Here is a 55,819-nt window from a genome sequence, read left to right as displayed (position 1 = left end):
AAGGTCATGGGGTCGTAGCCGTAGGTCGTCACCCCGTTGGCCGGCTCGCCCAGGACGATGGGATCGGTGCCCGGCGGGTAATTCTCCCGCAGGCTGTTGCCCTGCCAGTAGCCGGAGAAGTGGAAGGGCATGAAGACCGTGCCGGCGCCGATGCGTTCGGTCACCAGGGCGCGCATCCGCGCCTTGGAGCTGTCCTCCGGCCCGTAGACCCAGACCATGCCGCCGTCGCGGATGCCCAGGCGCTCGGCGTCCTTGGGGTTGATCTCGACGAACATCGACTGCTGCAACTCGGCCAGCCAGGGGTTGGAGCGGGTCTCCTCGCCGCCGCCCTCATACTCGACCAGCCGTCCGGAGGTCAGGATGAAGGGGAAGCGCTGGCGGATGTCGCTGTCCGCCACCTTGAACTGGAGCGAGCGGGCGAGCTGCGGCAGGCGGTAGTCGCGCCGGTCCTCGATCGCCGGATACTCCTTCACCAGCTCCGGCCGCGGCGAATAGATCGGCTCGCGGTGCAGCGGCACCGGGTCCGGCAGGTTCCAGGCGACGGCGCGGGCCTTGCCGTTGCCGTGCGGCGAACAGCCGTGCTTCAGCGCGACGCGGATGATGCCCATGGACAGGTCGGTCTGCCAGCTCACCTCGTCCACCTTGTCGCCGCCGATGGCCTGGATGACGCGCATCTCCTCCGCCGTCAGGTCCTTGTCCCAGCCCAGCTTGCGCAGCATCGCCATGGTGAATTCGGGATAGCCGTCCTCGATCTCCGACCCCTTGGAGTAGGAGCCGTCGGCGAGCAGGCTGACGCCGTTGCGCTCCACCCCGAAGCGGGCGCGGAAGACGCCGCCGCCCTCCATCACATGCTTGGAGGTGTCGTAGAGGACGGCGCAGCCGGGATGGCGAAGCTCCGGATGGCCCCAGCAGGGCCAGGGCAGGCCGTAATACTCGCCCTTCAGCGGTCCGTCGTTGGCCTGCATGGTGATCTTGTCGAAATCGGCCTGATGCTTCATGTGCATCTTCAGCCGCTCCGGCGACTGGCCGGTGTAGCCGGTGGACAGGCAGCCGCGGTTGATCTCGCGCAGGATGTCCTCCGGCACCGGGCGGGTCTCCTCCACCGTGATGTGCTTGAACATCGCGTCGGCGAAGCCGAACTTGCGGGCCAGCAGATACATGATGGTGTAGTCGTCCTTGGACTCGAAGATCGGCTCCACGACCTTCTCGCCCCACTGCACCGACCGGTTGGAGCAGGTGCGCGAGCCGTCCGTCTCGAACTGGGTGCAGGCGGGCAGGATGTAGGTGCCGTTCTTGCGCTCCTTGAAGGCGGCGAAGGTGGTCGGGTGCGGGTCGGCGATGACGAGCAGGGACAGTCGCTCCAGCCCCTTCAGCATCTCCGGCATGCGGGTGACGGTGTTGCCGCCGTGGCCGAAGACGACCATCGCCTTCAGCGGCGACGGCTGCTCGATCTCCTCCGGCTTGTAGGTGACGCCGTCGAACCAGCGGGTGGTCGGGATGCCCTTGGCCTCCATCAGCTCCTTGGAGGAGAAGCGGGCCTTCATCCAGTCGTAATCGACGTCCCAGACGCGGCAGAAATGCTTCCACGCCCCCTCGGCCAGCCCGTAGTAGGAGGGCAGGGTGGAGACGTCGAGCCCGAAGTCGGTGGCGCCCTGCACGTTGCAGTGGCCGCGGTAGATGTTGGCCCCGCCGCCGGCCGTGCCGATGTTGCCCAGCGCCAGCTGCAGGATCGACAGGGCGCGGACGTTGGCGGTGCCGGTGGTCTTCTGGGTGATGCCCATGCACCAGATGACGGTGGACGGCCGGTTCTTCGCCAGCGCCTCCGCGACGCGGTAGAGCTGCTCGCCGGGAACGCCGCTGACCCGTTCCACCGTCGCGGGGTCCCACTTCTTCACCTCGGCGCGGATCTCGTCCATGCCGTAGACGCGCCGGCGGATGTAGTCCTTGTCCTCCCAGCCGTTCTCGAAGATGTGCCAGAGGATGCCCCAGGTGACCGGGATGTCGGTGCCGGGGCGGATGCGCACATAGTCGGTGGCGTGGGCGGCGGTGCGGGTGAAGCGCGGGTCGATGACGATGAAGGGGGCGCGGTTGTGCTCCTTCCCACGCAGCATGTGCGGCAGCGAGACGGGGTGGGCCTCCGCCGGGTTGCCGCCGATGATCAGCAGCGCCTTGGCGTTCTGGATGTCGTTGTAGCTGTTGGTCATGGCGCCGTAGCCCCAGGTGTTCGCCACCCCGGCGACCGTGGTGCTGTGGCAGATGCGCGCCTGATGATCGACGTTGTTGGTTCCCCAGAAGGCCGCCAGCTTGCGGAAGAGATAGGCGCCCTCGTTGGAGAATTTGGCCGAGCCCAGCCAGAAGGTGGCGTCCGGCCCGGACTGCTGGCGGATCTCCAGCAGCTTGTTGCCGATCTCCTCGATGGCCTGGTCCCAGGAGATGCGCTGCCACTGGCCGTCCACCAGCTTCATCGGGTACTTCACCCGCCGCTCGCCCTTGGTCAGCTCGCGCACCGAGGCGCCCTTGGCGCAGTGCGCGCCCTGGCTGATCGGGCTTTCCCAGCCCGGCTCCTGCCCGGTCCAGACGCCGTTCTGCACCTCCGCGATCACCGTGCAGCCGACGGAGCAGTGGGTGCAGACGTTCTTGCGGGTGACGACCTCGACGTTGGGCAGGGTCGGCCCGGCCTCGGCCTTCCGGATCATCGCGGCGGGCAGCGCGCCCAGCGCCGCCATGCCCCCGGCGGCGAGGCCGGAGGTTTTCAGGAAGCCGCGGCGGTCGACGGTTTCCCCCAGCCCGGCGGTGCCCGCCGACAATCCGTTCAGGCGGCGGGCGAGGGGGGCGCGGGTGGCGGCGGTTCCGGCGTTGCGCTTGACGAGCATGGGGCGGCCCTCTGGATCAAAGTCGCGGTCAGAGTCGGTTCAGCGCGTAGAAACGCTTCACATGGTCGGTTTCGCGGTAGCGGGACTTCACCTGCTCCTGCCGCGATTCCTCCGCTTCCGCCGGGGCGGCGCGCAGGGTGGCGGCCGCGGCGGCGGCCCCCGCCGCCCCCAGCCCGAGGCCCTTCAGCAGGCTGCGGCGTTCCAGTCCGGTCTTGCCGGCTTTCGGGTTGTCGTCACGGTGCATGGATCGTGCCCTCCCGCTGGTCGGCCCCGCGCGCCGCAGCCGGTGGGGCGTGCGCGATCATCGCGAAGGCGTTGGTCTCGATGTCCAGGAACAGCCGCCCGAAGGTGCCCAGGGGCCGGTAGAGATGCGCCGCCGACGCCTCCTCCAGGTCCTGGAAGAAGCGGCCTGCCCAGGAGGCGAGGTGGCGCTCGAAGAAGCGCTTCTGGCGCGGCAGGTCCGGCTCGCCGTCCGCCGTGCCGACGGTCCCGGCGGCCAGCGCGCCCATGATCTCGGCGATGGCGGCGATGTGGTCCTCCGGCTCGCTGACGCCGGGGGCGCGCTCGATGCCCAGCGCCTGCATGTCCTCGCGCAGGAGCGCCAGCGGCCGGTCGATCAGGAAGCCGGTGCGGTAGTAGGAGGCGAAGGGAACCAGCTCGCCCCGCGTCACGCCGATGAACAGCTCATGATACTCGCGCTCGGCCCGGTGTTCGCCGTCCGGATCGTCGGCGAGCGAACGGGCGCGTGCGGCGAGATCGCTGATGGCCCGGCCCAGCGGCGAGCCGTCCCCGGCCAGCGCCCCGATGGTGCCCAGCAAGTCGCGCGACGGCGGACGCGCCAACAGATGGGCCAGCAGGCCATACGCCTGCGCCCGCAGCCGGTCCGCGTCGTCGATGATGGCCGTTTCCGCCATGCCCTTGCCCCGCTTCGCCTTTTCCGTGGCCGGTTAAGGTCCGGCTCATCAGGCACAACAGCGGGAATGCACAAAGGTTGCGCAGTCTGGGACAGGCGATAGTCTTGCCTCCCTGCCTCCGTGCTGCCCCCACCCTAACCCTCCCCCGCTTTCGCAGGGGAGGGAACTGCCGCCGCACCGCGATCATCTCCCTCCCCCGCCCAGCGGGGGAGGGTTGGGGTGGGGGCAAGACTGTCGGTGGGGGCAAGACCCTCACTTTCCTCAGACTTAGTCGTGTCAGCGACCACCACCTCCTCCGGCTTCTCCTCCTCCGGCGGCTTCTCGTCGGTGGCGATGCGGTCCAACAGGTCGGCGATGCGGTCGGTGGCGAGCAGCTTGCCGTAGCCAGGGGCGTTGCAGTCCCAGTCATACTCGGCGAAGCCGCGGAAGCCTGCGATCACCGGGTCGCTGGTCCAGGCCTTGCGCAGGGCCAGCCGTTTCAGCTCCTGCGGGACGTTGCTGGCGAGGAAGCCGGTGTAGTCGCTGTCCGCACCCAGGCTCTCCACCGGCGGCAGGCTCTCCGGATCGAAGGGTTCCGGCAGCGGAGCGGCAACGGCCTGCCGCTCCTCCATCGCCATGTCCCGCTCCTCCTGTGGCTCGGGTGTCTCGACGGGCGCCGTGCGCGCCTCCTGCTTGCGGCGGGACCAGCGGGACAGGAAGCCTTCGGACCCGTCATCCAGGGCACGGTCATCCATGGCGGTGGTCCTTTCCGGGTTGGGACACCGGGGCGCGGCGGGCCAGCGCCTCCGGGTCGGCGCGGTCGCGCTGGCGCTTGTAGAAGGGACGCTCGGTGTGGTGGCGGGCCACGAAATCGCGCATCCATCCGGCCAGATCGGGCGGCAGGGGGATCGCCTCGATCAGGTCGTCGCCCGCGTCGGAATGGGCGTCGACCTCGCCGGGATCGACGGTGACGGCGAGCAGCCGCAGCCCCGGCTCCTCCGCGCAGCGGCGCAGGATGACGTAGAGCATCGGGCGGCCGCCCTTCAGATTCTCGACGTAATTCTCCGTCTCGCCGGGATGGAGCACGATCTCGGTGGCGCCCGCGTAATAGCCGGTGCGCTCCCCGTCCCGCGCCAGCACGGTCCAGGGCGCGCGGTCGGGCAGGGCCGGCAGGGCGCCGGTCACCCGCCAGCGCGCGTCCACCCACGGGTTGTCGATGCGCTGGCGCTCCACCGTGATGCCGACGCCGCGCCGCTCGGCCGCTCCGGTCATGGCCGTGTCTCCTCTGCCGTGGGAATCAGCCGCTGTTCCCAGACCCGCCGCACCGGCTCGAAGCCGGCGTCCATCCACCGGTCGATCCAGGTCAGGAAATGCCGTGTGAAGCTCTCCAGCACCGCCACGGCGTCGGTGTCGCCGAAGCCCTCCTCGCGCAGCGCCGTGCGGTCGGGGCGCCGTCCGGGGTCGGGATCGTCGGGATCGCCCAGGACCTCCAGCTCCGCGCCGACCACGGCCCAGGCGGGAAGCCCGTCCTCGGCGCCGGGACCGAGGGCGACGGTCACCCCGCCGGCCACCGCGCCGTTCAGCAGCAGGCGGCCCGCGCCGTCGAAGCGGATGCTCTGGTTCGGCGGCCCCAGCGCCTCCAGCGCGTCGGCCAGCGCGACCAGGGTCACGGCGGCGAGGCCGTCGCCCGCGTCCGGACGGTCGGGGACCAGCACCACCGCCACGTCCAGCCGGTCGCGCCGGCCGCTGTGGACGAGCGTGCCGGGCGCCGCCTCCTCCGCGGCGAAGCGGCAGGCGGTGGCGAAGGGGCCGTCCGCCTCGGCGGGCCAGGGGCGGAAGATGGGCGGCAGGGTCGGGGCGTCGGTCGGGTCCATGCCCCTGTTAACGCGCGAACGGGAGGGTTGGTGCCCACGCCTGTTGGTGGGGGGACGGCCTTGTCGCCCATTCATCCAAAAAGGAGTCCGCCGCCTTGCTCGCCGCTCTCATGTCCACCGGCCTCATTTCCTCCGGTCTGGTCGCCGGGCTGCTGATGACCGGCAACGTCATCGCCCAGGAAGCCACCAAGGAGTCGCTGTCCAACGACATCAAGGTGCAGCAAAGCCAGGAGCCGCCCCCCAACCAGCAGGGGGTCCAGGCGCCCAAGCCGTCGACCAGCGGCGAAACCCAGGGGGCTCAGTTGCAGCAGGCCCTGGCCGACGTTCGCCGGGCGCCGCCCGACCTGCAGGGCAACCCGGTGCCGCGCCCCAACCAGTGGGCCAGCGAACCCGACACGGGGCACGAGCCGACCCGCTCCGAAAACCCGTCCGACCTGAGCAGCCAGGAAGCCAAGTAAGGGGAACGACCGGGCGCCGGACCGACGATCGGCAGCACGCATTCTTTTCCGCTTGATATGCTCCAATCGAGTATTTATGGTTTTGCTCACCGCGAGCATTAAAGGAATGCGCCATGCGCGATACCACCGGCCTTGCCTACACGCCCGACATCGCCGCGGCGACGCAGCCGATCTACGAGCGCGTGAAGCGCGTGATCCCCGCCGTCGAATGGCCGTTCCACGCCCCGCTGGTCCACGAGATCAACCGCCTGAAGCGGGAGCGCAACGCGGTGATCCTCGCCCACAACTACCAGACGCCGGAGATCTTCCACGGCGTGGCCGACATCGTCGGCGACAGCCTCGCCCTCGCCGCCCGGGCGACCGAGACCGACGCCGACGTCATCGTGCTGGCCGGCGTGCATTTCATGGCGGAGACGGCGAAGCTGCTGAACCCGGCCAAGACGGTGCTGATCCCCGACACCGGGGCGGGCTGCTCGCTGGCCGAATCGATCACCGCCGCCGACGTGCGGCTGCTGCGCGAGCGCTATCCGGGCGTGCCGGTGGTCGCCTACGTCAACACCTCGGCCGACGTGAAGGCGGAGGTGGACATCTGCTGCACCTCCGGCAACGCGGTGGAGGTGGTGGAGTCGCTGGGCGCGCCGCGCGTCATCATGCTGCCCGACGAGTATCTGGCGAAATACGTCGCCACCCAGACGAGCGTCGAGATCATCGCCTGGAAGGGCCATTGCGAGGTGCACGAGCGCTTCACCGGCGACGAGATCCGCGAGTTCCGCAACCGCTTCGACGAGCTGATCGTCATCGCCCATCCGGAATGCCCGCCCGACGTTCTGGAGGCCGCCGATTTCGTGGGCTCCACCGCGCGCATGGTCGATTTCGTGGCGGACCGCCGCCCGCCGCGGGTGCTGATGGTCACCGAGTGCTCGATGAGCGACAACGTGGCCGCGGCCTCGCCGGAGACGGAGTTCGTGCGGCCCTGCAACCTGTGCCCGCACATGAAGAAGATCACGCTGGCGAACATCCTGGACAGCCTGCGCACGCTGGAACCGCGGGTGACCATCGCGCCGGAGGTGGCCGACCGCGCCCGCCGTTCGGTGGAGCGGATGCTGGCCGTCAAGCCCCGCTGAGTGTGTCCCCTCTCCCCTCTGCTCACGCGCAAACGAAATTTGCGCTGACGCGACAGGCGGACCTTTGGTCCGCCGAAAGCGGGGAGAGGGTTGGGGTGAGGGGGTTGCGCTTGTGCCGCCCCCTCCGCCACGCGCACCCCCCTCACCGGCCCTTTGGGCCACCCTCTCCCCAGGGGGAGAGGGTTGGAACGATCCTCTCTCCGGGAGGCCTCTCATGCCCACCCCCTACACGGTCCGCGATTCGGAGGTGGTCGTCATCGGCTCCGGCATGGCCGGGCTGACCGCCGCCCTGCATCTGGCGCCCCGCGCCGTCACGCTGCTGACCAAGACGCCGGATCTGCCGGGCGGCTCCAGCAACCACGCCCAGGGCGGAATCGCCGCCGCCATCGGCCCCGGCGACGGGCCGGAGGCGCACGCCGCCGACACGGTGGCCGCCGGCGCCGGCTTCGTGGACGCCGACCGCGCCCTGCTGCTGACCCGCGAGGGGGCGGAGCGGGTGCGGGCGCTGCTCCTCGCCGGGTTGCCCTTCGACCGCGATGCCGACGGCGCCCCCCTGCTGGGGCGGGAGGCGGCGCACGGGGCGGCGCGCATCGTCCATGCCGGCGGCGACGCCACCGGGGCGACCCTGGTCGCCGCGCTGGCGGAACGGGTGCGCGCCACCCCGTCGATCCGCGTGGAGAGCGACGCCTTCGCCGTCGATCTGGCGGTGCGCAACGGGCGGGTCTGCGGCGTGCTGGCCTGCCATCCTGACGGCTGGGTGTTCCACCGCGCGCCGCGCGTGGTGCTGGCGACCGGCGGGGTCGGCGGGGCCTACGCCCGCACCACCAACCCGCCGGAGGCGACCGGCGACGGGCTGGCGCTGGCCGCGCGGGCCGGGGCGCTGCTCGCCGACGTCGAGTTCGTGCAGTTCCACCCCACGGCGCTCGCCGTGGACGCCGACCCCGCCCCCCTGCTGACCGAGGCGCTGCGCGGCGCCGGTGCCGTGCTGCTCGACCGGCGCGGGGTCCGTTTCATGGCCGCGGAGCACCCGCTGGCGGAGCTGGCCCCGCGCGACGTGGTGGCCCGCGCCATCGGCGCCCGCGTCGCGGCGGGGGAGCCGGTGTTGCTGGACCTGCGCCCGGCGCTGGCCGCCAAACCGGACGGCTTTCCCACCGTGCTGGCGCTGTGCGCCGCCCATGGGCTGGACCCGTGGCGGGAACCGGTGCCGGTCGCCCCGGCGGCGCACTACCACATGGGCGGGGTGGTCACCGATCCCGCCGGGCGGACCAGCCTGGACGGGCTGTGGGCCTGCGGCGAGGTCGCCTGCACCGGCGTCCACGGCGCCAACCGTCTGGCCAGCAATTCGCTGCTGGAGGCGCTGGTGTTCGGCGCGCGGGTGGCCCGCGACGTCGCCGGGCGGGAGTTGCCCCCCCTGCCGCCCTTCGCCCTGCCCGAAGCCCCGGCGGTGGCCGGGGAGGTCGGGGCCGGCCTGCTCGACGCCATGACGGACGAATCCCGCCGCACGCTCTACCAGGGCGCCGGGCTGGTGCGCGACGGGGTAGGCCTGCTGGCCGCCCGGCGCAAGCTGGACCGGCTCGCCGCGGCGCTCGACGCGCTGGGCGACCACGGCCCGGCGGATCACACCGCCGTCCGCCGCTGGGGCGAGGCGCGCAACCGGCTGCTGACCGGGCGGCTGATCGTCCACGCAGCGCTCGCCCGGACCGAAAGCCGCGGGGCGCATTTCCGCACCGACTTCCCCCAGGAAGACCCGGCGGCGCAGCGCCACCGCTTCACCCTCACCGACCTGACCGGGGCCGCCAGCCCCCTTTCCGGAGACGCCGCATGCTCCATCCTCTGACCTTCGAACCGATCGTCCGCGCCGCCCTGGCGGAGGATCTCGGTCGGGCCGGCGACATCACGACCGACAGCATCGTCCCGGCGGACGCCGTGGCGACGGCGCGGCTGGCCGCGCGCAAGGACGGGCGCGTCGCCGGTCTGGAGGTCGCCCTGTCCGCCTTCCGCATCCTCGACCCGGCGGCGGAGCTGCGGGTGGAGCATGGCGACGGCCGCGACGTGGCCCCCGGCGCCACCATCGCCACCGTGACCGGCCGCGCCCGCGCCCTGCTGACGGCGGAGCGCACGGCGCTGAACATCCTGGGCCGCCTGTCCGGCATCGCCACCGCCACCCGCGCGCTGGTCCGTGAGGTCGAGGGGACCCGCGCCCGCATCGTCTGCACCCGCAAGACCACCCCCGGCCTGCGCGTGCTGGAGAAGCACGCGGTGCGGCTGGGCGGCGGCTTCAACCACCGCTTCGGGCTCGACGACGCGGTTCTGGTCAAGGACAACCACATCGCCGTGGCCGGCGGCATCCGCCCGGCGGTGGAGCGCGTCCGCGCCGCCATCGGCCACATGGTGAAGGTGGAGGTCGAGGTCGACACGCTGGATCAGCTGGAGGAGCTGCTGACCCTGCCGGTGGACGTGGTGCTGCTCGACAACATGGACCCGCAGACGCTGCGCCGCGCCGTCGCCATGGTCGATGGGCGCATGGTGACGGAGGCGTCCGGCAACGTCACCCTGTCCACCGTGCGGGCCATCGCGGAGGCGGGCGTCGACATGATCTCGGTCGGCTGGCTGACCCACAGCGCGCCGAACCTGGACATCGGGCTGGACATGTAGGATGGCCCACCGCCCGCCCTGTCGTTGCGGCGGCGGGCGGTGTAAGGTCGCGCCGGTGGCAACAACGGCTGGCCGGGAACGCGCAGGATGCCCGAACTGAAGCTCAACCTCGGCTGCGGCGACACGCGGCTTCCCGGCTATCTGAATGTGGACAAGTACGGGACCTTCGGACCGGATGTGCTGGCGGATCTGGAGGCCGTGCCCTGGCCGTTCGAGGAGAACAGCGTCGCCGACATCCAGCTCATCCACGCGCTGGAGCATATGGGCCAGACGACCGAGCAGTTCCTGACCATCATGAAGGAGATGCACCGCGTCTGCCGGCACGGCGCGCGCATCACCATCAAAGTGCCGCACCCGCGCAGCGACGGCTTCCTCGGCGACCCGACCCATGTCCGCCCGATCACGCCCAACGTGCTGAGCCTGTTCTCGATGGAAGAGAACCGGAAATTCATCGAGCGCGGCTGGCCGAACACCCGGCTGGCCATGCATCTGAACGTGGACTTCCGCATCCTGTCCGTCGGCTACAAGCTGATGCCGCGCTGGCAGCAACGGCTGAAGGCGGGGCAGGTCACGAACCAGGACGTGGCCGAGGCCATCGAGAGCCAGAACAACGTGGTCGACGAGATCACCATCCTGCTGGAGGCGGTGAAGGACGCCGCCTGACCCGGCCGGGGCGTCCACACCGTCCTCGCTCCTCCTACCGAATGGGATCGGGCCGGGAAACCGCGGTCGTCATTCCGCCGGGTGTCCCATGAAGTTCCGGTACTGCACCGTGTTGTCCTCGCTCAGCCGGACCGAGGGGGCGGCGAAGGTCTGATCGGCGGTGCGGCCCAGCGTTCCTTCCAGGATCACGCTGGCGCCAATGGCGAGGACGACGGCGGCGGCCAGGGCCATTCCGAACGCTTTCATGAGGCTTCCCTCCTGCTGTGGACCGGAGCGGACGATGGGGCGGCCGGTGCGGCGGCGCCGATCCCGGAAATCCCGCGCGCGCCTTCCGCCACGGCGCCTTCGGCCTTGGCGATGCGGGTGTAGAGCGCCAGCGCCTGCGCCACCACCTGATCCATGTTGTAGTAGCGGTAGGTCGCCAGCCGCCCGACGAAATGGACATTCGGCGTGGCGTCGGCCAGCTCCTGGTACTTGCGGTAGAGGGCAGCGTTCTCCGCGCGGGGGATCGGGTAGTAGGGGTCGCCCTCCGCCGACGGGTATTCGTAGGTCAGGCTGGTGCGCGGGTTGGTCTGGCCGGTCAGGTGCTTGTATTCGGTGATGCGGGTGTGCGGCACCTCCTCGCCGGGGTAGTTCACCACGGCGACGGGCTGGAACCACTCCCGATCCACCGTCTCGTGGCGGAAGGTCAGGGAGCGGTAGGGCAGCTTGCCGAAGCGGTGCCCGAAATATTCGTCCACCGGGCCGGTGAAGATCAGGTTGCGGTAGCGCGCGTCGCGCACCACGTCGCGGAAATCGACGCCCAGGCGGATGGTGATGTTCGGGTGGTCGAGCATGTTCTCGAACATCCGCGTGTAGCCGTGCAGCGGCATGTTCTGGAAGCTGTCGCCGAAATAGCGGTCGTCGTCGTTGGTCCGCGTCGGCACGCGGGCGGTGACCGCCTTGTCGAGCTGAGACGGGTCGAGGCCCCATTGCTTGCGCGTGTAGCCGCGGAAGAACTTTTCGTACAGCTCCCGCCCGACCGCGCCGACCACCACATCCTCCGAGGTGCGGATATCGGCGACCGGCTCCGCCCGGTTTTTCAGGAAGTCCGCGACGCCGGCCTCGTCGAGGTCGAGCCCGTAGAGGCGGTTGACCGTGGTCCGGTTGATCGGGATGGGAACCAGTTGCCCGTCGACATGGGCGAGCACCCGGTGCTCGTAGGGGCGCCATTGGGTGAAGCGGGACAGATAGTCCGCCACCGGCTGCGAATTGGTGTGGAAGATGTGCGGGCCGTAGCGATGGATCAGCACGCCCGCGTCGTCGTGATGGTCGTAGGCGTTGCCGCCGATGTGCGGGCGCCGGTCGATCAGCAGCACGCGCTTGCCCAGCCCCGCCGCCAGCCGTTCCGCCAGCACGCTGCCGGCGAACCCCGCCCCGACGATCAGATAGTCGAAAGCCGCCGGCCCGTCCGTCCGCCCCACATAAGCCGGAGCGGCACCATCGAAATCACGCATAAGCTCTGCCTTCCTCGTCCTGCCAAAAGGCGGACGAGCGGGGCAAGCCGTCCGGCGCCCCACCCGTCCGCACATCCTGCGAACGGTGGAAGCCGCCGGTGGTTCCGGAGGAAGACTGTCGAGAAGGAGGTACCGATGCAGGGTACCTCCCGCGGCATCACCCCCCGAAAACGGTGTTCAGCTGCGCGCCGACGCGGACGAAGGTGGTCCGCTTCGACACCTCCTTCAGCTTGGTGGCGCCGATGTAGGTCATCATGCTGCGCACGCCGCCCATGATCTCCTGCATCGTGCCGTCGATCGGTCCACGGTAGGGGACCTCCACGGTCTTGCCCTCCGACGCGCGGTAGGAGGCGACGCCGCCCGCGTACTTGTGCATCGCCGTGTCGGACGACATGCCGTAGAAGGTCATCGCCACCGGCACCTTCTGCCCGCCACGCTCCTCGTAGCGGATATCGCCCTCGCACTCATCGTGGCCGGCCAGCATGCCGCCGAGCATCACGAAGTCCGAACCGGCACCGTAGGCCTTGGAGATGTCGCCCGGCACCGTGCAGCCGCCGTCGCCGCAGACCTGCCCCTTCAGCCCGTGGGCGGCGTCGGCGCATTCGATGATGGCGGAGAGCTGCGGGTAGCCGACGCCGGTCATCTTGCGGGTGGTGCAGACCGACCCCGGCCCGATGCCGACCTTGATGATGTCGGCCCCGGCGAGCACCAGCGCCTCGGTCATGTCGCCGGTCACCACGTTGCCGGCCATGATGACCATGTCCGGGTTCTCCGTCCGCAACCGGCTGATGACGCGCACGAAGCGCTCCGTGTAGCCGTTGGCGACGTCCAGGCAGAGCTTGCCCACCGGGGCCTTGGCCTTCACCGCCTGGAACTTGTCGTAGTCGGCCTCCGTCGTGCCCAGCGAGTAGAAGACGTTGGCCGTGTCCTCGTCGCGGAAGAAGGGGATCAGGGCTTCCGCCGGGTAGTGCTTGTGCAGCGCGGTCATGGCGCCGAAGCGCGACAGGGCGCGGGCGACGGCCATCGTGCCGACCACGTCCATGTTGGCCGCGATCAGCGGGAAGCCCGTCCATTCCAGCCCGCTGTGGACGAAGCGGAAGGTCCGCTCGATGTCCACGTCGTTGCGGCTTTCCAGGGTGCTGCGCTTCGGGCGGATCAGCACGTCCTTGAAGTCCAGCTTCAGATCGTTCTCGATGATCACCGGCGGGTCGTCCTTGTCGTTGTGGGGCGGGCCGTTGCCCCCTCCCCGGCCCTCCCCCGCTGCGCAGGGGAGGGAAAATCAAGTCCCCTCCCCTGCTTCAGCGGGGGAGGGTTAGGGTGGGGGCACGGTCAGCGCCAATGCAGCCTCACCCCTCGCCCAGCACCTCCAACAGCGACAGCGCCACAACCTCCGTCGCCTTGAACAGGTCGGACAGCGGCAGGCGCTCGTCGGCGCGGTGGGCGTTGGCCTCCTCGATGGTGTGGGGGCCGGCGCCGAACAGGGCGATGGGCACGCCCGCGTCGGAGTAATGGCGCGCGTCGGTGTAGAGCGGCACGCCCTTGGTCTCCACCGGCTCGCCCATCACGCGGCTGGCCTGGGCGCAGAGGACGGCGGCCAGCCGGTCGGTGCCGGGCAGCGGGGTCAGCGGGCGGGCCAACAGGATGCGGCGGACCTCGACGCGGGCCTTGGGGAAAGCCTTGGCCGCCTCGGCGATGACGGCGCGCAACGCCTCCTCCACCGCTTCCGGCGTCTCCTCCGGGATCATGCGGCGGTCGAGGCGCAGGGTCACGCGGTCGGGGACGACGTTGGTGTTGATGCCGCCCTTGATCAGCCCAACCGTCAGTTGCGGCGAGCCGATGCCGCCCACCGCCGACACGGTGCCGGCGTAACCCTTGCGGTGCTCATAGAGCGCGCCGAGGATCGCGGTCGTCGCCTCCAGCGCGTCGATGCCGGTCATCGGCAGGGCGGCGTGGGCGGACTTGCCGGTGACCTCGACCTCCAGATGCAGGCAGCCGTTGTGCGCGGTGACGACGCCGTAGCTGAAGCCCGCGGCGATGGCGAAGTCCGGCTTGGTCAGCCCCTCGTCAAGCAGCCATTTCGGCCCGATCTCGCCGCCGGCCTCCTCGTCATAGGTCAGGTGCAGCTCCACCGTGCCGCGGTCCAGCCCGGCCTTCTCAAGCGCCAGCAGCGCGTAGGTGTAGGTGACGAAGTCGGACTTCGAGACCGCGACGCCGCGCCCGTACATCCAGCCGTCCACCACCTCCGCCCCGTAGGGGTCGCGGGTCCAGCCCTCGCCCGGCGGCACCACGTCGCCGTGGGCGTTCAGCGCCACGGTCGGCCCGTCGCCGAAGCGGCGGCGCACGATCAGGTTGGTGGCGGAGATCATGCCGTTGGCCCGCACCAGCTCCGCCGGGACCGGGTGGCGCTCCACCGTCAGGCCCATGGCCTCCAGCAGTTCGGCGGCGCGCTCGGCGTGGGGAGCGCAGTCGCCGGCCGGGTTGTCGGAGGGCACCTTGACCAGTTCGGCCAGGAAGCGGACCTGCTCGTCGCGGGTCTGCTCCAGGAACGCGCGGACGGCCTGTTGGGCGGTGTTGGTCATGGTGTCGGGGGCTCGTGCTCGAAGTGGCGGATGATGTCGAGGAGGATCCGCACCGACAGGTCGGCGTCCTCCGCGGTGATGGATTCGGCGGGGTTGTGGCTGATGCCGCCCTTGCAGCGGACGAACAGCATGCCCATCGGCAGCACGCCGGCGAAGGCCATGGCGTCGTGCCCGGCGCCGCTGGGCAGCGACAAGGGGCGGACGCCGGCGCGGGTTACCGCCGCTTCGATCTGCCGCCGGATGCCGGGGGAGCAGGGGGCCGCCGCCGCGTCGTGGGTGGTCTCCACCGTCAACTCCACGCCACGGCGGGCGGCGATGCCTTCGAAGTCGGCGAGGATGGCGGCGCAGGCCTCCCGCCGCACGGCGTCCTCCGGCGCGCGGACGTCGAGGGTGAAGACGACCTCGCCGGGGATGACGTTGACCGCCCCCGGCTTCGCCTCGATCCGGCCCACCGTCGCCACCAATCCGGCTTCGGGGGCCCCGGCGTCGGAGGCCGCGGCCACCCGCTCCGCCGCCAGCGTCATCTCGGCGGCGGCGGCCAGCGCGTCGCGGCGCAGCGCCATGGGCACCGTGCCGGCGTGGCCGGCCATGCCGCGCAGCCGGACGGCGAAGCGCGTGGCGCCGTTGATCGCGGTGACGATGCCGACCGGCAACCCTTCCGCCTCCAGCACCGGCCCCTGTTCGATGTGGACCTCCAGGAAGGCCAGCGCCTCCCCCGGCTTGCGGGCCGCCGCGGCGACGGTCTCGGGATCGCCGCCGAAGGCGCGCAGCGCGTCGGCCATGCGCACGCCGTCGCGGTCGCGCGTCTCCAGAGCCGCCGGGTCGAAGCGCCCCGCGACGGCCCGGCTGCCGGTCAGTGTCACGGGGAAGCGCACCCCCTCCTCGTCGCCGAAGCCCAGCACCTCGATGGCGAAGGGCAGGCGCTCGCCGCGCCGGTCCAGCTCCGCCACCGCGGCGACGGCGGCCAGCACGCCCAGATTCCCGTCATACCGGCCGGCGTTGCGCACCGTGTCGATGTGGGAGCCGATCAGCAGGGCCGGCGCGCCCGGCACGGTCCCCTCGTAACGGCCGACCACCGTGCCCGCCGGGTCCAGCCGGGCGTTCATCCCGGCCTTGCCCATCAGCTCCATCAGCCAGTCCGCGGCGGCGCGGTGTTGCGGGGACAGGAACAGGCGGGTCAGCAGCCCCGGCTCCTCCGTGAAGCCGGCGAAGGCGTCCAGCCGCGCCATCAGGTCAGCGCCGAACGCCGTCATGGAAGCAAATCCTTGAGGCGCAGCCAGGTGATGCGCTCGACCTGGGCCAGCGCCGTGGCGAACTCCTCCTCCGGGCCGTTGGACAGGCGGGTTTCGAACGCCTCCAGGATGTCGGCGCGGCTGCGGCCCTTGACCGCCAGGATGAAGGGGAAGCCGAAGCGCGCCTTGTAGGCGTCGTTCAGCTCGGTGAAACGGGCGAATTCCTCCGGCGTGCAGCGGTCCAGCCCGGCGCTGGCCTGCTCCGCCGTGCTGTCGGCGGTCAGTTCGCCGCGCAGTGCCAGACGGCCCGCCAGATCGGGATGGGCGTTCAGCAGCGCCAGCTTCCGCTCATGGCCGGCGGCGCGCAGGACGGCGACCATCGCGGCGTGCAGGCCGTCCGCGTCGTCGGGCAGGTTTCCCCCCTGATTGCCGGCATCCCAGGCGCCTTCGGCGACCCAGGGCGAATGTTCGAACACGCCGCCAAATCGGGCGACGAAACTTGCACGGTCCATCTCGCTCGGTCGCATCCCGGCCTTCCCTGATCGGTCCCCTGCCCCGCAGCATACCCGCAATCGCCGAGGACCACTTTTTCGATCCGTTTGAAAGTCTTTTTGCGCAGGCGCCGTTCGGAGTGCGCGGCGTTGGGGTGTAAGGTCACTTATCCCTTCTCCCCCCTGGGGAGAAGGTCAGGATGAGGGGGCGGCCGAAGGCCGACGATGCCGGCTTATTGCAGCGCGTTGGACGCCCTGACGGGCGCCCCCTCACCCTGACCCTCTCCAAAGGGGGGCGAGGGGATTCACGAGAGGAGAGACCCATGTCCGGAAGCGGGCGCCTGACGACGCATGTTCTCGACACGACGCACGGCCGGCCCGGCGCCGGGATCGCCGTCACCCTCTACCGCATCGACGGGGACCGGCGGGAACGGCTGACCCAGACGCGCACCAACGCCGACGGGCGCTGCGACGCTCCCCTGCTGGCCGGGGCCGACCTGACGCCCGGCGTCTATGAGCTGGTGTTCGAGGCCGGGGACTATTTCCGCGCCTCCGGCCTGGAAATCGTCGAACCCGCCTTCCTCGACGTGGTGCCGATCCGCTTCGGCGTCGCCAACGCGGACCAGCACTATCACGTGCCGCTGCTCGTCTCCCCCTACAGCTACTCGACCTACCGGGGCAGCTGATCGGCCCAGGCGGCCAGCAGGCGGCGCTCCTCCGGCGTGATCCCGGTGACGTTGCCGGGGGGCATCGCGTCGGACAGCGCCGCCCAGGTCCGGATCTGAGGGGCGTGGCGGCTGATCGCCTCGGCGCTGTCCAGCATCACCCCGCGCGGCGGCACGCCGATCCCCTCCCACACCGGCTGCGCCGCGTGGCACATGGAGCAGCGGGAGAGCACAACCTCCTCCACCTGCGCGAACTCCACCTTGGCCGGCGCCGCGGCGCTCTCGGTCCGCGTGCCGGCGGCGCTCAAGCCCACGATGACGGCGACGCCCGCGGCGGCCACCGCCCAGGTCCACCAGGGCGTCGGCTTGCCGGCGTGGCGGCTGTTGAAGAAGTGGCGGATCACCGCCCCCACCACCAGCACCACCGCCACGATCACCCAGCTGTAGCGCGTGCCGAAGGCCAGCGGGTAGTGGTTGGAGATCATCAGGAAGACGACCGGCAGGGTCAGGTAGTTGTTGTGCAGCGAGCGCTGCTTGGCCTGCTTGCCCAGCGCCGGGTCGGGCACCTGCCCGGCCTTCATGGCGGCGACGGCCTTGGTCTGGTTGGGGATGATGATGCGGAAGACGTTGGCCGACATGATCGTGCCGATCAGCGCCCCGACATGCAGCATCGCCGCCCGCCCGCTGAAGAGGTGGCTGAGGCCCCAGGCGACCAGCACCAGGAAGACGAAGCCCGCCGCCGCCAGCTTCGCATCGTCCTTGCCCAGCGGCGACTTGCACAGCCGGTCATAGACGTGCCAGCCCAGCCCCAGGGCGCCCAGGCTGAGCAGCACCGCGCCCCACCAGGGAATGTCCAGCACCGCCGGGTCGATCATGTAGAGCGTGGCGCCGTGGTAGTAGAGCACCGACAGCAGGGCGAAGCCGCTGAGCCAGGTCGCGTAGGATTCCCATTTGAACCAGGTCAGCTTCTCCGGCAGTTCCGCCGGGGCGACCGTGTATTTCATCATGTTGTAGAAGCCGCCGCCGTGGACCTGCCACGCCTCCCCCGCCACGCCGTTGGGCAGGCCGTCGCGCCGCCGCAGGGACAGGTCCAAATGGATGAAATAGAAGCTCGACCCGATCCAGGCGATGGCCGTGATGACGTGCAGCCAGCGCACCAGAAAGTTGACCCACTCCCAGACGATCGGCTCCATGCGTCGCGGCCTCTTCCGTTCAGTGATCCTCACCCTGAACTCTACGGTTGCCGCGGTGCAGCGGGGAAGCGGATGCGTGCGCCAGCACTTTCAAAAAAAACGGAAAGATGGGAGGATTCCCCGTCCATATCCCCTCGCCCCCCTGGGGAGAGGGTTAGGGTGAGGGGGCGCCCGCCAGGGCGTCCAACGCGCTGCAAGGGGCCGGCGTGGTCAGCCTTCGGCCGCCCCCTCATCCTGACCTTCTCTCCAAGGGGGAGAAGGAAAATCAGGAAAGACAAGGCGTGGCGCTGCTGGAGAACATGCGGGTGTTCGTGCGGGTGGTGGAGCTGGGCAGCCTGTCCGCCGCCGGGCGGAGCCTGCGCCTGTCGCCCGCCGTGGTCAGCCACCGGCTGCAAAGCCTGGAGGAGCACCTGAACGCCCGCCTGCTGAACCGCACCACCCGGCAGGTGCAGTTCACCGAGGCCGGAAAGGTCTTCTTCGAGCATTGCCTGGAGGTGCTGGAGGCGGCGGAGCGGGCGGAGAGCAGCGTCGGCGCCATCGGCGGGGCGCCGGTGGGCAGCCTGCGGGTGACCGCGCCGCTGGGCTTCGGGCGGCGCATCCTGGCCCCGATGGTGCCGCGCTTCCACGCCGCCTATCCGCAGGTGGACCTGCGGCTGCGCCTGTCCGACCATCTGCTGGACCTGCTGCGCGAGGCGACCGACGTCGCCATCCGCATGGCGCCGCTGAAGGATTCCAGCTTCGTCGCGCGCAAGATCGCCGACCTGCCGCGCGTGCTCTGCGCCGCCCCGTCCTATCTGGAGCGGCGGGGCGTGCCGGCCCGGCCCGAGGATCTGCTGTCCCACCACTGCCTGCTGCTGCGCTTTCCCGGCTCGCAGCAATTCCAATGGACGCTGAACACGCCGCAAGGCCCGATGACCCTGCCGGTGTCCGGCCAGTTCGACGCCGACGACGGCGACGTGCTGACCGGCTGGGCGCTGGCCGGGGAGGGGATCGTGCTGAAGCCGCTGTGGGAGGTGGCGGACCATCTGCGCCGCGGGGCGCTGCGCGTCGTCCTGCCGCACTGCCCGCCGGAGCCGGTGACGCTCGCCGTGCTCTACCCCCACCGCAACCTGCTGCCCGCGAAGATCCGCGTCTTCATCGACTTCTTCGCGGAGCAGGCGCGCGCCGCGCTGGCGGAAACGGAGCCGCATGCCCCATCCTGACCGTTCCCGCTTTTCCCCCGCTTTTCCAACGGCGTGCTATGATGCCGCCACGCCGCGCGGCGGGGTTCGCCGCAGGGAAGGACGAGAATGACCGCACAGCCGCCCGCCAAGCCGATCCCGCCGAAGCCCGCCAAGCCCATCCGCAAGAAGACCCGCCGCGCCACCCAGCGCCTCACCATGACGGACGTGGCCAACGCCGCCGGCGTGTCGCCCAGCACCGTCTCCCTCTATCTGCGCAAGCCGGAGGCGGTGTCGGAGGAGCTGGCGACCCGCGTGCGGACGGTGATCGACCAGCTCGGCTACGTGCCCAATCTGGTGGCGGGCAGCCTCGCCGCGGCGAAAAGCCGGACGGTGGGGGTGATCCTGCCCTCCATCACCAACTCCTTCTTCGCGGAAACCTACAACACGCTGCAAAGCGCCTTCCAGACCGCCCATTACCAGACGCTGCTCGGCGTCAGCGAGTTCGATCCGGAGCGGGAGGAGGAGCTGATCCGCGCCTTCCTCGCCTGGTCGCCCGCCGCGGTGGTGGTCACCGGCCTGCACCACACCGAGCGGACGCGCGCCATGCTGCGCTCCTCCGGCGTGCCGGTGGTGGAGATGTGGGACATCCCCTCCGCCCAGACCCCGGCGGTGGACATGACGGTCGGCTTCTCCCATTTCGAGGTGGGGCGGCGGCAGGCCAGCCATCTCTACGACCAGGGCAGCCGCAAGGTCGCCTACATCGGCGCCGCCGTGCACCAGGACATGCGCGTGCGCAGCCGCACCGACGGCTATGAGGACGAGGTGCGCCGCCGCGGCCTGCACGAGCCGATCGCCTTCACCGCCCCCGACACCGCCTCCACCCCCGTCGGCATCTGGCTGATCGACGAGGTGTTCGCCCTGCATCCGGACATCGACGGGGTGGTCTGCTCCAACGACGCGATGGCGCTGGGCGTGCTGTTCGAGGCGAACCGGCGCGGGCTGAGCGTGCCCGACGATCTGGCGGTGATCGGCTTCGGCGACCTGACCTTCAGCGCCGCCTGCCTGCCGCCGCTGTCCACCGTGCGCCCGCCGCAGCGCGAGATCGGGGAGCTGGCCGCCGGCCAGATCCTGGCCCGGCTGAACGGCACGACGGTGGCCCAGCCGCACCACGGGCTGGATTGCGAGCTGGTCGTCCGCGACAGCACCCGCCCCGACGCCGCCGCGGGCGTGGAGCGGCAAAAGGCGGGGTGACTTTATCTCCGAAGGACAGGGCCGACGATTGTCTCTTGTCCATGGTTCGTTCCCCTGCTTCCTTCCGCGCCATCGTGGTTAATACACCGGGTTAGGGATCATGGACGGAGCGGCGGTGATCCGCGCCACCCTGCCGACGCTGCCGGACACACCCGGCGTCTATCGGATGATCGGGGTGGACGGCCGCATCCTGTATGTCGGCAAGGCGAAGAACCTGAAACGCCGGGTGGCCAGCTACACCCGGACGGACGGGCTGCCCAACCGCACCCGCCGCATGGTGGCGCTGACCCGCTCCATGGAGTTCGTCACCACCCACACCGAGGCGGAAGCCCTCCTGCTGGAGGCCAACCTGATCCGCCGCCTGCTGCCGCCCTTCAACGTGCTGGTGAAGGACGACCGCTCCTTCTCCTACATCGCGCTCGGCCAGGGCCATGAGTTTCCGCGTTTGATGCACCATCGCGGCAGCGCCGACCGGCATGGCAGGAAACGCGACCTGTTCGGCCCCTACGCCTCCCCCGCCCTCGTCGGCATGACCATCGGGGCGTTGCAGCGCGCCTTCCTGCTGCGCAACTGCGACGACGCCACCTTCACGTCGCGCACGCGGCCCTGCCTCCAGCACCAGATCAAGCGCTGCTCCGCCCCCTGCGTCGGCCGCGTCTCGGCCGAGGACTACGCCGCCCAGATGCAGGGCGTGCGCGACGTGCTGTCCGGGCGCAGCGCCGCCATCCAGGCGGAGTTCGCCCGCCACATGATGGACTGCTCCGACCGGCTGGCCTACGAGGACGCCGCCCGCTGGCGCGACCGCATCCGCGCCCTGACCGCCCTGCAGAGCCGCCAGGACATCAATCTGGAAGGCGTGCTGGAGGACGCCGACGTGCTGGCCGTCCATGCCGAGGGCGGAACCGCCTGCGTCCAGGCCTTCTTCTTCCGCGGCGGGCGCAACCAGGGCACCCGCGCCTTCTTCCCCCGGCACGACGGCGAGGAGGAGCCCGACGCGATCCTCGCCGCCTTCGCAGCCCAGCTCTACGAAGGGACGCCGCCGCCCCGCCACCTGCTGCTCAGCCACGACATCCCGGAGCGCGCCCTGCTGGCCGAGGCGCTGACGCTCGCCGCCGGGCGGCGGGTGGAGGTGGAGGTTCCCCAGCGCGGCCCCAAGCGCCGCGTCGTCGAGCACGCCCTGACCAACGCGCGCGAGGCGCACGGGCGCCGCATGGCCGAACGCTCCGCCCAGGGCAAGCTGCTGGCCGGGGTGGCGCGCGTCTTCGGCCTTCCGAAAACACCGGCCCGTATCGAGATCTACGACAACTCGCACATCCAGGGCGCCTTCCCGGTGGGCGCGATGGTGGTCGCCGGGCCGGAGGGCATCCAGCGCAACGCCGGACGCCGCTTCCACATCAAGGACCCGGCGGCGGCGGGCGACGACTACGCGATGCTGCGCGAGGTGCTGACCCGCCGCTTCGGGCGCGCGCTGCGCGAGGACCCGCAGCGCAGCGGCGGCCAGTGGCCCGATCTGGTGCTGATCGACGGGGGCTTGGGCCAGTTGAACACCGCCCGCGCGGTGCTGGACGGGTTGGGCATCGCCGGCGTCCCGCTGGCGGCCATCGCCAAGGGGCCGGACCGCGATGCCGGGCGCGAGCGCTTCTTCCAGCCGGACCGCGAGCCCTTCCGGCTGGAGCCCAACGACCCGGTGCTGTACTTCCTGCAACGGCTGCGCGACGAGGCGCACCGGACGGCCATCGACGCTCACCGCACCCGCCGCCTGAAGGCGATGGACCACACCCGCATCGATGGCATCCCCGGCGTCGGCCCGTCGCGCAAGAAGGCCCTGCTGCACCATTTCGGCAGTTCCACCGCGGTGGCATCGGCCGGGCTGAAGGATCTGGAGGCCACCCCTGGCATCAGCGCGGCGCTGGCCCGGCGGGTGTTCGAGCATTTCCATGGGTAGGGAATGCGTGGCGGCGGTTGCCCCCACCCTGACCCTCCCCCGCTGCGCAGGGGAGGGGACTAAATTTCCCTCTCCTGCGCAGCGGGGGAGGGAAGGGGCCCGCGGCAAAGCCGTGGGAAGGGTGGGGGCAAAGCATCCCCCGGATTATTCCAAGGACACCGATGCAGCCGCCGCTCATCAGTCCTGCGTTTGCGCGGTTTTTGGTTAGTGCTTCCTTAACCCGACGGGATCATGGTCCGCCCACCGCAAACAGAGCATGCACGCAGGGCGCCTGATCATGGGCCAGAAGATCATCAAGTTCTCCGACAAGAACGGCTACCGCGACGTCGAACTCGACAGCCTGCCGCGCAACGTGCGCGCCGCCGTCACCGACATGGCGGCCAAGAACCCCGTCGCCAGCATCATCGTGGACCAGATGGGGATGCTGTACCGCATTCATCTGACCGAGCCGGCAAACGTCTATCTGGACGTGCTCTCGGTCGCCTGAACCGCGGCACTGCGCACGGTTCAAGAGCAACGGCGGCGCACCCGATGCGCCGCCGTTTCCATTTCAGCGTGCCGTCACTCCGGCAGAACGGTGACGGTGCGGTCGAGCGCGGCGCGCGGGACCGTCGAACCGAAGCCGGACAGGATCGCGCGGGCGTGTCCCGGCGCCAGTCCCGTCATACGAGCCAGATCGCCGGCGTCCAGCCCCTGCTGTTCGGCGGCGTGGCGGATGCGGGTGATGGCGTCGCGTTTCTCCGTACGGTCCATGGCGCTGCTCCGTTTGCGAACGTGATGGGTCATGCGGTCCTCCTTGTGCCGGCGGGCGGCGGGAGAGGCGGGTCCTGCTGCTCCTCAGTGCGGGCGGCCTTCCAGGCGGCGCAGCGCGCGGTCGAGCGTGCTCACGGGCATCATGAAGACGGTGCCGCCCAGAACCGCCCGGACATCCTCGATGTCCAGGCCGGTCGCCGCGGCGACGCCCCGCTCGTCCAGGCCGCGGTCCTCGGCGATCACGGCGATCCAGCCCGCCAGCGTGCGGGCCTGGGCCATCCGGGCCGGGTCCGTCAGAGGGTGACGGCGCGCCGATAAGCTGCGGCCCCGGGGGTCCGCAAGGTCGGTTGGGGTTAGCATGGGCTCCTCCCAAAGAGCATTGGCCGGATCATACGGCCTTCTTTTTCGGGCTATGGTGCGCTTCCTCCGTCCTGCGCACAATCCATCCATCGGCGTAATGCCCTTCGCCCGATGCCCCCTGGCAAAAGGTTCTGCGACGAAAAGTCCCGATTCCGTGCCGCCACGCTCAGGCCCCCACCCAGCGCCGCGTCGGCCCGGTGTCCACATGGACGAAGTTCCGCTTGGCGTAGCAGCCGGCCCCGCCGTCACCGAAGGACAGGGCGCAGCGGTACAGATCCACCGCGCGCCGTCCCTGCAGGCGCAGGTCGACGGCCCGCCCCTGCAGATGCAGGCTGCCCGACGCCGCTCCCTTCACGCGGCGGTTGGTCTCTTTGGAGCGGAAGGCCGACAGCACTTCGAACGGATGCTGGCTGTCCAACTTCTCCTGCATTTCCGACAGTCGGTTCAGCAGGGCGAGATCGATGCGGTGGCAATCGTCGCTGCGATGGTCGCGCAGCACCCAATCGATGCGGGCCATCGCCTCCGCAACCGGGCGTCCCTCCGCCCAATAGACGCCGTCGAAGCTCTCCCCCGTCAGGCAGTTGTAGATCCGCAGGGTGCGCTCCGGCGCCGGCTCCCACGCCGCGGCGGTGCGGCTGTTGCAGACGCCGACCGCCACGGCGGCCCCCAACCCGAAGATGCCGCGGCGCGTCAACGCGGACGCGGCGGGCTGGTGCATATGTTTTGAGGATGATGTCTGAGGCGAGGGGGGCGGACAGCGGCGGGACGGAACATTCAGCGTGGACAGAAAAGACGGCGACAAAAAAGACGGCGACAAAAAAGACATGGAACCACCGGTGTGTTGCGTTACCGAAGCCGAGAACAGGGAAAACCGGGAAATGTCGGCACGCCCTATCGACGGCGGGGGATGCGCGTCGGTGAGCCGGGCGTGCCGCGGGGACGGGAAGGGCCTTCAGCCAATGTTCGGGTCCTCCCGTGTCGAGTCCCCTGTCCGGCGGCGGGAGAACCCGTCGCCGCGCCGGCGGTTCCGCCGCGGCGGGTAGCATACGGTAGTTTACGCCCCGTTCGGCGGGGGTGCTCCGTACCGCCTCCGGTCTGGTGCCATCAGCCTTTGGATGGGCGCCCCACCCCAACGAACAGGGAAACGAACGGACTTCGGGAATACGGTCCGGCCTAAAAGCACAGGGCTGATGGACATCAGTTTTTCCCGATGGAAGAATGCCGGCAACACATCGACCCACCCCTTTTGAGAAGGATCGCACGTCGTCTTTCTCAACTTTCGGGAGATGTCTGGAATGACAGAGGAAACTCCACCCGCGCAGGGGCGGGCATTGGATGATCATGCCGTCAGGACTCAGCTTGAGCGGATTTTGACGAGCGACCATTTCGACGCGTCGGACCGCAACCGCCGTTTCCTGCGCTATGTGGTCGAGGAGTGCCTGGAGGGGCGGGCGCAGCAGATCAAGGCCTACTGCATCGCCGTCAGCGTCTTCAACCGCGAGCCGAGCTTCGACCCGCAATCCGATCCCATCGTGCGGCTGGAGGCCGGGCGGCTGCGCCGCAGTCTGGACCATTACTATCTGACCGCGGGCCGCAACGACCCGATCCGCATCGTCGTGCCGAAGGGCGGCTACGCCCCCCGCTTCGAACGGCAGAACGAAGCCGCCCCCGCCCTGCCCTGCCCTCACGCCGTTCCGGCGGCGGAAACCGTGTGGAGGCCCGTTTCCCTGCGCATCGCCGGGCTGGCCGTCGTGGTGCTGATCGCGGTCGGGCTGGCCGGCCTGCTGGTCGGACGAAACCTCGCCACGCCGATCGACGTGGAGGAAGCGCTGGCGCTCAGCCCGCATCCGATCGCGGCCAGCGCGGAGCCGAGGGGGATCGAGCCGGCGACACCCCTGTCCGCGGTCCCGGCGGCGGCCGATGCGTCGATGACCATCGTCGTCGGTCCCTTCCGAACCACGGGCCAGTCGGCGGAGGACGGCGCCCTTGCCGCCATGTTGACCGACGAGATCGCCGGCGGCCTCGCCAACCGCACCGACCTCCCGGTGCGGATCGATCCGCCGCCGACCGCCGCCCCGCCCCATCAGGGGTTTCGCCTGTCCGGAAGCCTTCAGGGGCATGACGCGGCGGTGCGCCTGGTGGTGCACTTGACCGACCTCGCCACCGGGACGGTGCTTTGGTCCACCAGCCTGGACCGCCCGGCCGAAGCCCAGGGCGCGCCCACGCCGCAGGCCTTGGCCGCCGGCATCGTCGAGCCGCTGGTCGCGCCGCAAGGCCCTCTGCTGCCGGCTGCCGCCGCGCGTCTGCGCGCCAAACCAACCGCCAGCCTGTCACCGCGCGAATGCGCCTTCCTCGCCACCGGCCGGCACGAGGTCCCGCCGGCCGAGCGGGCCGCCCTGAACGGTTGCCTGACCTCCGGGGCCAGCGCTCTGACGACCAGCGCCGGCGAGTCCGCCCGACTGTGGTCGGCATTGTCCCTGCTGCAATCGGACGCCTATCGGGCGGACCGGAACGACGCCGCGCTGAACGACGCCCTGGCCGCCGCCCTGCGCGCCACCGAACTGGAACCGGCGTCGCTGCGCCCGCTGACGGCGCTCTACACCGCCTATTGTCTGCGCGGGCAGTACGCCCCCTGCTTCGCCGCCGGACACCGCGCCTTGCAGGCGTCCCCCGGAGACGCCCAGGTGCTGGGCGACCTCGGCCTGTGGCATGTCGAAGCCGGGCAGTCCGCGAAAGGCCTCCCCCTGTTGGAACAGGCGATGGAGCGCGACCCCGCGCAGCGGGAACGGCTTCTGTCCGTCTACAGCCTCGCCCTTCAGCGCCATGGGCACCCGGACAGCACGAAGCTGGAATTCGAGGTGACCGCCGCCGCCCCGGCCCAGGCCGCCCTGGCCGTCGCCTTCGTGCAGATGGGCCGGATGGACGAGGCCAAGGCAGCGGCGACACGGGCGCTCGCGGCGGATCCCGATTTCGCCCGCCGGGCCGCGCGGGAGCAGCGCATCCAGCCCCTGCCCCCGACGCTGGACGCGGCCATCCGCAGCAGCTATGCCATGGTCGGATTGGCCGCGCCCACGGGCGAGAGCGTCACCCGGTAGCTCTCATACCCAGTCGTTCTCATACCCAGTTGTTCTCATACGACGTCGTATGATGAAACCGACGACGCTTCCGATGCGTCAGCCGGTGCCCGGCTGGACGGACCCGTCATCCTCCTCGGCCCGCCGCCGCAGCTCGTCGGACGTGGTTCCGGCGGGCACGGCGTCCTGAAGCGTCCCGTCGCCGGGCGTCTTGGTCTTGTCCTCCAACGGGGAGTCTTTTCCCGCCTCGGAAGGGCTGTCAGGTGTCTTCTCTTCAGCCATGGCGAACCTCCGCTTTGTTGTGGTTCCAGCGAACAACGCCCGCGGCGCCCGCGGGGTCCGCGTCACGGCCGGGGTGCGCTGTCCGGAGAGTCGTCCGTGTCCGGCGCCTTATCCTTTCTGGTCTCCGCGCCCGGCCCCTCGATGTTCTGGAAGCCCATCTTCTCCTCGTCGATCGCGGGGTCGGCGCGGGTGTTCTTGATGTCGAGCGGATCGTCGCGCTCGTCGCCGTAACGCTTGTCGGTGCTCATGAAGATCTCCTGCCCGTGGGTGAGTCTGTGCGTCTCCACCCTTCCCAACAGGGTGCCGGCGAGGCCGTTGCGACAGCCCCCTTGCCGTGGGCGGCCCGGCTGCACACATCACGGCGTCATAAACGCGTATAAAGTTGACCCCGACGGTCAGGCAATCCTTGACCGCGCCGCGGCACTTCCGTAGGGACTCGCGCGGTGGACCATGCCGGACATTGCCGGTATGAACCGGCACCCGACCATCAAGCACCCCGCCCCGGCAGCACCCTGCGCTCCGGCGGCCCGAACGGAGAGCGTCATGCTCAACGAAGCCACGCCCACCGCCCCCCTTCCGGCGGTGCGGGACATCTTCTCCCTCCCCTGGCACCGGACGGAGGCCCGGCGCCCGGCGCCCTTCCTGCCGATGACGCGGGCGGAGATGGACCGGCTGGGCTGGGATTCCTGCGACATCGTGGTGGTGACGGGCGACGCCTATGTGGACCACCCCAGCTTCGGCATGGCGATCATCGGGCGGCTGCTGGAGGCGCAGGGCTTCCGCGTCGGCATCATCGCCCAGCCGGACTGGAGCAGCGCGGAGCCGTTCAAGGCGCTGGGCAAGCCGAACCTGTTCTTCGGGGTGACCGGCGGCAACATGGACTCGATGGTGAACCACTACACCTCGGACCGCCGCCTGCGTCACAACGACAGCTACACCCCCAACGACGAGGGCGGCAAGCGGCCCGACCGCGCGGTGATCGTCTACAGCCAGCGCTGCCGCGAGGCCTACAAGGACGTGCCCATCGTGCTCGGCGGCATCGAGGCGAGCCTTCGCCGCATCGCCCAGTACGACCATTGGAGCGAGAAGGTGCGCCGCTCCGTCCTTGTGGACGCCAAGGCCGACATCCTGTGCTACGGCAACGCTGAGCGGGCGATCATCGACGTCGCCCACCGCATCGCCGCCGGGGAAAAGGCGCGGGAGATCGACGACGTCCGCGGCACCTCCATCGTCCGCAGCCGCGTGCCGGACGGCTGGACCGTCATCGACAGCAGCAGCATCGACGAGCTGACCCCCGCCGCCCCGCGCGCCGCCGGGGCCGACCGCACGGTGGTCCGCCTGCCCTCCTTCGAGCAGGTCAGCGCCGACAAGGTCCTTTACGCCCACGCCTCCCGCGTGCTGCACCAGGAGAGCAACCCCGGCAACGCCCGCGCGCTGGTGCAGCGGCACGGCGACCGCGAGGTCTGGCTGACCACCCCGCCGATCCCGCTGACCACGGAAGAGATGGACGGGGTCTACGGCCTGCCCTACGCCCGCGCGCCCCATCCGTCCTACGGCGACGCGCGCATCCCGGCCTGGGAGATGATCCGCTTCTCGGTGAACATCATGCGCGGCTGCTTCGGCGGCTGCTCCTTCTGCTCCATCACCGAGCATGAGGGCCGCATCATCCAGAGCCGCTCGGAGGGCTCGATCCTCAAGGAGATCGAGGAGATCCGCGACAAGGTGAAGGGCTTCACCGGGGTCATTTCCGACATGGGCGGGCCGACCGCCAACATGTACCGCATGGCCTGCAAGGACCCGGAGATCGAGAAGGTCTGCCGCCGCCCGTCCTGCGTCTTCCCGGACATCTGCAAGAACCTGAACACCGACCACAGCGACCTGATCCAGCTCTACCGCAAGGCGCGCGCCATCCCCGGCGTGAAGAAGATCAACATCGCCTCGGGCCTGCGCTACGACCTCGCCGTCCGCAGCCCGGAATACGTGAAGGAGCTGGTGACCCACCATGTCGGCGGCTACCTGAAGATCGCGCCGGAGCACACCGAGCCCGGCCCGCTGTCCAAGATGATGAAGCCGGGCATCGGCACCTACGACCGCTTCAAGGAGATGTTCGAGAAGGCGGCCAAGGCGGCCGGCAAGAAGCTCTACCTGATCCCCTACTTCATCGCCGCCCACCCCGGCACCAGCGACGAGGACATGATGAACCTCGCCCTGTGGCTGAAGCGGAACGGCTTCAAGGCCGATCAGGTGCAGACCTACCTGCCCTCCCCCATGGCGCTCGCCACGGCGATGTACCACAGCGACCGCAACCCGCTGCGCCCGATCCGCCGCGAGGGGTCGGAGACGGTGTTCTCCGCCAAGGGGCTGAAGCAGCGCCGCCTGCACAAGGCCTTCCTGCGCTACCACGACCCGGAGAATTGGCCGGTGCTGCGCGATGCGCTGAAAGCCATGGGCCGCAGCGACCTGATCGGTCCGGGCGAGCACCAGCTCGTTCCGGCCTGGCAGACGACGGGGGGTGTGGGCAAGGCGGACAAGCCCAAGGCGGATCGGCCGAAGCCGGGCAAGACCTTCTACACCCAGCAGGCCGGCAAGGGCCGCCGGACGCCGGTCAAGGGCGGCAAGCCGGCGGGAAGGGCGAGGTAGCCCTCTCCCCTCCGGGGAGAGCGAGGGGACCCGCGCCGTAGGCGTGGGGAGGGTGAGGGGGATGCCCGTGTGCCGGACGATCCGCCATGCGCATCCCCCTCACCCTAACCCTCTCCCCAGGGGGGAGAGGGGACAAGACCTCAGCAATCGTTGAGCGCCTTGATGCGTTCGATCAGCGCCAACCCGTCGCGCTCGGCCAGCGCGACCTCGGCGGCGCCGTCGCAGGCGCGGCCGTTCACATAGACGTAGTGGTAGCGCACGCGCACGGCGTCCCGACCGATGGGTTCCGCGGCCAGCAGGCGGACGGGAACGCTCATGTTGCCGTAGAAGCGGGTCATGGACGCGATGTCGTAAGCCCCGCTGCCCCGCTTCTCGGGAATGACGTAGGTGTTGGCCCGCGCGGCGTCCGCCTGCCCCAGGGCGTCATAGAAAGCGCGCACCGTCGCGACCCGGTCGGTCGGTTGAGGGCGCGGCGCGGGCGGATGGAATTGGGCCGGGTCAGCGCTCGCGGCGGGCTGCGGGATGGACGCAGGGTTGGCCGCGGGCTGACCCGGCCGGACCACCGTGGCCGCCGAGGACGGCTGCGGTGGAACGGGGATCGGCGGGGCAGGGGGCTGCTCCACCGCCGGAGAGGGGGCCGGAGAAGGAATGGACCTCGGCACGAGCCGCAGGGGACCTTCGGTTGCCGTCTGCGCGGCGGCCGCACCGGCCAGCAGGCATGAGCCCACCGCCGCCGCGAGTCCCAGAAGCCTCACACGGTCCGCCATCGCACTCTCCTGTCGAAAAGCGTCAAATCCATAGCAAATCCCCGTTTCCCGGAGGATTGTCCGGAACGGTCCTCTGGCTTGCATTCCGGCGGGGCGGGCTCTAGCGTGACCGGCATGACCGATGCACAGACCACCCCGATCCGACGCCTCGCCACCCCGCAGGCCGTCCTTCTGGAGCAGCCGAGGCACGGCGTCCCGCAAACCAGCGAGATGCTGTTCGGTGAAACATGTACGCCGCTCGACCGGGATGGCGACTGGTGGAAGGTGGAAAACCGCACCGACGGCCATGTCGGCTGGCTTCCCCCCGGCACGGACCTGACGGAACCGGTCGCCCCGACCCACCGCGTGTCCGGGCGCGTGGCGAACCTGCACCCGGCGCCCACGCACAAGGCGGTGCCCGTGGCGGCGCTGAGCTTCGGCAGCCTCGTGACCGTGGTGGAGCAAGCGGATAGCGGCTGGGTCCGGCTGGACAACGGGCTGTGGACCTTCGGCAAATTGCTGGAGCCGGTGGCCGTGCCGCTGGACCGCGTTCCGGTGGAAACGGCGCTGCGCTTCCTGGAGACGCCCTATGTCTGGGGTGGGCGGAGCGCCTTCGGCATCGACTGCTCCGGCCTCGTCCAGGTGGCGCTGCGCGCGGCGGGGATCACCACCCACCACAGCAGCGGCATGCAGCGCAACGACGACCGGCTGGGGCCGATGGTCTCGGCTGACGGGCAGGGGGTCGATTATCAGCGGGGCGACATCGTGTTCTTCCCCGGCCATGTCGGGATCATGCTGGACGGCGCCACGCTGCTGCACGCCACCGTCTTCACCATGTCAGTCGTGACCGAACCGCTGGCCGAGGTGGCCGCCCGCGCCGAGGGCATCACCGGCGTGCGCCGACCGGTCCTCTAGCGCCCAGCCGATCAGGAGCAGCGTCGGGCCGTCGCCCGCCGCCACGCCCCGCTCGGCCATGGCGCCCAGCGTCGTGCGGTGATGGCGCTCGTCGGGGCGGCAGCCGTTCTCCACCGCCAGCACCGGCGTGTCGGGGGACAGGCCGCCCGCGGTCAGGCCGCGCCCGACGCGGCGGGCGGCCTCGCGGCCCATGTAGATCGCCAGCGTGCCCTTCGGGTCGGCCAGCCGCGCCCAGTCCGGCTCCGTCGCATCGCCTTCGCGGGCGTGGGCGGTGACGAAGGTGACGGCGCGCGACACGCCACGCTTGGTCAGCGATACCCCGGCGCTGGACGCGCAGCCGAGCGCCGCGGTGATGCCGGGGATCACCGACACGCTGATTCCGACACGCTCCAGATGCTCGATCTCCTCGCCGGCCCGCCCGAAGATCATCGGGTCGCCGCCCTTCAGCCGCACGGTGCGCCGCCCGCTGCGGGCCTGCGCCTCGATCAGCGCGTTGATGGCCTCCTGTGAATGGGAGTGCTTGCCCGACCGCTTGCCGACGCAGATCAACTCGGCCCCCGGCTGCGCCAGGGCAAGGATGCCCGGCCCGACGAGATGGTCGTAGAGGATCACCTCGGCCTGCGCGATGGCCCGCGCCGCCGCGACGGTCAGCAGGTCGGGGTCTCCCGGCCCGGCGCCGACCAGGGTGACGTGCGGGGTCCGCGTGCCCGCCTCCGGGATGGCGCGGGCGACGCGGCGGGCCGTGCGCGGACGCAGCGCGGAATCGAGCGCGTCGCGCAGGGCGACGATGAAGTTGAAACGCTTCCCCCCGGATCGGGAGACAAGACCGTCAAGCCACATGGCAGCGCTGGGCATCGGCAAGGATCTCCTTGAGTTCGGGGATGCAGGAGCCGCAGTTGGTCCCGGCCCGCAGGGCCTGTCCGACCTCCTGGACCGTGGTCAGGCGTTGGCTCTGGATGGCGGCGATCAGGCGGTTGACGCCGACGCCGAAGCAGGAACAGACCGTCCGCCCCTCGTCCGCCGTGGGAACCGGCGAGCGGCCGGAGAGCAGGGCGCGGCGGGCGGCACCGTCCAACGCCTCCACCGACAGCAGATCCACCAGCCAGCCCCGGCTTGGCAATCCGCCCGAGGTGGACAGGAACAGGCAGGCCTCCAGCCTGTCGTGGGTCACCCAGGCGCGGCGCAGCACGCCGCGGGCCGCGTCGCTGTAATCGACCGTCGCCCCGGCGAAGCCGAACGCCAGCGCGTCGGGGGCGGGCAGGGCGCCCTCGCCGGCCAGCTCGATCAGGTGGCCGCCGGGGACGGCGCGGCGCGACCAGTAGCCGCCATGGGCGGGCTCCACCGGCTCGCGGGCGATCAGGAAGCCGGTCCAGGCGGCGGGGTAGGGGACGACCGTCACCGGCATCCGCTTCAGGTCCGGCTGGCCGGACACGGGGTCCACCGCCCGGTCGTCCACCAGCCGCCCGACGACGCAGGAGGCGGTGAAGCGGTCGGTCCAGTGCATGGGCAGGAAGGCTTCCCCCGCCCGCTGCGCCTCGGTCACGCGCAGCCGGGCCAGCGCCGTGCCGACGGGGGTGGAGAGGGTGACCAGGGCGCCGTCCGTCAGGCCGCGCGCCGCCGCGTCCTGCGGGTGGAGGTCCAGGCACGGCTCCGGCGCGTGGGATGAAAGGCGCGGCGACAGGCCGGTGCGCGTCATGGTGTGCCACTGGTCGCGCAGGCGGCCGGTGTTCAAGATCAGCGAGCCCGGCTCCACGGAGCGGGGCAGGGGGCGGGAGATGACGGGGACGAAACGCGCCCGCCCGTCCTCGGTGAAGAAGCGCCCGTCGGTGTAGAGGCGGCGCGTCGGACCCTCGCCAACCCGCCGCGGCCAGGGGGCGGGAGCGAGCGTTTCAAATTCAGCGTCGGACAGCCCGGCGAGGCCGCCGATGTCGAAGGCGCGCGTGCCGTCGTTCTCGAAGGCGGAGAGGGCGGCGTGCTCGCGGAACAGGTCGGCGGGCGTCTCGAAGGGGAAGGCGGCGGCGAAGCCCATGGCGCGAGCGACCCGGGTGACGATCCACCAGTCGGGCCGCGCCTCGCCCGCCAGGGGCCGGAAGGCACGCTGGCGGGAGATGGTGCGGTCGGAGTTGGTGACGGTGCCGTCCTTCTCGCTCCAGCCGGCGGCGGGCAGGCGGATGTGGGCCAGCCGCGCCGTGTCGGTGTCGGCGATGCAGTCGGAGACGATGACCGTCTCGCACCGCGCCAGCGCGCGGCGGACGCGGGCGGCGTCGGGCATGCTGACCGCCGGGTTGGTCGCCATGACCCAGACGGCGCGCACCGTGCCCTCCTCCACCGCGCGGAACAGGTCGACCGCCATCAGGCCGGGCCTGTCCGCCATCCGCGGGGCATTCCAGAAGCGGCGCAGCCGGTCCACCGACTCCGGCTCGAACCCCATATGGGCGGCAAGCTGGTTGGCGAGCCCGCCGACCTCGCGCCCGCCCATGGCGTTGGGCTGGCCGGTGACCGAGAAGGGTCCCATGCCCGGCGCGCCGATCCGCCCGGTCAGGAAATGGACGTTCAGGATGGCGTTGACCGTGTCGGTTCCCTGGGAGGACTGGTTCACCCCCTGGGAGTAGACGGTGACGGTGCGGCGGACCGTTGCGACTTCAGCGTAGAAGGCCTCGATGTCGGCCAGCGGCAGACCGCAGCGGGCGGCGACATGGGCGGGGGAGGGCGCGTCAGCGCGGGCGGCCTCCAGCGCCTTCGCCAGACCGGCGGTGTGCTCCGCGACGAAACGGGCGTCCAGGAGACCGTTGTCGGCGAGATGGTTGTCGGCGAGATGGACAAGCAGCCCGTTGAACAGCAGGGCGTCGGTGCCGGGCCGGATGGGCAGGTACCGGTCGGCCCCGTCCACCGCGGCGGTGCGGCGCGGGTCGATAACGACGATGCGGGTGCCGCGCGTCCGCTTGGCCGCCAGCAGCCGCTGGTTCAGGATCGGGTGGCACCAGGCGAGGTTGGAGCCGACCAGCAGGACCAGATCGGCCTCGTCCAGGTCCTCGTAGGTCACCGGCACCGCGTCGGCCCCGAAGCCGCGCTTGTGGCCCGCCACGCTGGAGGCCATGCAGAGGCGCGAGTTGGTGTCGATGTTGGCGGTGCCGATGAAGCCCTTCGCCAGCTTGTTGACGGCGTAATAGTCCTCCGTCAGCAACTGGCCGGAGACGTAGAAGGCCACCGAGTCCGGGCCATGCTTGGCGATGGTGTCGGACAGGCGGTGGGCAACCTCCGCGATGGCCTCGTCCCAGGCGACGCGCCGCCCGTCCACCTCCGGGTGCAGCAGCCGTTCGCCGAGGCCCAGCGTGTCGGGGAGGTTGGTGCCTTTGGAGCAGAGCTTCCCCCGGTTGGCCGGGTGGTCGGGGTCGCCGGAGACGGTGACGGTGCCGTCGGCGGCGACGGAGGCCAGCACGCCGCAGCCGACGCCGCAGTAGGGGCAGGTGGTGCGAATAGGCTTCCCCGCCGCGATTTCCCTCTCCCCCCTGGGGAGAGGGGAGGGTGAGGGGGGTGCGCTTTTGCCGAACGTACCGACACGCGCACCCCCCTCACCCCAACCCTCTCCCCGGGGGGGAGAGGGGGAAGAAGGAGGGGGAGAGGGTCTATCAGCGTCACCCATGGCCACACCCCCCGCGTCCCGGACGGAAGGCCGCCAGCCCGAGCTGCACCGCGCCGTCCACCACCCGCACCGGACAATGGCCGGCGCAGCCCTCGTCGGGGCCGACCGCCTCGCCGCTGGCGAGGTCGATCACCCAGCTGTGCAGCGGGCAGGTCACCCGCGCCCCGTGGACGATGCCCTGCGACAGCGGGCCGCCGGCGTGCGGGCAGCGGTCCTCCAGCGCGTAGACCTCGTCCGCCACGGTGCGGAACAGGGCGATGTCGCCGAAGTCGGTCCGCACGACGCGGGACCCCTGGCGGGGAATGTCTTCGACCGAGCCGACGGTGATCCAGGAAATGCTCTGATCCATGTGTCGTTACCCCACCTGAGCGAGCGGCGCGAATTCGTGACGGTCCACCGACCCGCTGGCGCGCTCGGCCCAGGGATCGTCCTGCGAAAAGCTCTGGGAGAAGAGGAAGCGGGCGTTGAGGGCGGCCCGGCCTTCGGCATCGTCGACCAAGCGGCGCTTCAGATAGTCCAGCCCGACGCGCTCCAGCCACGGGGCGGTGCGCTCCAGGTAACGGGCCTCCTCGCGGTAGAGCTGCATGTAGGCGCCGGTGTATTCCAGCACCTCCGCCTCGGTCTCCACCTTCACCAGCAGGTCGCAGGCCCGGACATGCATGCCGCCGTTGCCGCCGACATGCAGCTCGTAGCCACTGTCCACGCAGACGACGCCGAGGTCCTTGATGGTGGCCTCCGCGCAATTGCGCGGGCAGCCGGAGACGGCCAGCTTCACCTTGTGCGGGGTCCAGGTGCCCCAGGTCATCCGCTCCAGCTTGACGCCCAGGCCGGTGCTGTCCTGCGTGCCGAAGCGGCACCATTCCGACCCGACGCAGGTCTTCACCGTGCGCAGCCCCTTGGCGTAGGCGTGGCCGGACACCATGCCGGCGGCGTTCAGGTCCGCCCACACGGCGGGCAGGTCCTCCTTCCTCACGCCGAACAGGTCGATGCGCTGGCCGCCGGTGACCTTCACCGTGGGAATGGCGAACTTGTCCACCACGTCGGCGATGGCACGCAGCTCCTTGGCGCTGGTCAGCCCGCCCCACATGCGCGGGACGACGGAGTAGGTGCCGTCCTTCTGGATGTTGGCGTGGACGCGCTCGTTGATGTAGCGGGACCGGCTGTCGTCCTTGTACTCGCCCGGCCATTCGCAGAGCAGGTAATAGTTCAGCGCCGGGCGGCAATGGTGGCAGCCGTCGGGCGTGCGCCATTCCAGCCGCTGCATCACGTCGGGAATGGATTTCAGTTCCAACGCGGTGATGGCCCGGCGCACCTCGTCGTGGGTGCGGTCGGTGCATTTGCACATCGGCTTGGCCTTCGCCTCGCCCGCGTAGCCGTCGCCCAGCGTCAATGCCAGGAGCTGCTCCACCTGCCCGGTGCAGCTTCCGCAGGAGGCCGAGGCTTTGGTATGAGCCCGCACCTCGTCCAGGTTGGACAGGCCCTTTTCGGTGATCGCCGTGACGATGGTGCCCTTGCACACGCCGTTGCAGCCGCAAATCTCCGCACTGTCGGGGAGCGCCGCAACGGCGGCCTTAGGGTTTGCCGCCCCCTCGCCTCCGAACCCTTGCCCGAAGATCAGGGTGTCGCGGACCGGAGCGACCTCGGTCCCGTCCTTCAGCATCTGGAAGTACCAGCCGCCGTCCTTGGTGTCGCCGTAGAGCACGGCGCCCAGGATGCGGTTCTCCCTGACCACCACGCGCTTGTAGACGCCGCGGGCGGCGTCGCGGAACACGATGTCCTCGCAGTCCTTGCCGCCGGTGAAGTCGCCCGCCGAGAAGACGTCCACCCCCGTCACCTTCAGCTTGGTCGAGGTGACCGAGCCGGTGTAGGCGGCCTCGGTGCTCCCGGCCAGCCGGGCGGCGGCGACCTTGGCCATCTCGAACAGCGGGGCGACGAGGCCGTAGGTCTGGCCGCGATGCTCCACGCACTCGCCCACCGACAGGATCGCCGGATCGGAGGTGGTCATGGCGTCGTCCACCTGGATGCCGCGCCCGCAGGCCAGCCCCGCCGCCTTGCCCAGCGCCATGTTCGGGCGGATGCCCACGGCCATGACCACCAGATCGGCGGGAAGCTCCTGCCCGTTTTTCAGGCGAACCGCGGAAACACGTTCGCTGCCCACAATTTCGGCAGTGTCGGCACCGGTCAGCACGGTGATGCCGCGGCGTTCCAGCTCGTGCCGCAGCAGCGCCCCGGCGGAGCGGTCGAGCTGCCGTTCCATCAGCGTGTCCATCAAATGCAGGACCGTGACGTCCATGCCCTTGACCTTCAGCCCGTTGGCCGCCTCCAGCCCGAGCAGGCCGCCGCCGATGACCACCGCGCGCCCGCCCCTGGCCGCCGCCTCCAGCATCGTGTCGACATCGGCGAGATCGCGGAATCCGACGACGCCGGGCAGGGTGGAACCGGGAACCTGGATGATGAGGGGGGTGGAGCCGGTGGCGATCAGCAGCTTGTCGTAAGGCACGGTCAGGCCGGAGATGGCCGTGACGGTGCGGTTCGCGCGGTCGATCACCTCCACCCGGTCGCCGGTCAACAGCTTGATTCCGTTGGCCTCGTACCAGTCGCGCCCGTTCAGGACGATCTGCTCGAAGGTCTTCTCCCCGGCCAGCACGGGGGAGAGCATGATGCGGTTGTAGTTGGGGTGCGGCTCGGCGCCGAAGACGGTGATGTCGTAACGGTCCGGCGCCTTGGCCAGCAGTTCCTCCAGCGTGCGGATGCCGGCCATGCCGTTGCCGACGACGACCAGCCGTTCGCGCGGAGTGGATGGATTGGTGTGCGTGCTCATGCTGTGTGCCCTCTTGCGAGGCCGCGAGGCCGAAAAGAAAAAGGCGCCCGAAGCCCTGGGGATTCCCGCGGGATTCCCAGGGTTTCGGACGCCGTTGTCCGGGTGGTTCGCCGTCGAACCGGCCATGGCGCCGTTGCCCTGGCCCTGATCTGCCCACCCTTCTGGCAAGCCGCGTGCCAACACCGGCACCAAGGTATGAGACAGGGACCGGAACGGCGGATTTCCGCCATTTGCAAGGCCCCGCCGCCGTCAACGGATGACGGGAGTGTCAGGACCCGAACACGCGCTTTTGTCCCGCTTCGAACAAAAAGCGGTCCGAAAGCCGACAAATTGTGCAATGCGTCACCACCAAGGTACCAGCACAAAGAATAGGCAATTCGCGTCAAAGCCGCAGAAACAAAGACTTTCGGCCCTGTTTGGAAGGTCATTCAGCCTTTGGCATGGCCCTTGCGAGAGGAACGGGGGGACGCGCCAACGGCGGTGCGTCCATCCCATACGCCCAAGGTTGGGCCCCTCGGCACCGTCGCTGACCCGGTTCGACAGCCCTTCATGGCTGGAGAGCCCTCAACGGCGCGTCGCCGGTGGGGCGTTGGATCGAGGTCGGGCGTGCCGCGGGGGTCCGGAACGAGAGATGGAGCGACCAACGTGACGCGAGACGTGACCCGAGACGTGATCCGACTTCCCGCCTCCCCCCGCACCGCCCTGCTGTCCGCCGCCGCCACGCTGGCGCTGATGCTCGGCTCCGCCCAGGCCGCTCCGCTCGACGTGGAGAAGGACCAGCTCAAGCTGGGCTTCATCAAGCTGACCGACATGGCCCCGCTCGCCATCGCCGCGGAGAAGGGCTTCTTCGAGGACGAGGGCCTGTCGGTGACGCTGGAGCCGCAGGCCAACTGGAAGGTGCTGCTCGACCGCGTGATCTCCGGGGAGCTGGACGGCGCCCACATGCTGGCCGGCCAGCCGCTGGGCGCCACCATCGGCTTCGGCACCCAGGCCAACGTGGTGACCGCCTTCTCCATGGACTTGAACGGCAACGGCATCACCCTGTCCAACGAGGTGTGGGAGCGGATGAAGCCCAACCTGCCCACGGGGCCGGATGGCAAGCCGCTGCACCCGATCAAGGCCGACGCTCTGAAGCCGGTCATCGCCCAGTACCGGGCGGAGGGCAAGCCCTTCACCATGGGCATGGTCTTCCCCGTCTCCACCCACAATTACGAGCTTCGCTACTGGCTGGCCGCCGGCGGCATCAACCCCGGCTACTACGCCCCCAACGACGTGTCGGGGCAAATCCAGGCCGACGCCCTGCTCTCCGTCACCCCGCCGCCGCAGATGCCGGCGACGCTGGAGGCCGGGACCATCTTCGGCTACAGCGTCGGCGAGCCGTGGAACCAGCAGGCGGTGATGAAGGGCATCGGCGTGCCGGTCATCACCGACACCGAGATCTGGAAGAACAACCCGGAGAAGGTCTTCGGCGTCACCGAGGGCTGGGCCGCCAAGAACCCCAAGACCCATCTGGCGCTGGTCAAGGCGCTGATCCGCGCCGCCATGTGGCTGGACGAGAACAACAACGCCAACCGCGCCGAGGCGGTGAAGATCCTGGCGAAGTCGGAGTATGTGGGCGCCGACGCCAAGGTCATCGCCAACTCGATGACCGGCACCTTCGAGTATGAGAAGGGCGACAAGCGGGCGGTTCCCGACTTCAACGTCTTCTTCCGCTACAACGCCACCTATCCCTTCTACTCCGACGCCGTCTGGTACCTGACCCAGATGCGCCGCTGGGGCCAGATCGCCGAGGCCAAGCCGGACTCCTGGTACGACGAGACCGCCCGCAAGGTCTACAAGCCGGAAATCTACCTGAAGGCCGCGCGGCTGCTGGTGGAGGAGGGCAAGGCCAAGGAGGCCGACTTCCCCTGGGCCAGCGACGGCTACAAGCCGCTGGACGAGGGCTTCATCGACGGCATCGCCTACGACGGCCGCAAGCCCAACGAGTACCTGACGAAGCTGCCCATCGGCCTGAAGGGCGGGCAGGCGGTGCAGGGCGGGCAACTGGTCGGCGGTTGAGCGCTTCCCCCACGGACGACCTGCGCAGTGGCTGCGACGGGCCCCCTCCCTAACCCTCCCCCGCTACGCAGGGGAGGGAATCCGCCCCTCCCCCTGCGTAGCGGGGGGAGGTTGGGAGGGGGGCATCGGCGCCCCGCGCCAAACAGAAAGATCACCCCATGACCAGCGTGACCGAAGCCTCCACCCTGTCCTCCGCCGAGGCGCTGCGCGCCCGGCGCAAGGCCCGCCTCGCCCACAGCCTGAACCGCGCCGCCGCCGCCCTGCAAATCGTCGGGTTCGGCTGGCTCACACCGCTGCTCCGCATGGCCGCCGGGGACAGCCCGCGCCAGCAGGGGCGGGAGTTGTGGCAGCAGATGGGCGTGCCGCTGACCGCCCTGATGCTGTTCCTCGCCGCCTGGGCGTGGCTGGCGCCGCAGGTGAACACCAGCCTGGGCGCCATCCCCGGCCCGGCCCAGGTGTGGGAGCAGGTGGGCAATCTCCACGCCGACCATCAGGCCGAGCGCGCCAAGGAGGCCGCCTTCTACGACCGGCAGGCCAAGCGCAACGCCGAGCTGCTGGCCAAGGACCCGGCCGCCGAGGTGAAGAGCCGCCCCTACGCCGGCAAGCCGACCTATCTGGACCAGATCGTCACCAGCCTGAAGACGGTCTTCACCGGCTTCCTGCTGGGCGCCCTGGTGGCGGTGCCGCTGGGGGTGGCCTGCGGCCTGTCGCGCACGGTCAACGCGGCGATGAACCCGCTGATCCAGATCTTCAAGCCGGTGTCGCCGCTGGCCTGGCTGCCGCTGGTCACCATGGTGGTCAGCGCCACCGTGTCGAGCGACAACCCGACCTTCGAGAAGTCCTTCCTGACCTCGGCCGTCACGGTCACGCTCTGCTCGCTGTGGCCGACGCTGATCAACACGGCGGTCGGCGTGTCGTCCATCGACAAGGACCTGATGAACGTGGGCAAGGTGCTGCAACTGTCCGGCCCGACGATGGTGCGCCGGCTCGTGCTGCCCTCGGCGCTGCCCTACATCTTCACCGGGCTTCGGCTGTCGCTGGGCGTGGGCTGGATGGTGCTGATCGCGGCGGAGATGCTGGCCCAGAATCCCGGCCTCGGCAAGTTCGTGTGGGACGAGTTCCAGAACGGCTCCTCCTCCTCGCTCGCCCGCATCATGGTGGCGGTCTTCACCATCGGCCTGATCGGCTTCCTGCTCGACCGCGTCATGCTGGCCTTCCAGGCCGCCGTTTCCCACACCGGCACCCGCTGAGGAGTCCCCGAGCATGGCCATCCTTGAGCTGAAGAACGTCGCGAAGTCCTACGGGGGGACCCCGGTGCTGCGCGGCATCGACCTGACCATCGCGGAGGGGGAGTTCGTCGCCATCGTCGGCTTCTCCGGCGCCGGCAAGACCACGCTGGTCAACCTGATGGGCGGGCTGGCCGCCCCCGATGCCGGCGAGGTCCTGTTCCGCGGCCAGCCGGTGCGCGGGCCGGGGGCGGAGCGCGGCGTCGTGTTCCAGAACTACTCGCTGATGCCCTGGCTCAGCGTGAAGGACAACGTGGCGCTGGCCGTGGACGCCGTGCACAAGGGCAAGCCGTCGCCGGAGCGCGGCGCGCTGACCCGCCGGGCGGTGGAGACGGTGGGGCTGGGCCACGCCACCGACCGCCGCCCCAAGGAGCTGTCGGGCGGCATGCGCCAGCGTGTCGGCTTCGCCCGCGCGCTCGCCATGAGCCCGGAAATGCTGCTGCTCGACGAGCCGCTGTCGGCGCTGGACGCGCTGACCCGCGCCAAGCTGCAGGACGAGATCGAGGCGATCTGGCGCAAGGACCGCAAGACCGTCGTCCTCATCACCAACGACGTGGACGAGGCGATCCTGCTGGCCGACCGCATCATCCCGCTGACGCCGGGTCCGGGGGCGACGCTCGGCCCGGCCTTCGCGGTCGACCTGCCGCGCCCGCGCGACCGCACCGCCGTGAACCATGATCCGGCTTTCAAGCGCCTGCGCGCCGAGGTCACGGCCTGGCTGATGGAGGCCGGGGCCAGCCGCGCCGCCGCCGCGGTGGACGAGAGCCTGACTCTGCCGGCGGTCACTCCCATCACCGCCGCCCCGCCGCCGAAGTCCTATCTGGCCAATTTGAATCTGTTGGGCCAGCCCGGCGGCCTGTCCGACGACCGCTACGTCGAGTTCAGCCGGGTCACCAAGACCTTCGCCACGCCGAAGGGGCCGCTGACCGTGGTGGACGGCTTCGACCTGAAGATGCGCAAGGGGGAGTTCATCTCCCTGATCGGCCATTCGGGCTGCGGCAAGTCCACCGTCCTGTCGATGGTCGCCGGGCTGGCCGACGTGTCCAGCGGCGGCATCGTTCTGGACGGCAAGGAGGTGACCGGCGCCGGCCCCGACCGCGCGGTGGTCTTCCAGGCGCCCAGCCTGTTCCCCTGGCTGACCGCGCTGGAGAACGTCATGCTGGGGGTGGACCGCGTCTACCCGCAGGCCGGCCGGGGGGAGCGCAACGACATCGCCCGCTACTACCTGTCGCGCGTCGGGCTGGGCGACGCCATGCACAAGACGGCGGCGGAGCTGTCCAACGGCATGAAGCAGCGCGTCGGCATCGCGCGGGCCTTCGCCCTGTCGCCGAAGCTGCTGCTGCTGGACGAGCCCTTCGGGATGCTGGACAGCCTGACCCGCTGGGAGCTTCAGGAGGTGCTGATGGAGGTGTGGGCGCGCACCCAGGTCACCGCCATCTGCGTCACCCACGACGTTGACGAGGCGATCCTGCTGGCCGACCGTGTGGTGATGATGTCCAACGGCCCGAACGCCCGCATCGGCCACATCCTGGAGGTGGACATCCCCCACCCCCGGACCCGGCAGGCTCTGCTGGAGCATCCCCGCTACTACGCCTACCGGGAGGAGCTGCTGAACTTCCTGGAAGGCGGGCATCACGGGACGGTCAAGGCGGCATAAGGTCGTGTGAAGGGGAGGGCGGAGCGGCCATGGCGAACAAACCCTTGACCATCCTGGTGGCCGGACCCGACGCCAGCGCGACGCGGGCCGTGGAGGACGGCTTGGCCGGGGCGGGAGGCCGCGACCGCATCGCCGTGCTCCATGGCTTCGCCGATCTGCCCGCCCGCGTCGCCGCGCTGGCGCCGGACGCGGTCGTCGCTGTTTTGGAAACATTGGACGCCGCGACGCTGGACGGCGTCTTCCGTCTGGCCCGGTCCGGGGCCTGCGCCGTCGTCCTGTTCGCCGACAAAGCGCCGCCGGGGGCGGCGGCGCAGGCGGCGGAGGCCGGGGTGGCCGCCTTCGTCCTCGACGGGCTGCACCCCGCCCGCGTGCGGCCGATCCTGGAAACCGCGCTGGCGCGATTCGCTGCTTTTGAAACGCTGAAACGCGAACGGGACGAGGCCCGCACGCAGCTCGCCGACCGCAAGCTGATCGAGCGGGCGAAGGGCATCCTGATGCAGCAGAAATCCCTGACGGAGGAGGCGGCCTACAACGCCCTGCGCAAGGCCGCCATGAAGCAGGGCCGCCGGGTCGCCGACATCGCCCAGAGCGTCATTACCGCCGCCCAGATCGAGCTGTGAGGCGTTTCAAATCAAGCGCTTCGGGCAGAGATTATACGGAACGGCCGATTCACTTCCTGGACCGGAGGGTCGGCCCTCGAGCGCTCCGGTGACGGCGGGTCTCCCTCAACAGTGCCAAAGCATGCGAGTCGCGGCAAGCCGTCTGTTTGTCCAATGTGTGAGCCGGTGATCGGGGGTGTCGCAATTCCGGCCGAGGCGTGCGGGATGCCGGCCTCGTCCCTATAATCCGCCGCCATCGCGCCGGAGCGGAGCGAGGCCCCCTTTCGTCGCCGATCCTCCGGAGGCATCACGCCGTCATCGGCGAAGACGGCGCACCGCGGCGATGAACGACCCGGCCGAGGGGAGCCAAGGCCCAAGGCTTGGCCCCTTGGGCGATCGCGTTGGCCAGACCGTCCGGATCGGCGGTCACCACGAAGCCCGCCAGCGTTCCGCCGCCGTGTGATCGTACGGTCATGTACGAAGGCTTGCGGTTTTGGCCTCTTCCGTACGAAGGAGGGGTGTGGGGCTGCGATGCCGCCCTGCCGGAAAACGCATTGATGCTCATGAAAACCAGAGGGTCCCCGGCGCGTGCCGCCCTCGCTATGATCCCGGCGCGGACGTCCGAACCGGCGCGCCGCCTGGTTCAAGGAGTGGGGCATGCTGGTCCGGCAGGGTGAGCATCGTGGCGTGTCGGCGGACCGCAGCCTGGCCTGGTCGCTGGCGGGCATCGCCGGCGCCGTCAACGCCGCGGGGTTCTACGCCGCCGGCCTCTATTCCTCGCACATGACCGGCACCGTCTCGACCATGGCCGATCATCTGGCTCTGGGCGAGATGGGCGCCTTCGGCATGGCGCTGGCGATCGTGGCGACCTTCATCGCCGGGGCGATGGTGTCGGCGATGCTCATCAACGCCGGGCAGCGCCGCGGCCTGTCGGCGATCTACGCCTACAGCGTCTGCCTCGAAGCCCTCCTGCTAGCCGGGCTCGGCGCCGCCGACGTCTGGCTGCACGAGCTTCGCGGCGCCGCGCTGGTCATGGGCTTGAGCTTCCTGATGGGGTTGCAGAACGCCATCGTCACCCGCATCTCCAACGCCCGCGTCCGCACCACCCACGTCACCGGCATGATCACCGACATCGGGATCGAGCTGGGCAACCTGATCGACGATCTCTACCACCGCAACGGCCGGGATCGCGTCCGGGTGACGCTCGACAAGCTGAAGACGCATCTGCCGACCGTCGGGTCCTTCTTCCTGGGCGGCGTGCTGGGGGTTCTGGGCTACAGCGCCTGGGGAGCGATGCTGTTCGTGACGCTGGCGGCCATCCTCGCCGGCTTCGCCGCCCCGGTGATTCTTGCCGAATGGCGGACGGCGGAGTAGGAGCGTTTCAAATTCAGCGTTGCCGGACACGGCTTTCCACTGTTGACGCAACATGACCGATTCCGAAGGCCCGATTCCCGACATCATCGCTCCCGGCCTGAAGGCTTTGTTCGTCGGATTCAATCCGGGGACGCGCTCCGGCCTGCTCGGCCACAATTACGCGGGGCGGGGCAACCAGTTCTGGAAGTTGCTGGCGGAGGCCGGTTTGACGCCGCGCCTGCTGCGCCCGGAGGAGGACCGGCTCCTGCCGGACTTCGGGCTGGGCTCCACCAACCTCGTGGCGCGGGCGACGCCGAGCGCCGCCGATCTCAGCCGCGCGGAGCTGCGCGGCGGCGTGCCGCGGCTGCGCGCCCTGGTCGCGGAGGTCCGGCCACGGGTGATCGCCTACACGGGGAAGGGGGTCTATCTCGCCGCCGCGGAGCGTGACCGGGCGGACTGGGGCGTGCAGCCGGACAGCCTGTTCAATGGTCCGGTGGACGTCGTGCTGCCCTCGCCCAGCGGGCTCGCCCGCCTGCCCTTCGCGGAAAAGCTGCGCTGGTTTCGCGAGGTGAAGCGGGTCATCGACGCTGAAGTTGACACCCGCCGCTGACGTCAGCGGGTGTCCGTTACAAATTCAGCGTTGCTGACGGTCAGGCCAGCAGCTCATCGAGTAGGGCGTGAAGGCGGCGCAGCTCCTGCCATTGCGCCTCGCTGAGCTGCTTGCGGTGCGCCCGCAGCTCCCCGGCATCGACGGCGGAGAAGTCCTTGGCGATGCGCTGGACGGCGGAGACGAAACGCACCGCCGGGGCCGGCTGAACCTTCGCCGCCGCCGCGGAATCCGGCTCGCCGCCGCCCATCTGGGCGCGCTTGGCCTCGCGCAGCGCCTTGACGGTGCCGCCGTCCTTGATCGTGTCCCACAGCTTCCTCTGCAGGACCGGATCGTCCACCGCGGCGATCTCCGTCAGGATGCTTTTCGGCACCGAGCGGTGGCGCGTTTCAAATTCAGCGACGATGTCGGCCGGCAGACGCAGCAGCGACAGGGTGCGCGTCACCTCCGCCTGGCTGCGCCCGATCACCTGCCCCAGCGCCTCGTGCGTGTAGTCGTGCCGCTCGATCAGCCGGGCGAAGGCGCGGGCCAACTCCATGGCGTCGAGGTCGACGCGCTGGATGTTCTCGATCAGCGCCAGCTCGTCGGGATCGCCGTCGGTGACGATGGCGAAGATGGTCTGGCGCCCGGCCAACCCGCAGGCGCGCAGGCGCCGCTCACCGGCGATCAGCCGGTAGTCGCCGTCGCCGAGATCCTGCACCAGGACCGGCTGCTTCAGCCCGTGCCGGGCGATGGAGTTGGCCAGCTCCTGCAGCGACTGGTCGTCGAAATGGCGGCGCGGCTGGTCGGGATTGGGGTGCACCCGGTCGAGATCGACCTCGATCAGCCGCGGGAAGTCGGCGGACAGCCCGAACAGCGCGTCCCCTCCGCGCTGCGCCGCCTTGTCGAAAATGCGGGTGCTGGTCCGTTCGAGTTTACGAGACATGGGCGTCTTCCGCAGTCTGGAGGTGGGCGGCCAGTTCGCGCGCCAGTTCGCCGTAAGCCTGGACGCTGTTGGAATTCGGGTCGGCCTCGATGGCCGGGCGGCCGGCGCCCGACGCCTGGGCGAACAGGGTGGCGCGCGGCACCGCGTTCAGAACGCGGGTGCGCCCCTCGTAATGCTCCTGAATCTCGCGCAGGCTGGCCTGATCCTGCGTCAAACGCGACGAGAACATGGTCGGCAGGATGCCGAAGATGTTCAGCGACGGGTTCGAACGGCGGCGGATCTTGGCGATGGTTTCCAGCAGCAGCGGCACGCCGAGCCCGGCGAACACCTCGGTCTGCACGGGAATCAGCACGAGATCGCTGGCCGCCAGCGCGTTGATGGTGAGAAGGCCGAGGTTGGGCGGGCAGTCGATCACGATGACATCGTAACGGTTCCGCACCTCCGCCAGCTTCTCCTTGAGGACCAGGGAGTTGTCGGGCTCCGCCACCAGCTCCGTCTCCGCCGCGGCCAGTCCGATGCTGGACGGGGCGAGCATGACGGCGCCGCCGCACACCGGCTGGAGGATGCTGTCGAAGGACGCCCCGCCGCGCACGACATTATAGATGCCCTTGCGCTGGGTTTCGATCTCGCCGGGGTCGAGCCCCATATGGACGGTGGCGTTGCCCTGGGGGTCGCTGTCGAGAAGCATCACCTTCAGGCCGAGCGTGGACAGCGCGTAGGACAGGTTGACCGCCGTCGTCGTCTTGCCGACGCCGCCCTTCTGATTCGCCACGGCCACCACGGCGCGCTGCATCTTGGGCACCCCGGCGTTCTGCGGCACGGCGGCCATGCCGCCCTGGCCCGCCAGGAAACCGGCGACCTGCTGGGGGATGCGCTCCGCCCCGCTTTCCCACCGGCTGATCCGGGAGCGGTCGTAGCGGCGGTTCAGTGCGCCGTTGAGCCATGTCGCGAAGCTCAACTGGTCTTCGGCGCGCCGTTCGCGGATGGCGCGCAGTTCTTCCCCGTTCATCGGGCCTCCGACTTTCCCTGTGAGTGGTCCTTTCTTGCAAAATGTGACGCAACTGGTCAAGCCGGAGCGCATCGAATTGCGTCAAATGGCGGTGGAAACGGCGGTCATGCGACGTCGTATGGGACTATGGTCATAGAAAAGCGGGCCTTGCGCCGGCCGCGGCGGACCGGGAAAAACCGTTCCGTAGTCGAATCGACCGTGACCCCGTCAAGCCCATTTTCCAAAGCGTTACCAATTCAGCGTTGGGTGGCGGGTGCGGTCTCGATTCGGCCCTTGAATCGCCTGGAGTCTGCCGTTTCAAATTCAGCGTCGTATGCCGATTCGAGGGTTTGCGCCGGCGTTGCAAGATCTGCGCGAGACTCGTCGAGTCGGCTAAGCCCTGGAAAGCCTTGGGTTTCCGAGTCGAATGTTACCAATTCAGCGTTGGAGCCGAGTCGCCTTTGTATCAAATTCAGCGTCGGGTCCGGTTGACAGTTGACGGTCTGCGGCTGGAACCGTCCATTCGCCCCGGTGCACGTGTCGGTGGAGGATGGGGGTCCGGATCACCCTCGAATGCCCGGTTGGCGATTCTCCGACCCCTGCGACGTTGCGTTTTCAGCGAAGGGGGTCGCGCCAGCACCCGCGCAACCGGTCTAACCGGAGAATCCTATAGGGACTCATATAGGACATGGTTGCGAGTTCAGCGTGGATAACCGCCTTTCGTGACTCGTCTTCAGCGTGGATGAGCGAGTCCCCGTTGCGACTTCGGCGTCCGCGCCGTTGCGGAGTCAGCGAACCGATCCGGCCCGTTTCGCCCGTTGCGATTCCAACTCAGCGTGGACAAGCCCGTGCGGCTGTGGACAAGCGGCTTTCCGGCTGGAGGTGCTCCGTTGGCGACGCTGATTTTGAAACGTCGGCTCGGCGGTTGCCGGCGGGGGAAGGGATGGGCCGGGTCAGAAAAGGCCGCTTCGCTGAAGTTGAGTCGGAATCTGCAGCTTCCGTTGCAACTTCAGCGATTCGTGGGATGGACGCGCTTCACAGCCACCACATTTTGTGTTTTCTGAAATGACAGGAACGTGACCGAACGAGGCCGGAGGGGTCCCATGGCGAAAATCCACGAGCAGCTTACCCTGGAGGGATTCGAGGCGGTTCTTGCCCGCACCGAAGACCCCAAGGAGCGCCGCCGTGTGATGATGGCCCATGAAGCGCTGTCCAACGAGATGGACGCGATCGGCTATCTCCACGCCGGCTTCTGCCAAGCCTCGCTGCCGCACCGCAAGCCCAAGGACGAGACCGCGCCCTGGGTGCGCAACAACGGCAAGTACCAGCTCGTTGTCCGCCCCGGCATCCTGCCGCTGCGCGACGGCACGGTCCTGGACGTCGGGGTTCCCTATGGCGCCAAGGCGCGCCTGATCATGATCTACCTGCAGACCGAGGCGCGCAAGACACGCAGCGCCCACGTCGATCTGGGGCCGAGCATGAGCGCGTGGCTGCGCCGTCTCGGGCTGGCCCCGACGGGCGGCGAGCGCGGAAACTACAAACCGGTGCGCGAGCAGGTGCTGCGGATCGCCCGTAGCGAATTCACCCTGCGCACCACCACCGGCCCCTCCACGGCGGAGATCTCCGACCAGCGCCTGATCGACGGCATCAAGCTGTGGCGCGACGAGGAGGACACGCCCGACCTGTTCCGCACCGGCGGCGAGTGGGTGCGCTTCGTCCGCCTGACCCAGAGCTTCTTCGAGCATCTGATGGAACACGCCGTCCCGCTCGACGAGCACGCCATCGCCAAGCTGAAGAACTCCGCCCTCGCGCTCGACGCCTATGTGTGGCTGGTCCACCGCCTGCACCGGCTGGACAAGCAGACGGTGGTTCCCTGGCACGCCCTGTCGCAGCATTTCGGCTCGGTCAGCGAGCACCGCGTCCTGGCCTTCCGCCTGAAGGAAGCTTTGAAGGACGTGATGGCCGTCTATCCCGACGCGAACATCGAGCCGACCTCCAAGGGACTCGTCCTGCGTCCCTCGGCCCCGGCCGTGCCGTCGAACAAGCATCTCGTCCTGCGGCCTGTCCGCGGCTGAGGCGGAACGGGTTGAGCGCTGCGGATGGAATCGCCCGCAGCGCGACACGCTCTGTTGAAATGAACGGCTCGGGCGTGACATTGTCGGTCGGTTGCAACCATCCGCTGCTGTGCCAGATGCAGCGGAAGGACCGATCCCAATGTCCTACAGGGTCGGTGACGATCAATATCCGGCGCGCGCCGTGGTTTCCATCGAGGCCACCTGGGGAAGCCGCACCTACATCGGTTCGGGCTTCCTGGTCGGCCGCAACGACGTCATCACCGCGTCCCACGTCGTCTACAACGCCGCTCTCGGCGGCAAGCCAAGCAGCCTGAAGATTTACCCGTCCTACAACCCGGGGAAATCCGACAACAAGGCCTACGGCGTTGCCAAGTCGCAGTTCTTCACCAACTTCGATCCGGATTCGGACGGCAAGCTGATCACCGGCGATTTCTACCGCGCCACCCAGAGCGGGTCCGAGATCGACGTCGCGCTGCTGACCTTGTCCGAACCCATCGGCGACGCCTACGGCTATTTCGGGATCGACTGGAACTTCAGCGGCGGGCCCGTCAGTGTTCTGGGCTATCCCGCCAAATACGATCGCTACGAGATCTACGACAGCGGCTCCATCCGCCGGTCGGGCGTCGATACCGTCTACTATGTGAACCCGGATCTGGAGATCAATCCCGGAAATTCCGGCGGTCCGATCTATTACAGCTCCGGAAACAACGCCTTTGCCGTCGGTGTCGTGTCGACCGCCGTCGGTGCCGCCTCGCTTGGCGGCCACGCCTATTGGCTGAAGGACGCGCTGTCCGCCAACGACGCCTACATCTCGTCCGGTGCGCCTCCGACCGACACGCAGCGGCGGGCCTTCGTGAACAACGGGGTGTCCGGCTGGGAAGTGCAGATGGAGATCTATGTCGGCCCGCTGACGACGCTGAAGAACATCTATCTGGGCACCAAATCCATCGAGGCGGTGATCGGCAGCATGCTGGGCGACTTCATGAATCTGGGTGCCGGCGACGATGCGGCGGACGGGAAGGACGGCGACGACGTCCTGGACGGCGGCACCGGTTCCAACTTCCTGACCGGCGGGGCGGGCAACGACACCTTCTTCCTGGATGGGCGGGGCACCGGGGTGACCTGGTCCACCATCACCGACTTCGAGCCGGGCGAATGGAGCACCGCCTGGGGATGGAAGGAGGAGGTGTCGAAGCTCACCTGGGAGGCGATGAAGGGCGCCACCGGGTACGAGGGCGCCACGGTGCGCATCGACTTCGACGGCAACGGCACCATCGATGGCAGCATCACCTTCACCGGAAAAGCCGTCGGCGCGGTCATCACCATGCCGGGTCAGGTGGGTGCCGACAGTTATCTGGCCTTCCGTCTGGCCTGACGGCTCTCTTACCACGGGGGCACAGAGACACGGAGGGACGCTCCAACCCTCCCTCCATGTCTCCATGGCGATCCCAAGCCCCCTGGGACGCCCTACAGGGGCAGCAGCAGTTCCCGCTCCGCCGCCGCGTCCGGTGAGGGGGCGGCCAGAGTCCCGCGGGTGACCGTCACGGCGCTTCGCCCGCCGCCCTGCGGGGTGACGCGCACCTGCACGCCGATCCGCTCCACCAGCGCCGGGACGTGGCTGATGACGCCGACCTGCCGCCCGGTGGCCTGAAGCGCCTCCAGGCAGGACAGCGCCAGATCCAGGCTGCCGGGGTCCAGCGTGCCGAACCCCTCGTCGATGAACAGCGTGCCGATCCCGCCGCCGCCGCTGCCCCCCGCCATGGCCGACAGGCCGAGCGCCAGGGCCAGCGACACCAGGAACATCTCGCCGCCGGACAGGCTGTGCACGCCGCGCCGCTCGTCGCCCATCTCGCCGTCCACCACCTGGATCTCCAGATCGGCCCCGCCCACCCGTTCCAGCCGGTAGCGGCGGGCGAGATCGGCCAGATAGCGGTTCGCCTGCACCAGCAGCAGGTCGAGGCTGAGGCTCTGGGCGAAGTTGCGCAGCTTTCGCCCGTCGGCGGAGCCGATGAGCTGCGCCATGGTCGCCCACAGCCCCTGGGCCTTGCGCTGCGCCTCCACCCGGTCGAGCACGGCGGCGAGGCGTCCGCGATTCTCGATATCGGCGCGCAGCCGGGCCTGGGCCTCGCCCAGCCGGGCGCGGGCCTCCTGCAGGCGCCGGCCCGTCTCGGCGACGGCCTCGCCGGCCTCCTCGGCGCCGAGCGCGGGGTGTCCGGCGGCGTGGTGCTCCCGCCGCAGCCGCGTCCGCTCCGCCGCCAGAAGCGCCGTCTCGCGCCGCGCCGACTCGAGGGCGGCGAGCGCCCGTTCCTCCCCGGTAAGCCAGTCCTCGTCCCGGACCAGATGGGCGCGCGCCGCCTCCACCGTCACGCCGCAGCGCTCCGCCGCGGCGGCCAGGGCGTCGGCCGCCGCTTCCGCCTCGGCGGCGCAGCGGCGCGCGGAGTCGCCCCGCGTGGCGACGGTCTGCTCCGCCCCGGACAGGCGGGCCGCCGCGTCCTGCCGGGCGATCGTGGCCTGCTCGACCAGGGCCTCGGTCCGTCGACAGGCCTCGGTCAGCTCCTTCTTCACCGCGGCGACCGCGCGTCCGCCCAGCAGGGACCCCCGTGCGCCGCGCCGTTCCTCCAGCGCCGCGGCCAGCCCCTCGCACCGCCGCCGCGCCGCCTGTTCGGCTTGCCGCGCGCCTTCCAGTTCCGCCGCCTTGGCGCCGGCCTGCCGCTCCAGGGCCTCCACGTCGCGCCGCGCTTGGGCCAACCCCTCGCGCTGACGCAGGACCTCGGCGACCCGCGCGCCGATGCTCTCGCGGAACCCCTCCGGATCGCGGTCGAGCCGGCTGTCCCAGCCTTCCAGCCCGGCGAAGGGCTGGGCCAGCTCCGCCCGCACCGCCGTCCGCGTGTCCGCCGCCTGATCACGCCGCGCCACGGCGAGCGATTCGGCATGGCGGGCGGCGTCGAGCTGGCGCGTCCGCGTCTCGATGGCCCGCTCGGCCTCGGTCAGCGCCGCATCCCGCGTCCGGCAGGCCTGCACCGCGGCGTCGAGCCGCGCCTTGTGGTCCAGCGCCGCCGCCTCGGCCTGTCCGGCCGCTGTCAGTTCCACGTCCACCTCGGCCAACCGCCGGGTGACGGTCTCCGCGTCCGGTTCGGCGGGCAGCCCGAAGCCGGGCGCCCGCTCCGCCCAGCGCTCCGCCACGGCCGTCCGGTCCGCGGCCAGGGCGGCCAGCCGGCCATCCAGGACCACAGCCTGTTCCAGCGCCGCCTTCGCGGCGGCGGTGTGGGCGCCCTGGTCGGTGGCCAACCCGGTGACCTCGGCGCGCAGGGCGGCGACGTGGCGTTCCTGGTCCTCGGCCAGCTGGTCGAGCGGCGTGTGCCCGTCCCCCCAGGGATGCTCCGTGGCACCGCAGACCGGGCAGGACTCGCCGTCCGCCAACTGGGCGCGCAGCGACGCCACGCCCTCGCTGCGGGCAAGGCGCAGGCGGTGGAGCGTGGTGTCCGCCTCCTCCAACGCCGCCCGGCGCTGGTCCAGCCGTGCCTTCATCTCCGCGGCGCGGATCTCCCCCTCCACGGCGGCGGTGCGTTGCCGCTTGCGTTCCGCCTCGGCCTCCGCGGCGTCCGCGGCCAGCCGGGCGGCCCGCTCCGCCAACTGAGACAGCACGGACAGCCCGTCGCGGCGCTCCGCCAGCGCCGTGCGGCGGCCGCGCAGGGTGTCCAGCGACTCCACCGGCTCGGCCTTCAGCGCGGACAGCGCTTGCTCCGCTTCGTCCCGCCGCGCGGCGGCGTCCCGCCGGACGGTGGACAGGCGGATCCGTTCCGCCTCGTGGGCGGCGGCCTCCGTGGCGGCGCGGGCAGCCTCCGCCTCCGCCTCCCGCACGGCCCTCGCCGAGTCGCGGTGGCGCAGCAGCAGCGCGTCCCAGCGCGCCCACTGGTCGGCCACGGGCTGCAGGGCCGTCTGGCCGGCCAGCCAGCCCTCCCGCTCCGCCGATTCGGCGCGCGCCTGGTCCAGCGCCGTCCGGATGGCGGTCCAACTCTCCCCGATGGCCCTGGCGTCCGCCTCCGCCGTTGCGGCGTCCGCGTGCGCCCCGGCCTGTTGGCCGGCCAGCGCGGCGATCTCGGCATCGAGGGCGGCGGCCTGTTCCAACTCCGGCTCGGCGGCGTCGATGGCGCTGCGGGCCGTCTCGTAGGCGCCGCGCACCGCGCGATGACGGGCCTCGGCATGGACCAGCCGATCCTGCGCCTCCGTCACCGCGGTCTGGGCTCGGGCCAGAGCCTCCCCGGCTTCCGAGGCCGCAGCGGCGCAGCGGTCCGCCTCGCCCAACCGGACCCGCAGCGGCTGGAGCCGGCGCAGAAGGGCCGCCTCCTCCCGCCGCGCCGCGGCCTCCTGCCAAACCTCTTCGGACCGTGCGCTCGCGGCGGCGGCCTCCATCTCCGCCTTGCCCAGCCGGGCGTCCTGCTCATGCCAGGCGACGGTGGCGCGGGCCTGCTCGAACGCCGCTTCCTCCTGGCGCACCGCCTCGGCCGCCGCTCCGGCCTCGGCGTCCAGGACGGCGCGCTCGTCGTCGGTCAGCACGCCGATGCCCGCGCATTGCGCTTCCAGCGCCTCCAGCGCCCGCTGCTCCTCCCGGGAGCGCTCATGCGCGGCGACGGAGATGCGGGAGTAGATCTCGGTGCCGGTCAGCAGCTCCAGCAGGGCGGAGCGCTCGGTCGCCGGGGCTTTCAGGAAGTTGGCGAAATCGCCCTGGGCCAGCAGGACGGCGCGGCGGAACTGCTCGAAGCTCAGCCCCAGCCGGCTGGAGATCTCGTCCAGCACGCTGGTCTTGCCGTCGCCCAGCCGCTTGCCGTCCGCAAGCGCGGTTAGGCTCATCGTCTGCTTCTGCAACTGGCCGCGCGCGTTCTGCCGGGCCCGCCGCAGCTCCCAGCGCGCCCGGTAGGCGGCGCCGTCGATCCCGGCGAAATCCACCTCGGCCCAGCCGGCCCCGGCACCGCGGCGCAGGACGCTGCGCACGTCGGTGGTGCTGATGGCGTCGGTGTCCCCGCTGGCGCCCAGCGCCACGCCGCGCCCGTCCGGCAGCCGGGGCATGCGGTCGAACAGGGCGAGGCACAGCGCGTCCAGGATGGTGCTCTTTCCCGCCCCGGTCGGGCCGGTGATGGCGAACAGGCCGGCGTGGCGCAGCGGCCCTCCGGCCAGTTCCACCGCGAAGGTCCCGTCCAGGCTGGCCAGATTGCAGCCGCGAACCGCCAGAATCCGCATCACGCACCCTCCTGGACGGTCGCGACCAATTCATGGAAGGCGGCGAGCAAGGCCGGCTCCGGCTCGCCTTCGTGATGGCGGCGGTAGAGCCGCAGGAACACGTCCTCCGGCGCGAGGTCCGCCAGATCGGCCAGCGGCACGGATTCGGCCAGCGTCTCGCCGCTGCCGGTCAGCCGCAGGGCCAGCTTCACCAGCCGCGCCGGTCGCCCGGCCAGCGCCGCGACCACCTCCTCGCGCAGGGCCGGCCGGGGCGCCGGCAGTTCGACCGAGACCTCTATGTAAGGCCAGCCCTCCCGTGGCAGGTCCTCGTCCAGCTCCAGCGCGGTCAGCGCCGCCAGCGCGTCCTCCGGCGCCGCGAACCGTCCGCCGCCGGGGATGCGCCGGATGGCGACGAAGCGGGGCACCCGCAGGGACTCGACCCCGGCCAGCCGTCCCTCCGCGATGTCGGCCAGCACCACCTGATGCGGGTAGGGCTCCTCGTCCACCGCCAGCGGCAGGGGGGAACCGCTGTAGCGCACCGAGTCGCGGGTCCCCACCGCCTGCGCCCGGTGCAGGTGGCCGAGCGCCACATAGGCGGCGTCCTCCGGGAAGACGTCGACCGGCAGCGCGTGCTGGTTGCCGCCCAGGATCTTGCGCTCGCTGAGTTCGGACAGAGCGCCGTCGCGCATGTAGCAATGGCCGGTGAGGATCAGCGCCTCGCCGGGCCGCAAGGCGCGCCGCCCGGCCTCCGCCGCGTCGGCGTAGACCCGGCGCACCCCCTCGACCAGCGGGTCGGCGCCGGCGGCGATCTCCTCCTCGCCCAGAGGCGGGAGATCGGCGGGGCGGAGGTAGGGCACCGCGACGCAGCGCGCGGCGACCGTTCCGTCGCGGCTGGTCAGCGGAACCACCAGCCCCTCCGGCGCGAAGGCGCCCTCCTCGTCCACCGGCAGGGCGCCGACCACCCGCACCCCCATTTCCGTCAGCAGCGGGGAGGGCGCCTCCAGCCGGCTGCCGCTGTCGTGGTTGCCGGCGACCACCACGATGTCCAGCGCCGGGCAGCGCGCCTTGGCCTTCGCCAGGAACCGGTAGAACAGGCTGAGCGCCGGGATCGGGGGATTCTGCCCGTCGAATACGTCTCCGGCGATGATCAGCGCATCGACCGCCCGGTCTTCGAGACGGTCGAGAAGCCAATCAAGGAATCGCGCATGCTCGTGCTCGCGCGCGAAGCCGTGCAGAGTCTGCCCGAGGTGCCAATCGGCGGTGTG

49 protein-coding genes (2 of these 49 cut by a window edge) are annotated in these 55,819 nt (G+C 70.3%); 21 read left to right on the top strand and 28 right to left on the bottom strand.

Annotated elements, in window-relative coordinates; all coding sequences use genetic code 11:
- The 6 genes from TSH58p_RS25890 to TSH58p_RS25865 all read right to left on the bottom strand — a co-directional run.
- Positions 1–2,873, bottom strand: partial view of a formate dehydrogenase subunit alpha gene (locus TSH58p_RS25890; RefSeq protein WP_109069175.1) — the 5' portion only. 46 nt of this gene lie to the left of the window's left edge; the window shows 2,873 of its 2,919 coding nt (coding positions 1–2,873); the start codon lies at positions 2,871–2,873; its stop codon lies beyond the left edge, outside the window.
- Positions 2,874–2,901: 28 nt separating this feature from the next.
- Complete coding sequence (locus tag TSH58p_RS25885; protein WP_109069176.1) at positions 2,902–3,117, bottom strand: twin-arginine translocation signal domain-containing protein; 216 nt, start codon at positions 3,115–3,117, stop codon at positions 2,902–2,904.
- Positions 3,107–3,787, bottom strand: coding sequence for a molecular chaperone (locus TSH58p_RS25880; protein WP_109069177.1), 681 nt, complete (start codon positions 3,785–3,787; stop codon positions 3,107–3,109). Before TSH58p_RS25880 ends, TSH58p_RS25885 begins: the two co-directional genes overlap by 11 nt.
- A gap of 134 nt (positions 3,788–3,921) precedes the next feature.
- Positions 3,922–4,521 carry a DUF3306 domain-containing protein gene (locus tag TSH58p_RS25875; protein ID WP_109069178.1) on the bottom strand — a complete coding sequence of 200 codons (600 nt, stop codon included), beginning with the start codon at positions 4,519–4,521 and terminating at the stop codon, positions 3,922–3,924.
- Positions 4,514–5,038 carry a DUF3305 domain-containing protein gene (locus tag TSH58p_RS25870; protein WP_109069179.1) on the bottom strand — a complete coding sequence of 175 codons (525 nt, stop codon included), beginning with the start codon at positions 5,036–5,038 and terminating at the stop codon, positions 4,514–4,516. Before TSH58p_RS25870 ends, TSH58p_RS25875 begins: the two co-directional genes overlap by 8 nt.
- Positions 5,035–5,640 carry a biotin/lipoate--protein ligase family protein gene (locus tag TSH58p_RS25865; protein ID WP_109069180.1) on the bottom strand — a complete coding sequence of 202 codons (606 nt, stop codon included), beginning with the start codon at positions 5,638–5,640 and terminating at the stop codon, positions 5,035–5,037. The genes TSH58p_RS25870 and TSH58p_RS25865 overlap by 4 nt, the downstream gene beginning before the upstream one ends.
- A gap of 95 nt (positions 5,641–5,735) precedes the next feature.
- Between TSH58p_RS25865 and TSH58p_RS25860 the strand changes: the two genes are divergently transcribed.
- The 5 genes from TSH58p_RS25860 to TSH58p_RS25835 all read left to right on the top strand — a co-directional run bounded on the left by TSH58p_RS25860 (position 5,736) and on the right by TSH58p_RS25835 (position 10,540).
- A complete protein-coding gene (locus TSH58p_RS25860) occupies positions 5,736–6,098 on the top strand; it encodes a hypothetical protein (protein WP_109069181.1) in 363 nt (120 codons plus the stop codon).
- A 113-nt stretch (positions 6,099–6,211) separates the two neighbouring features.
- Positions 6,212–7,222, top strand: coding sequence for a quinolinate synthase NadA (gene nadA, locus TSH58p_RS25855; RefSeq protein ID WP_109069182.1), 1,011 nt, complete (start codon positions 6,212–6,214; stop codon positions 7,220–7,222).
- Between the two features lie 214 nt (positions 7,223–7,436).
- Positions 7,437–9,059: an L-aspartate oxidase gene (locus tag TSH58p_RS25845; protein WP_109069183.1), complete on the top strand. Its 1,623-nt coding sequence runs from the start codon at positions 7,437–7,439 to the stop codon at positions 9,057–9,059.
- Positions 9,044–9,877 carry a carboxylating nicotinate-nucleotide diphosphorylase gene (gene nadC, locus TSH58p_RS25840; protein WP_109069184.1) on the top strand — a complete coding sequence of 278 codons (834 nt, stop codon included), beginning with the start codon at positions 9,044–9,046 and terminating at the stop codon, positions 9,875–9,877. The genes TSH58p_RS25845 and nadC overlap by 16 nt, the downstream gene beginning before the upstream one ends.
- A gap of 87 nt (positions 9,878–9,964) precedes the next feature.
- Positions 9,965–10,540 (top strand): hypothetical protein, encoded by a 576-nt coding sequence (locus TSH58p_RS25835; RefSeq protein ID WP_109069185.1) that lies wholly within the window; start codon positions 9,965–9,967, stop codon positions 10,538–10,540.
- Between the two features lie 69 nt (positions 10,541–10,609).
- On the opposite strand, the gene TSH58p_RS33695 is transcribed toward TSH58p_RS25835, so the two are convergent.
- The 6 genes from TSH58p_RS33695 to uraD form a co-directional block, all read right to left on the bottom strand.
- The gene (locus TSH58p_RS33695) at positions 10,610–10,786 is read right to left on the bottom strand and encodes a hypothetical protein (protein WP_199230078.1); all 177 of its coding nucleotides are present in this window, start codon (positions 10,784–10,786) and stop codon (positions 10,610–10,612) included.
- Positions 10,783–12,036 carry a UDP-galactopyranose mutase gene (gene glf, locus TSH58p_RS25830; protein WP_109069186.1) on the bottom strand — a complete coding sequence of 418 codons (1,254 nt, stop codon included), beginning with the start codon at positions 12,034–12,036 and terminating at the stop codon, positions 10,783–10,785. Before glf ends, TSH58p_RS33695 begins: the two co-directional genes overlap by 4 nt.
- A gap of 157 nt (positions 12,037–12,193) precedes the next feature.
- Entirely contained in the window at positions 12,194–13,237 is a 1,044-nt protein-coding gene (locus TSH58p_RS25825) for a GMP reductase (protein WP_109069187.1), read from the bottom strand.
- A 145-nt stretch (positions 13,238–13,382) separates the two neighbouring features.
- Positions 13,383–14,615 (bottom strand): M20/M25/M40 family metallo-hydrolase, encoded by a 1,233-nt coding sequence (locus TSH58p_RS25820; protein ID WP_109069188.1) that lies wholly within the window; start codon positions 14,613–14,615, stop codon positions 13,383–13,385.
- Positions 14,612–15,868 carry an allantoate amidohydrolase gene (locus TSH58p_RS25815; protein ID WP_109069189.1) on the bottom strand — a complete coding sequence of 419 codons (1,257 nt, stop codon included), beginning with the start codon at positions 15,866–15,868 and terminating at the stop codon, positions 14,612–14,614. The genes TSH58p_RS25820 and TSH58p_RS25815 overlap by 4 nt, the downstream gene beginning before the upstream one ends.
- Positions 15,865–16,359, bottom strand: a complete 495-nt coding sequence (gene uraD, locus TSH58p_RS25810; protein ID WP_247873932.1) for a 2-oxo-4-hydroxy-4-carboxy-5-ureidoimidazoline decarboxylase — start codon at positions 16,357–16,359, stop codon at positions 15,865–15,867. Before uraD ends, TSH58p_RS25815 begins: the two co-directional genes overlap by 4 nt.
- Before the next feature lie 302 nt (positions 16,360–16,661).
- On the opposite strand from uraD, the gene uraH reads away from it, so the two are divergent.
- Positions 16,662–17,024 carry a hydroxyisourate hydrolase gene (gene uraH, locus TSH58p_RS25805; RefSeq protein WP_103041444.1) on the top strand — a complete coding sequence of 121 codons (363 nt, stop codon included), beginning with the start codon at positions 16,662–16,664 and terminating at the stop codon, positions 17,022–17,024.
- Here uraH and TSH58p_RS25800 read toward each other — a convergent pair.
- Positions 17,009–18,196, bottom strand: a complete 1,188-nt coding sequence (locus TSH58p_RS25800) for a urate hydroxylase PuuD (protein ID WP_109069191.1) — start codon at positions 18,194–18,196, stop codon at positions 17,009–17,011. The two genes, uraH and TSH58p_RS25800, sit on opposite strands and share 16 nt — an antisense overlap.
- Positions 18,197–18,477: 281 nt before the next feature.
- Between TSH58p_RS25800 and TSH58p_RS25795 the strand changes: the two genes are divergently transcribed.
- The 4 genes from TSH58p_RS25795 (at position 18,478) to TSH58p_RS25780 (ending at position 23,042) form a co-directional block, all read left to right on the top strand.
- The gene (locus TSH58p_RS25795; RefSeq protein ID WP_109069192.1) at positions 18,478–19,398 is read left to right on the top strand and encodes a LysR family transcriptional regulator; all 921 of its coding nucleotides are present in this window, start codon (positions 18,478–18,480) and stop codon (positions 19,396–19,398) included.
- 87 nt (positions 19,399–19,485) lie between these two features.
- Entirely contained in the window at positions 19,486–20,610 is a 1,125-nt protein-coding gene (locus TSH58p_RS25790) for a LacI family DNA-binding transcriptional regulator (protein ID WP_109069193.1), read from the top strand.
- A gap of 100 nt (positions 20,611–20,710) precedes the next feature.
- Entirely contained in the window at positions 20,711–22,555 is a 1,845-nt protein-coding gene (gene uvrC, locus TSH58p_RS25785; protein ID WP_109069194.1) for an excinuclease ABC subunit UvrC, read from the top strand.
- 256 nt (positions 22,556–22,811) lie between these two features.
- A complete protein-coding gene (locus TSH58p_RS25780) occupies positions 22,812–23,042 on the top strand; it encodes a hypothetical protein (protein WP_247873933.1) in 231 nt (76 codons plus the stop codon).
- Positions 23,043–23,116: 74 nt separating this feature from the next.
- Here TSH58p_RS25780 and TSH58p_RS25775 read toward each other — a convergent pair whose 3' ends face one another.
- From TSH58p_RS25775 to TSH58p_RS25765, 3 genes are all read right to left on the bottom strand, one after another.
- Complete coding sequence (locus TSH58p_RS25775; protein WP_246472645.1) at positions 23,117–23,341, bottom strand: hypothetical protein; 225 nt, start codon at positions 23,339–23,341, stop codon at positions 23,117–23,119.
- 51 nt (positions 23,342–23,392) lie between these two features.
- Entirely contained in the window at positions 23,393–23,587 is a 195-nt protein-coding gene (locus TSH58p_RS25770; protein ID WP_014197998.1) for a hypothetical protein, read from the bottom strand.
- 247 nt (positions 23,588–23,834) lie between these two features.
- On the bottom strand, positions 23,835–24,386 hold the full coding sequence (locus TSH58p_RS25765; protein ID WP_109069196.1) for a DUF882 domain-containing protein: 552 nt from the start codon (positions 24,384–24,386) through the stop codon (positions 23,835–23,837).
- Positions 24,387–25,038: 652 nt separating this feature from the next.
- Here TSH58p_RS25765 and TSH58p_RS25755 point away from each other — a divergent pair.
- Positions 25,039–26,763, top strand: a complete 1,725-nt coding sequence (locus TSH58p_RS25755) for a hypothetical protein (RefSeq protein WP_109069197.1) — start codon at positions 25,039–25,041, stop codon at positions 26,761–26,763.
- A 78-nt stretch (positions 26,764–26,841) separates the two neighbouring features.
- Here the strand turns inward: TSH58p_RS25755 and TSH58p_RS25750 are convergent, their stop codons facing one another.
- Both TSH58p_RS25750 and TSH58p_RS25745 read right to left on the bottom strand, forming a co-directional pair.
- Positions 26,842–27,024, bottom strand: coding sequence for a hypothetical protein (locus TSH58p_RS25750; protein WP_109069198.1), 183 nt, complete (start codon positions 27,022–27,024; stop codon positions 26,842–26,844).
- A 62-nt stretch (positions 27,025–27,086) separates the two neighbouring features.
- A complete protein-coding gene (locus TSH58p_RS25745) occupies positions 27,087–27,272 on the bottom strand; it encodes a hypothetical protein (RefSeq protein WP_109069217.1) in 186 nt (61 codons plus the stop codon).
- A gap of 295 nt (positions 27,273–27,567) precedes the next feature.
- On the opposite strand from TSH58p_RS25745, the gene TSH58p_RS25740 reads away from it, so the two are divergent.
- Entirely contained in the window at positions 27,568–29,664 is a 2,097-nt protein-coding gene (locus TSH58p_RS25740; RefSeq protein WP_109069199.1) for a YgiQ family radical SAM protein, read from the top strand.
- A 140-nt stretch (positions 29,665–29,804) separates the two neighbouring features.
- Here the strand turns inward: TSH58p_RS25740 and TSH58p_RS34285 are convergent, their stop codons facing one another.
- Positions 29,805–30,104 carry a hypothetical protein gene (locus TSH58p_RS34285; RefSeq protein WP_247873934.1) on the bottom strand — a complete coding sequence of 100 codons (300 nt, stop codon included), beginning with the start codon at positions 30,102–30,104 and terminating at the stop codon, positions 29,805–29,807.
- Positions 30,105–30,545: 441 nt separating this feature from the next.
- Here TSH58p_RS34285 and TSH58p_RS25730 point away from each other — a divergent pair, with 441 nt between their 5' ends.
- The gene (locus TSH58p_RS25730; protein ID WP_109069218.1) at positions 30,546–31,325 is read left to right on the top strand and encodes an NlpC/P60 family protein; all 780 of its coding nucleotides are present in this window, start codon (positions 30,546–30,548) and stop codon (positions 31,323–31,325) included.
- Here the strand turns inward: TSH58p_RS25730 and cobA are convergent.
- The 4 genes from cobA to nirB form a co-directional block, all read right to left on the bottom strand.
- Complete coding sequence (gene cobA, locus TSH58p_RS25725) at positions 31,248–32,186, bottom strand: uroporphyrinogen-III C-methyltransferase (RefSeq protein WP_109069201.1); 939 nt, start codon at positions 32,184–32,186, stop codon at positions 31,248–31,250. The genes TSH58p_RS25730 and cobA overlap by 78 nt on opposite strands.
- Positions 32,155–34,764, bottom strand: a complete 2,610-nt coding sequence (locus TSH58p_RS25720) for a nitrate reductase (RefSeq protein ID WP_247873935.1) — start codon at positions 34,762–34,764, stop codon at positions 32,155–32,157. Before TSH58p_RS25720 ends, cobA begins: the two co-directional genes overlap by 32 nt.
- Positions 34,765–34,960: 196 nt before the next feature.
- A complete protein-coding gene (gene nirD / locus TSH58p_RS25715; RefSeq protein WP_035677835.1) occupies positions 34,961–35,317 on the bottom strand; it encodes a nitrite reductase small subunit NirD in 357 nt (118 codons plus the stop codon).
- A gap of 6 nt (positions 35,318–35,323) precedes the next feature.
- Positions 35,324–37,789 (bottom strand): nitrite reductase large subunit NirB, encoded by a 2,466-nt coding sequence (gene nirB, locus TSH58p_RS25710; protein WP_109069203.1) that lies wholly within the window; start codon positions 37,787–37,789, stop codon positions 35,324–35,326.
- 732 nt (positions 37,790–38,521) lie between these two features.
- On the opposite strand from nirB, the gene TSH58p_RS25705 reads away from it, so the two are divergent.
- The 4 genes from TSH58p_RS25705 to TSH58p_RS25690 all read left to right on the top strand — a co-directional run bounded on the left by TSH58p_RS25705 (position 38,522) and on the right by TSH58p_RS25690 (position 43,410).
- On the top strand, positions 38,522–39,847 hold the full coding sequence (locus TSH58p_RS25705; RefSeq protein ID WP_247895568.1) for a CmpA/NrtA family ABC transporter substrate-binding protein: 1,326 nt from the start codon (positions 38,522–38,524) through the stop codon (positions 39,845–39,847).
- 158 nt (positions 39,848–40,005) lie between these two features.
- Positions 40,006–41,097, top strand: coding sequence for an ABC transporter permease (locus TSH58p_RS25700; RefSeq protein WP_109069205.1), 1,092 nt, complete (start codon positions 40,006–40,008; stop codon positions 41,095–41,097).
- Between the two features lie 13 nt (positions 41,098–41,110).
- Positions 41,111–42,790 carry an ABC transporter ATP-binding protein gene (locus tag TSH58p_RS25695; RefSeq protein ID WP_109069206.1) on the top strand — a complete coding sequence of 560 codons (1,680 nt, stop codon included), beginning with the start codon at positions 41,111–41,113 and terminating at the stop codon, positions 42,788–42,790.
- Between the two features lie 29 nt (positions 42,791–42,819).
- Complete coding sequence (locus tag TSH58p_RS25690) at positions 42,820–43,410, top strand: ANTAR domain-containing response regulator (RefSeq protein WP_109069207.1); 591 nt, start codon at positions 42,820–42,822, stop codon at positions 43,408–43,410.
- A 286-nt stretch (positions 43,411–43,696) separates the two neighbouring features.
- Here TSH58p_RS25690 and TSH58p_RS33690 read toward each other — a convergent pair whose 3' ends face one another.
- Positions 43,697–43,864 carry a hypothetical protein gene (locus TSH58p_RS33690; RefSeq protein WP_199230079.1) on the bottom strand — a complete coding sequence of 56 codons (168 nt, stop codon included), beginning with the start codon at positions 43,862–43,864 and terminating at the stop codon, positions 43,697–43,699.
- Between the two features lie 182 nt (positions 43,865–44,046).
- On the opposite strand from TSH58p_RS33690, the gene TSH58p_RS25685 reads away from it, so the two are divergent.
- Together TSH58p_RS25685 and TSH58p_RS25680 are read left to right on the top strand one after the other, a co-directional pair.
- Positions 44,047–44,763 (top strand): YoaK family protein, encoded by a 717-nt coding sequence (locus TSH58p_RS25685; protein WP_014197976.1) that lies wholly within the window; start codon positions 44,047–44,049, stop codon positions 44,761–44,763.
- Positions 44,764–44,815: 52 nt separating this feature from the next.
- A complete protein-coding gene (locus TSH58p_RS25680; protein WP_109069208.1) occupies positions 44,816–45,352 on the top strand; it encodes a mismatch-specific DNA-glycosylase in 537 nt (178 codons plus the stop codon).
- Positions 45,353–45,392: 40 nt separating this feature from the next.
- Here the strand turns inward: TSH58p_RS25680 and TSH58p_RS25675 are convergent, their stop codons facing one another.
- Entirely contained in the window at positions 45,393–46,274 is an 882-nt protein-coding gene (locus TSH58p_RS25675) for a ParB/RepB/Spo0J family partition protein (protein WP_109069209.1), read from the bottom strand.
- Positions 46,264–47,283, bottom strand: a complete 1,020-nt coding sequence (locus TSH58p_RS25670; protein WP_014197973.1) for a ParA family protein — start codon at positions 47,281–47,283, stop codon at positions 46,264–46,266. Before TSH58p_RS25670 ends, TSH58p_RS25675 begins: the two co-directional genes overlap by 11 nt.
- Positions 47,284–48,365: 1,082 nt before the next feature.
- Here TSH58p_RS25670 and TSH58p_RS25665 point away from each other — a divergent pair.
- Together TSH58p_RS25665 and TSH58p_RS25660 are read left to right on the top strand one after the other, a co-directional pair.
- Complete coding sequence (locus TSH58p_RS25665) at positions 48,366–49,337, top strand: replication protein RepA (protein WP_014197970.1); 972 nt, start codon at positions 48,366–48,368, stop codon at positions 49,335–49,337.
- A 139-nt stretch (positions 49,338–49,476) separates the two neighbouring features.
- Complete coding sequence (locus TSH58p_RS25660; protein WP_109069210.1) at positions 49,477–50,712, top strand: serine protease; 1,236 nt, start codon at positions 49,477–49,479, stop codon at positions 50,710–50,712.
- Positions 50,713–50,804: 92 nt separating this feature from the next.
- Here TSH58p_RS25660 and TSH58p_RS25655 read toward each other — a convergent pair whose 3' ends face one another.
- Complete coding sequence (locus tag TSH58p_RS25655) at positions 50,805–54,575, bottom strand: AAA family ATPase (RefSeq protein WP_109069211.1); 3,771 nt, start codon at positions 54,573–54,575, stop codon at positions 50,805–50,807.
- Positions 54,575–55,819: the 3' portion of an exonuclease SbcCD subunit D gene (locus TSH58p_RS25650; protein WP_199230080.1), read on the bottom strand. It continues 30 nt past the right edge of the window; only the last 1,245 of its 1,275 coding nucleotides appear in the window; its start codon lies off the right edge, out of view — the gene reads right to left on this strand; its stop codon occupies positions 54,575–54,577. Before TSH58p_RS25650 ends, TSH58p_RS25655 begins: the two co-directional genes overlap by 1 nt.

This window comes from Azospirillum sp. TSH58, assembly GCF_003119115.1.
Taxonomy (GTDB): Bacteria; Pseudomonadota; Alphaproteobacteria; order Azospirillales; family Azospirillaceae; genus Azospirillum.
This window is presented reverse-complemented; position numbering and strand designations above follow the sequence as displayed.

Excerpts from the sequence above, each read along its gene's own strand:
- TSH58p_RS25675 (WP_109069209.1), bottom strand. The coding sequence starts at position 46,274 with ATGTCTCGTAAACTCGAACGGACCAGCACCCGCATTTTCGACAAGGCG.
- TSH58p_RS25670 (WP_014197973.1), bottom strand. The coding sequence starts at position 47,283 with ATGAACGGGGAAGAACTGCGCGCCATCCGCGAACGGCGCGCCGAAGAC.
- TSH58p_RS25770 (WP_014197998.1), bottom strand. The coding sequence starts at position 23,587 with ATGGCCCAGGCCCGCACGCTGGCGGGCTGGATCGCCGTGATCGCCGAG.
- TSH58p_RS33695 (WP_199230078.1), bottom strand. The coding sequence starts at position 10,786 with ATGAAAGCGTTCGGAATGGCCCTGGCCGCCGCCGTCGTCCTCGCCATT.
- TSH58p_RS25775 (WP_246472645.1), bottom strand. The coding sequence starts at position 23,341 with ATGACCCATCACGTTCGCAAACGGAGCAGCGCCATGGACCGTACGGAG.
- TSH58p_RS25745 (WP_109069217.1), bottom strand. The coding sequence starts at position 27,272 with ATGAGCACCGACAAGCGTTACGGCGACGAGCGCGACGATCCGCTCGAC.
- TSH58p_RS25865 (WP_109069180.1), bottom strand. The coding sequence starts at position 5,640 with ATGGACCCGACCGACGCCCCGACCCTGCCGCCCATCTTCCGCCCCTGG.
- uvrC (WP_109069194.1), top strand. The coding sequence starts at position 20,711 with ATGGACGGAGCGGCGGTGATCCGCGCCACCCTGCCGACGCTGCCGGAC.
- TSH58p_RS25690 (WP_109069207.1), top strand. The coding sequence starts at position 42,820 with ATGGCGAACAAACCCTTGACCATCCTGGTGGCCGGACCCGACGCCAGC.
- nirD (WP_035677835.1), bottom strand. The coding sequence starts at position 35,317 with ATGGATCAGAGCATTTCCTGGATCACCGTCGGCTCGGTCGAAGACATT.
- TSH58p_RS25765 (WP_109069196.1), bottom strand. The coding sequence starts at position 24,386 with ATGCACCAGCCCGCCGCGTCCGCGTTGACGCGCCGCGGCATCTTCGGG.
- TSH58p_RS25680 (WP_109069208.1), top strand. The coding sequence starts at position 44,816 with ATGACCGATTCCGAAGGCCCGATTCCCGACATCATCGCTCCCGGCCTG.
- TSH58p_RS25880 (WP_109069177.1), bottom strand. The coding sequence starts at position 3,787 with ATGGCGGAAACGGCCATCATCGACGACGCGGACCGGCTGCGGGCGCAG.
- TSH58p_RS25665 (WP_014197970.1), top strand. The coding sequence starts at position 48,366 with ATGGCGAAAATCCACGAGCAGCTTACCCTGGAGGGATTCGAGGCGGTT.
- TSH58p_RS25685 (WP_014197976.1), top strand. The coding sequence starts at position 44,047 with ATGCTGGTCCGGCAGGGTGAGCATCGTGGCGTGTCGGCGGACCGCAGC.
- TSH58p_RS25845 (WP_109069183.1), top strand. The coding sequence starts at position 7,437 with ATGCCCACCCCCTACACGGTCCGCGATTCGGAGGTGGTCGTCATCGGC.
- TSH58p_RS25750 (WP_109069198.1), bottom strand. The coding sequence starts at position 27,024 with ATGGCTGAAGAGAAGACACCTGACAGCCCTTCCGAGGCGGGAAAAGAC.
- TSH58p_RS25870 (WP_109069179.1), bottom strand. The coding sequence starts at position 5,038 with ATGACCGGAGCGGCCGAGCGGCGCGGCGTCGGCATCACGGTGGAGCGC.
- TSH58p_RS33690 (WP_199230079.1), bottom strand. The coding sequence starts at position 43,864 with ATGACCGTACGATCACACGGCGGCGGAACGCTGGCGGGCTTCGTGGTG.
- nadC (WP_109069184.1), top strand. The coding sequence starts at position 9,044 with ATGCTCCATCCTCTGACCTTCGAACCGATCGTCCGCGCCGCCCTGGCG.
- TSH58p_RS25740 (WP_109069199.1), top strand. The coding sequence starts at position 27,568 with ATGCTCAACGAAGCCACGCCCACCGCCCCCCTTCCGGCGGTGCGGGAC.
- TSH58p_RS25730 (WP_109069218.1), top strand. The coding sequence starts at position 30,546 with ATGACCGATGCACAGACCACCCCGATCCGACGCCTCGCCACCCCGCAG.
- TSH58p_RS25820 (WP_109069188.1), bottom strand. The coding sequence starts at position 14,615 with ATGACCAACACCGCCCAACAGGCCGTCCGCGCGTTCCTGGAGCAGACC.
- TSH58p_RS25700 (WP_109069205.1), top strand. The coding sequence starts at position 40,006 with ATGACCAGCGTGACCGAAGCCTCCACCCTGTCCTCCGCCGAGGCGCTG.
- TSH58p_RS25780 (WP_247873933.1), top strand. The coding sequence starts at position 22,812 with ATGCACGCAGGGCGCCTGATCATGGGCCAGAAGATCATCAAGTTCTCC.
- TSH58p_RS25790 (WP_109069193.1), top strand. The coding sequence starts at position 19,486 with ATGACCGCACAGCCGCCCGCCAAGCCGATCCCGCCGAAGCCCGCCAAG.
- TSH58p_RS25885 (WP_109069176.1), bottom strand. The coding sequence starts at position 3,117 with ATGCACCGTGACGACAACCCGAAAGCCGGCAAGACCGGACTGGAACGC.
- TSH58p_RS25800 (WP_109069191.1), bottom strand. The coding sequence starts at position 18,196 with ATGGAGCCGATCGTCTGGGAGTGGGTCAACTTTCTGGTGCGCTGGCTG.
- TSH58p_RS25660 (WP_109069210.1), top strand. The coding sequence starts at position 49,477 with ATGTCCTACAGGGTCGGTGACGATCAATATCCGGCGCGCGCCGTGGTT.
- uraH (WP_103041444.1), top strand. The coding sequence starts at position 16,662 with ATGTCCGGAAGCGGGCGCCTGACGACGCATGTTCTCGACACGACGCAC.
- TSH58p_RS25655 (WP_109069211.1), bottom strand. The coding sequence starts at position 54,575 with ATGCGGATTCTGGCGGTTCGCGGCTGCAATCTGGCCAGCCTGGACGGG.
- TSH58p_RS25835 (WP_109069185.1), top strand. The coding sequence starts at position 9,965 with ATGCCCGAACTGAAGCTCAACCTCGGCTGCGGCGACACGCGGCTTCCC.
- uraD (WP_247873932.1), bottom strand. The coding sequence starts at position 16,359 with ATGGACCGTGCAAGTTTCGTCGCCCGATTTGGCGGCGTGTTCGAACAT.
- TSH58p_RS25705 (WP_247895568.1), top strand. The coding sequence starts at position 38,522 with ATGCTCGGCTCCGCCCAGGCCGCTCCGCTCGACGTGGAGAAGGACCAG.
- nirB (WP_109069203.1), bottom strand. The coding sequence starts at position 37,789 with ATGAGCACGCACACCAATCCATCCACTCCGCGCGAACGGCTGGTCGTC.
- TSH58p_RS25695 (WP_109069206.1), top strand. The coding sequence starts at position 41,111 with ATGGCCATCCTTGAGCTGAAGAACGTCGCGAAGTCCTACGGGGGGACC.
- nadA (WP_109069182.1), top strand. The coding sequence starts at position 6,212 with ATGCGCGATACCACCGGCCTTGCCTACACGCCCGACATCGCCGCGGCG.
- glf (WP_109069186.1), bottom strand. The coding sequence starts at position 12,036 with ATGCGTGATTTCGATGGTGCCGCTCCGGCTTATGTGGGGCGGACGGAC.
- TSH58p_RS25875 (WP_109069178.1), bottom strand. The coding sequence starts at position 4,521 with ATGGATGACCGTGCCCTGGATGACGGGTCCGAAGGCTTCCTGTCCCGC.
- TSH58p_RS25815 (WP_109069189.1), bottom strand. The coding sequence starts at position 15,868 with ATGACGGCGTTCGGCGCTGACCTGATGGCGCGGCTGGACGCCTTCGCC.